Origin of the sequence: Shewanella sp. A32, assembly GCF_029167175.1 — a bacterium.
Classification (GTDB): domain Bacteria; phylum Pseudomonadota; class Gammaproteobacteria; order Enterobacterales; family Shewanellaceae; genus Shewanella; species Shewanella yunxiaonensis.
On record NZ_JARFTS010000004.1, the window covers coordinates 1 to 57671 of the forward strand.

55 protein-coding genes, 3 tRNA genes, 1 other RNA gene, 1 pseudogene and 1 riboswitch (1 of these 61 running past the window's edge) are annotated in these 57671 nt (G+C 46.9%); of the genes and pseudogenes, 38 read left to right on the plus strand and 22 right to left on the minus strand.

Going from position 1 to position 57671, the window contains the following annotated elements; all coding sequences use genetic code 11:
• Positions 1-130 precede the first annotated feature (130 nt).
• Together PY479_RS04380 and PY479_RS04385 are read right to left on the minus strand one after the other, a co-directional pair.
• Positions 131-394, minus strand: a complete 264-nt coding sequence (locus tag PY479_RS04380; protein WP_275483008.1) for a hypothetical protein — start codon at positions 392-394, stop codon at positions 131-133.
• 85 nt (positions 395-479) lie between these two features.
• Positions 480-1808: an MFS transporter gene (locus tag PY479_RS04385; RefSeq protein WP_275483009.1), complete on the minus strand. Its 1329-nt coding sequence runs from the start codon at positions 1806-1808 to the stop codon at positions 480-482.
• A gap of 264 nt (positions 1809-2072) precedes the next feature.
• Between PY479_RS04385 and PY479_RS04390 the strand changes: the two genes are divergently transcribed.
• From PY479_RS04390 to PY479_RS04465, 16 genes are all read left to right on the plus strand, one after another.
• Positions 2073-4133 carry a TonB-dependent receptor gene (locus PY479_RS04390; RefSeq protein WP_275483130.1) on the plus strand — a complete coding sequence of 687 codons (2061 nt, stop codon included), beginning with the start codon at positions 2073-2075 and terminating at the stop codon, positions 4131-4133.
• Positions 4134-4172: 39 nt separating this feature from the next.
• Positions 4173-5255, plus strand: coding sequence for an ATP-binding protein (locus PY479_RS04395; protein ID WP_275483011.1), 1083 nt, complete (start codon positions 4173-4175; stop codon positions 5253-5255).
• Positions 5230-5754 carry a response regulator gene (locus PY479_RS04400; RefSeq protein WP_212596137.1) on the plus strand — a complete coding sequence of 175 codons (525 nt, stop codon included), beginning with the start codon at positions 5230-5232 and terminating at the stop codon, positions 5752-5754. Before PY479_RS04395 ends, PY479_RS04400 begins: the two co-directional genes overlap by 26 nt.
• A gap of 267 nt (positions 5755-6021) precedes the next feature.
• Positions 6022-8097, plus strand: coding sequence for a TonB-dependent receptor (locus PY479_RS04405; RefSeq protein ID WP_275483012.1), 2076 nt, complete (start codon positions 6022-6024; stop codon positions 8095-8097).
• A gap of 288 nt (positions 8098-8385) precedes the next feature.
• Positions 8386-8497: riboswitch (TPP riboswitch) on the plus strand.
• 58 nt (positions 8498-8555) lie between these two features.
• Entirely contained in the window at positions 8556-10718 is a 2163-nt protein-coding gene (locus PY479_RS04410; protein WP_275483013.1) for a TonB-dependent receptor, read from the plus strand.
• A 47-nt stretch (positions 10719-10765) separates the two neighbouring features.
• Positions 10766-11026 carry a hypothetical protein gene (locus PY479_RS04415; protein ID WP_212596140.1) on the plus strand — a complete coding sequence of 87 codons (261 nt, stop codon included), beginning with the start codon at positions 10766-10768 and terminating at the stop codon, positions 11024-11026.
• A gap of 2 nt (positions 11027-11028) precedes the next feature.
• Positions 11029-11661, plus strand: a complete 633-nt coding sequence (gene pnuC, locus PY479_RS04420) for a nicotinamide riboside transporter PnuC (protein WP_212596141.1) — start codon at positions 11029-11031, stop codon at positions 11659-11661.
• On the plus strand, positions 11661-12680 hold the full coding sequence (locus PY479_RS04425) for a phosphotransferase (RefSeq protein WP_275483014.1): 1020 nt from the start codon (positions 11661-11663) through the stop codon (positions 12678-12680). Before pnuC ends, PY479_RS04425 begins: the two co-directional genes overlap by 1 nt.
• Positions 12681-12729: 49 nt before the next feature.
• On the plus strand, positions 12730-13575 hold the full coding sequence (locus tag PY479_RS04430; protein ID WP_275483015.1) for a DUF6279 family lipoprotein: 846 nt from the start codon (positions 12730-12732) through the stop codon (positions 13573-13575).
• 91 nt (positions 13576-13666) lie between these two features.
• Positions 13667-14218: an NAD(P)H nitroreductase gene (locus tag PY479_RS04435; protein ID WP_212596144.1), complete on the plus strand. Its 552-nt coding sequence runs from the start codon at positions 13667-13669 to the stop codon at positions 14216-14218.
• Between the two features lie 280 nt (positions 14219-14498).
• Positions 14499-15122 (plus strand): 2OG-Fe(II) oxygenase, encoded by a 624-nt coding sequence (locus PY479_RS04440; RefSeq protein WP_275483016.1) that lies wholly within the window; start codon positions 14499-14501, stop codon positions 15120-15122.
• Positions 15123-15264: 142 nt separating this feature from the next.
• Positions 15265-15858 carry a GNAT family protein gene (locus tag PY479_RS04445; RefSeq protein WP_228730442.1) on the plus strand — a complete coding sequence of 198 codons (594 nt, stop codon included), beginning with the start codon at positions 15265-15267 and terminating at the stop codon, positions 15856-15858.
• Positions 15859-15995: 137 nt separating this feature from the next.
• Complete coding sequence (locus tag PY479_RS04450; RefSeq protein ID WP_212596146.1) at positions 15996-16391, plus strand: hypothetical protein; 396 nt, start codon at positions 15996-15998, stop codon at positions 16389-16391.
• A 178-nt stretch (positions 16392-16569) separates the two neighbouring features.
• The gene (locus PY479_RS04455; RefSeq protein WP_275483017.1) at positions 16570-17604 is read left to right on the plus strand and encodes a DUF2157 domain-containing protein; all 1035 of its coding nucleotides are present in this window, start codon (positions 16570-16572) and stop codon (positions 17602-17604) included.
• Positions 17601-18662: a DUF4401 domain-containing protein gene (locus tag PY479_RS04460; protein ID WP_275483018.1), complete on the plus strand. Its 1062-nt coding sequence runs from the start codon at positions 17601-17603 to the stop codon at positions 18660-18662. Before PY479_RS04455 ends, PY479_RS04460 begins: the two co-directional genes overlap by 4 nt.
• The gene (locus PY479_RS04465; protein ID WP_275483019.1) at positions 18655-19182 is read left to right on the plus strand and encodes a GDYXXLXY domain-containing protein; all 528 of its coding nucleotides are present in this window, start codon (positions 18655-18657) and stop codon (positions 19180-19182) included. The genes PY479_RS04460 and PY479_RS04465 overlap by 8 nt, the downstream gene beginning before the upstream one ends.
• Before the next feature lie 23 nt (positions 19183-19205).
• On the opposite strand, the gene PY479_RS04470 is transcribed toward PY479_RS04465, so the two are convergent.
• The gene (locus tag PY479_RS04470) at positions 19206-20096 is read right to left on the minus strand and encodes a TIGR01777 family oxidoreductase (protein ID WP_275483020.1); all 891 of its coding nucleotides are present in this window, start codon (positions 20094-20096) and stop codon (positions 19206-19208) included.
• Positions 20097-20160: 64 nt separating this feature from the next.
• Entirely contained in the window at positions 20161-20529 is a 369-nt protein-coding gene (folX, locus tag PY479_RS04475) for a dihydroneopterin triphosphate 2'-epimerase (RefSeq protein ID WP_212596555.1), read from the minus strand.
• Between the two features lie 80 nt (positions 20530-20609).
• Between folX and PY479_RS04480 the strand changes: the two genes are divergently transcribed.
• Together PY479_RS04480 and PY479_RS04485 are read left to right on the plus strand one after the other, a co-directional pair.
• Positions 20610-21689, plus strand: a complete 1080-nt coding sequence (locus PY479_RS04480; protein WP_275483021.1) for an AI-2E family transporter — start codon at positions 20610-20612, stop codon at positions 21687-21689.
• Positions 21690-21706: 17 nt separating this feature from the next.
• The gene (locus PY479_RS04485; RefSeq protein WP_212596152.1) at positions 21707-22621 is read left to right on the plus strand and encodes a class I SAM-dependent methyltransferase; all 915 of its coding nucleotides are present in this window, start codon (positions 21707-21709) and stop codon (positions 22619-22621) included.
• Here PY479_RS04485 and PY479_RS04490 read toward each other — a convergent pair.
• Entirely contained in the window at positions 22618-22842 is a 225-nt protein-coding gene (locus PY479_RS04490) for a hypothetical protein (protein WP_212596153.1), read from the minus strand. The genes PY479_RS04485 and PY479_RS04490 overlap by 4 nt on opposite strands.
• Before the next feature lie 318 nt (positions 22843-23160).
• Here PY479_RS04490 and PY479_RS04495 point away from each other — a divergent pair, with 318 nt between their 5' ends.
• Together PY479_RS04495 and PY479_RS04500 are read left to right on the plus strand one after the other, a co-directional pair.
• A complete protein-coding gene (locus PY479_RS04495) occupies positions 23161-23301 on the plus strand; it encodes a hypothetical protein (protein WP_212596718.1) in 141 nt (46 codons plus the stop codon).
• A 159-nt stretch (positions 23302-23460) separates the two neighbouring features.
• Positions 23461-23906: pseudogene (locus PY479_RS04500) on the plus strand (transposase); the annotation flags it as partial.
• A 53-nt stretch (positions 23907-23959) separates the two neighbouring features.
• On the opposite strand, the gene PY479_RS04505 reads toward PY479_RS04500, so the two are convergent.
• Positions 23960-26812, minus strand: a complete 2853-nt coding sequence (locus tag PY479_RS04505) for a TonB-dependent receptor (protein WP_275483022.1) — start codon at positions 26810-26812, stop codon at positions 23960-23962.
• A gap of 933 nt (positions 26813-27745) precedes the next feature.
• Here PY479_RS04505 and miaE point away from each other — a divergent pair.
• Positions 27746-28672: a tRNA isopentenyl-2-thiomethyl-A-37 hydroxylase MiaE gene (gene miaE, locus PY479_RS04510; protein WP_275483023.1), complete on the plus strand. Its 927-nt coding sequence runs from the start codon at positions 27746-27748 to the stop codon at positions 28670-28672.
• An 8-nt stretch (positions 28673-28680) separates the two neighbouring features.
• Here the strand turns inward: miaE and PY479_RS04515 are convergent, their stop codons facing one another.
• Together PY479_RS04515 and PY479_RS04520 are read right to left on the minus strand one after the other, a co-directional pair.
• Positions 28681-29394 (minus strand): UDP-2,3-diacylglucosamine diphosphatase, encoded by a 714-nt coding sequence (locus PY479_RS04515; protein ID WP_275483024.1) that lies wholly within the window; start codon positions 29392-29394, stop codon positions 28681-28683.
• A 6-nt stretch (positions 29395-29400) separates the two neighbouring features.
• Positions 29401-29895: a peptidylprolyl isomerase gene (locus tag PY479_RS04520; protein ID WP_275483025.1), complete on the minus strand. Its 495-nt coding sequence runs from the start codon at positions 29893-29895 to the stop codon at positions 29401-29403.
• A 142-nt stretch (positions 29896-30037) separates the two neighbouring features.
• Here PY479_RS04520 and cysS point away from each other — a divergent pair, with 142 nt between their 5' ends.
• Positions 30038-31417 carry a cysteine--tRNA ligase gene (cysS, locus tag PY479_RS04525; protein WP_275483026.1) on the plus strand — a complete coding sequence of 460 codons (1380 nt, stop codon included), beginning with the start codon at positions 30038-30040 and terminating at the stop codon, positions 31415-31417.
• Between the two features lie 72 nt (positions 31418-31489).
• Here the strand turns inward: cysS and folD are convergent, their stop codons facing one another.
• On the minus strand, positions 31490-32344 hold the full coding sequence (gene folD, locus PY479_RS04530) for a bifunctional methylenetetrahydrofolate dehydrogenase/methenyltetrahydrofolate cyclohydrolase FolD (RefSeq protein WP_275483027.1): 855 nt from the start codon (positions 32342-32344) through the stop codon (positions 31490-31492).
• Positions 32345-32618: 274 nt separating this feature from the next.
• Here folD and PY479_RS04535 point away from each other — a divergent pair.
• The 9 genes from PY479_RS04535 (at position 32619) to PY479_RS04575 (ending at position 41630) form a co-directional block, all read left to right on the plus strand.
• Positions 32619-32695: transfer RNA gene (locus PY479_RS04535), tRNA-Pro, on the plus strand.
• Positions 32696-32760: 65 nt separating this feature from the next.
• Positions 32761-32837: transfer RNA gene (locus PY479_RS04540), tRNA-Arg, on the plus strand.
• A 9-nt stretch (positions 32838-32846) separates the two neighbouring features.
• Positions 32847-32922 (plus strand) — tRNA-His (locus PY479_RS04545).
• 246 nt (positions 32923-33168) lie between these two features.
• The gene (gene tig, locus PY479_RS04550; protein WP_275483028.1) at positions 33169-34473 is read left to right on the plus strand and encodes a trigger factor; all 1305 of its coding nucleotides are present in this window, start codon (positions 33169-33171) and stop codon (positions 34471-34473) included.
• 90 nt (positions 34474-34563) lie between these two features.
• Complete coding sequence (clpP, locus tag PY479_RS04555; protein ID WP_212593755.1) at positions 34564-35175, plus strand: ATP-dependent Clp endopeptidase proteolytic subunit ClpP; 612 nt, start codon at positions 34564-34566, stop codon at positions 35173-35175.
• 93 nt (positions 35176-35268) lie between these two features.
• Positions 35269-36549, plus strand: a complete 1281-nt coding sequence (gene clpX / locus PY479_RS04560; RefSeq protein ID WP_212593754.1) for an ATP-dependent protease ATP-binding subunit ClpX — start codon at positions 35269-35271, stop codon at positions 36547-36549.
• 130 nt (positions 36550-36679) lie between these two features.
• A complete protein-coding gene (lon, locus tag PY479_RS04565; protein WP_212593753.1) occupies positions 36680-39037 on the plus strand; it encodes an endopeptidase La in 2358 nt (785 codons plus the stop codon).
• 258 nt (positions 39038-39295) lie between these two features.
• Positions 39296-39568: a nucleoid-associated protein HU-beta gene (gene hupB / locus PY479_RS04570; RefSeq protein WP_275483029.1), complete on the plus strand. Its 273-nt coding sequence runs from the start codon at positions 39296-39298 to the stop codon at positions 39566-39568.
• Between the two features lie 208 nt (positions 39569-39776).
• Positions 39777-41630 (plus strand): SurA N-terminal domain-containing protein, encoded by a 1854-nt coding sequence (locus PY479_RS04575; protein ID WP_275483030.1) that lies wholly within the window; start codon positions 39777-39779, stop codon positions 41628-41630.
• A 56-nt stretch (positions 41631-41686) separates the two neighbouring features.
• On the opposite strand, the gene ung is transcribed toward PY479_RS04575, so the two are convergent.
• From ung to pspF, 9 genes are all read right to left on the minus strand, one after another.
• Positions 41687-42355, minus strand: coding sequence for a uracil-DNA glycosylase (gene ung, locus PY479_RS04580; RefSeq protein WP_275483031.1), 669 nt, complete (start codon positions 42353-42355; stop codon positions 41687-41689).
• Positions 42356-42391: 36 nt separating this feature from the next.
• Complete coding sequence (locus PY479_RS04585; protein WP_212593750.1) at positions 42392-42604, minus strand: molybdopterin-binding protein; 213 nt, start codon at positions 42602-42604, stop codon at positions 42392-42394.
• A gap of 95 nt (positions 42605-42699) precedes the next feature.
• The gene (fabV, locus tag PY479_RS04590; RefSeq protein WP_212593749.1) at positions 42700-43902 is read right to left on the minus strand and encodes an enoyl-ACP reductase FabV; all 1203 of its coding nucleotides are present in this window, start codon (positions 43900-43902) and stop codon (positions 42700-42702) included.
• 109 nt (positions 43903-44011) lie between these two features.
• Positions 44012-44797: an ATP-binding cassette domain-containing protein gene (locus tag PY479_RS04595; protein WP_212593748.1), complete on the minus strand. Its 786-nt coding sequence runs from the start codon at positions 44795-44797 to the stop codon at positions 44012-44014.
• Positions 44781-45788, minus strand: a complete 1008-nt coding sequence (locus PY479_RS04600) for an oligopeptide/dipeptide ABC transporter ATP-binding protein (RefSeq protein WP_212593747.1) — start codon at positions 45786-45788, stop codon at positions 44781-44783. Before PY479_RS04600 ends, PY479_RS04595 begins: the two co-directional genes overlap by 17 nt.
• Before the next feature lie 2 nt (positions 45789-45790).
• Positions 45791-46681, minus strand: a complete 891-nt coding sequence (locus PY479_RS04605; protein ID WP_212593746.1) for an ABC transporter permease subunit — start codon at positions 46679-46681, stop codon at positions 45791-45793.
• Complete coding sequence (locus PY479_RS04610) at positions 46668-47699, minus strand: ABC transporter permease (RefSeq protein ID WP_212593745.1); 1032 nt, start codon at positions 47697-47699, stop codon at positions 46668-46670. The genes PY479_RS04605 and PY479_RS04610 overlap by 14 nt, the downstream gene beginning before the upstream one ends.
• Positions 47699-49273, minus strand: coding sequence for an ABC transporter substrate-binding protein (locus PY479_RS04615; protein WP_228730482.1), 1575 nt, complete (start codon positions 49271-49273; stop codon positions 47699-47701). The genes PY479_RS04610 and PY479_RS04615 overlap by 1 nt, the downstream gene beginning before the upstream one ends.
• A 195-nt stretch (positions 49274-49468) precedes the next feature.
• A complete protein-coding gene (pspF, locus tag PY479_RS04620) occupies positions 49469-50554 on the minus strand; it encodes a phage shock protein operon transcriptional activator (RefSeq protein ID WP_212593743.1) in 1086 nt (361 codons plus the stop codon).
• Between the two features lie 178 nt (positions 50555-50732).
• On the opposite strand from pspF, the gene pspA reads away from it, so the two are divergent.
• From pspA to ffs, 7 genes are all read left to right on the plus strand, one after another.
• The gene (gene pspA, locus PY479_RS04625) at positions 50733-51419 is read left to right on the plus strand and encodes a phage shock protein PspA (RefSeq protein WP_275483032.1); all 687 of its coding nucleotides are present in this window, start codon (positions 50733-50735) and stop codon (positions 51417-51419) included.
• 21 nt (positions 51420-51440) lie between these two features.
• Positions 51441-51677 (plus strand): envelope stress response membrane protein PspB, encoded by a 237-nt coding sequence (gene pspB / locus PY479_RS04630; protein ID WP_212593741.1) that lies wholly within the window; start codon positions 51441-51443, stop codon positions 51675-51677.
• On the plus strand, positions 51667-52062 hold the full coding sequence (gene pspC / locus PY479_RS04635; protein WP_212593740.1) for an envelope stress response membrane protein PspC: 396 nt from the start codon (positions 51667-51669) through the stop codon (positions 52060-52062). Before pspB ends, pspC begins: the two co-directional genes overlap by 11 nt.
• A 47-nt stretch (positions 52063-52109) precedes the next feature.
• Positions 52110-53528: a YcjX family protein gene (locus PY479_RS04640; RefSeq protein ID WP_275483033.1), complete on the plus strand. Its 1419-nt coding sequence runs from the start codon at positions 52110-52112 to the stop codon at positions 53526-53528.
• Positions 53525-54634, plus strand: coding sequence for a TIGR01620 family protein (locus PY479_RS04645; protein WP_275483035.1), 1110 nt, complete (start codon positions 53525-53527; stop codon positions 54632-54634). The genes PY479_RS04640 and PY479_RS04645 overlap by 4 nt, the downstream gene beginning before the upstream one ends.
• A 110-nt stretch (positions 54635-54744) precedes the next feature.
• Positions 54745-55053 (plus strand): ComEA family DNA-binding protein, encoded by a 309-nt coding sequence (locus tag PY479_RS04650; RefSeq protein ID WP_275483036.1) that lies wholly within the window; start codon positions 54745-54747, stop codon positions 55051-55053.
• A 158-nt stretch (positions 55054-55211) separates the two neighbouring features.
• Positions 55212-55309: signal recognition particle sRNA small type (gene ffs, locus PY479_RS04655), an RNA gene on the plus strand.
• A gap of 110 nt (positions 55310-55419) precedes the next feature.
• Here ffs and PY479_RS04660 read toward each other — a convergent pair.
• The 4 genes in view from PY479_RS04660 to PY479_RS04675 are tightly spaced (at most 13 nt apart) and all read right to left on the minus strand, a layout consistent with a single transcriptional unit that may run on beyond the window.
• A complete protein-coding gene (locus PY479_RS04660; RefSeq protein ID WP_212593737.1) occupies positions 55420-55713 on the minus strand; it encodes a late competence development ComFB family protein in 294 nt (97 codons plus the stop codon).
• Between the two features lie 13 nt (positions 55714-55726).
• Complete coding sequence (locus PY479_RS04665; protein WP_275483037.1) at positions 55727-56635, minus strand: histone deacetylase; 909 nt, start codon at positions 56633-56635, stop codon at positions 55727-55729.
• A gap of 12 nt (positions 56636-56647) precedes the next feature.
• On the minus strand, positions 56648-57334 hold the full coding sequence (locus PY479_RS04670; RefSeq protein WP_275483038.1) for a DUF2057 domain-containing protein: 687 nt from the start codon (positions 57332-57334) through the stop codon (positions 56648-56650).
• 9 nt (positions 57335-57343) lie between these two features.
• Positions 57344-57671: the end of a primosomal replication protein gene (locus PY479_RS04675; RefSeq protein ID WP_275483039.1), read on the minus strand. Its footprint extends 335 nt past the window's final position; the window shows 328 of its 663 coding nt (coding positions 336-663); its start codon lies off the right edge, out of view; the stop codon is at positions 57344-57346.

A 57671-nucleotide genomic window follows, 5' to 3' on the forward strand; every position in this document is an offset into this window, starting at 1 on the left:
CGTGCGCTTACGGCTTGAGTTAGTTGATGTCGCCATAAAGAAGTCCTCTTTATGTCAACGTATTTCAGGACGGGACAAGACATAACTAAGCCAAAGGCGCCTTAAGGCGCCTTTTTCGTCACAGAGCCTATTAGGGCTGCTTTTTATTGCCATTGCTTTCATCAAGTTGCTGTTGAATTTGCGCCTGCTGTTGAGCAGCAGAATCTGTGACGAGTTTATTTACCTGAGATGCAAATGTGTTGAGATCTTTTGGCGAAGTTGGCACCAGGGGCACACCACTGTTGGTTGTGGTGACATCACTCGCGCTCGAAACTGGGTGATTGAGCCCCTCTAGCTGCTTATAAAGCATCAGACCAATAATCAGTAATGCCAATAACAGCGTGATAAATTTCAAGGCTACCTCCAGCGATTTTTTATCGAGTTCATCGTTTAAGCATACAGCAGCTTATTGTTTTCTCTCGTATCCCACATCATCGATGTTATGGTTCACTGACTTCTGGCAGCGTGCGCAGATAAAACACGGCTCCGAGTGCCGCTAATGCGAGTAGTAATACCACGGCCACGGCACCAAACCAGTCTCCGAGAAGCCCGACAAAGCCACCGCTTAACATCAGCACGCCGACAACAGTATTGGAAACGGCAACATAAGCTGCTCGAGTCTCCTGGTTTGCCATATCGACCAGATAAACTTTGCGTCCTAGGCGCACTCCGCCGTGCATGATATTCAGCACAAAAAACAATACGGCGATTCCGTATGGGTTGATAAGCCAAGCCCAATGCCAAGTGACGCCCACAAAGGTGATAATACCTAACAGCGCAGCGCCCGATGCGGCGATCATCATCACCCGTTTGCTGGAGTGGTCGCCCAGATATCCCCAAAATGGTGAGGCAAGACTCGTCCCAAGCCCATTAGCAATGATCAAAATGCCTAGCCCCGTCAGCTGCGTCCCCGCTACCGCCTGGGCGAGTAACACGTAGAACGGTGGTGCCAGCGCCACGGAAAGGAGCAATGTTCTGGCAATAACAAAGTGACGAAACGGTTTATCAGTCTTCAGCAGCTTTAATTGTTGTAATGCTGCGAAAATGGTACGGCCCTCTGACGCTGTGTTCCCGGCAGGTTCTTTAATTGCGGCAAATATAGTGATAGCCAGCAACCATAATATTCCCCCTGCCAACAATAGGCCGGCAAATAGGCCGACACTGGCGTCTTTAAGGTTTATGGTTCCCAGCCAAATGCCTACTGCTAACACGGCAACGCCTGAAATGCCGCTGCTCAGTCCCATTAGCCGTCCCCGCCGACTTTTGGCAATGGTCTTTCCCAGCACGTCTTTAGCGGAGACAGAACATAGTCCGCGTGCCAGACTGAAAACTAGCAGCATCAAAATGATCAATATACCTGCGGTGTGACCATGGTGACTGATGGCCACCCATGCCATACCAAATAGGCTCACTGCGCTAAGCAACGCCCCCACCAGCCACACATATTTGCGGTAAGCCAGGCGCCGCACTGCTGCGGCAACGGCTAATTGAGGAATTAACACGCCGGCTTCTCGCAGTGGCACTAATAAGCCAGTATAAAATGTTGGCACCCCAAGTAAGCCAAACAACCAGGGTAAAATTAAGCGTGCACTGCTGATCTCATCGGCAATTTTGCCCATGCAGTTAGCAGTGAGGTAACTGAAGAAATTATGCGGTTGATCTTTGGCAGCACGTTCATCAATGTCCTTGCTGACGCGCTCACCGTGTTCACCGGTAAGCAAATCATACAATTTATCCAGCAACGTACTGTCAGTCTGGTGATGGGACATAGGGTTATATCATCTCTTGGCAGGTTAGGTTCAATCCGCGTTAGCCTACCACTCCTTTGTGACGCAATAAATCGCGCCACAAATCACGCGCCAATTTATCTTTGGTCGGGGTGCGACAATATGCCGCGCCTTATGTGATCAAGCTCTCGTTATAATGCGCACAATTTTTACAGGTGACTGACGTTTAAGGTGATTATTGTGAGTGACTACACGAATTTTTATGTACAACATTCTGGTTGGAAAGCCAGCACAATGCTGATGGCCATGACTGCTGCTTTTAGTCTTTCGGCATGGGCGGACGAAGCCGACAGTATGGCGTCTGTTGAACGTTTCGAGGTGATAGGTCAGCAGCCAGCGCATCATGGCACATTAGGCGCGGTTGATTCGCTATTAAAACAACAAGGGGTAGATTTTTCTGAAGCCGGAGGTGTATCGGCGCTCCCCATACTCAATGGCATGATGGGGGATCGTGTTAAGGTGCTGATAGACGGTAACGATGTTACTGCATCCTGTGCTAATCAGATGAATCCACCACTGTCTTATATCTCAGCCAGTCAAGTAGCCGATGCGAATGTGGTTGCCGGTGTCTCACCTGTCAGTGCCGGAGGTGACAATATTGCCGGTGTGATTGAAATCAGTAGTCTCAATCCCAAGTTTTCAGAAAGTGACTCACTTCAATGGAATAGTGGCTATATATCAGCAGGTTACCACAGTATCAATGATGCTTTGTTGTTGGGTGTCGGTGCGGAGTTAGCCAGTCACAATTTCAGTCTGAATTATCAGGGGGCATATGAAGATGCTAATAGCTATAAGGATGGTAACGGCGATAAGGTCTTGGATACGTTGTACCGTTCGCAAAACCATGTGCTGACTGCTGCTTGGCTCGATGCCACACAGCAATTTTCCTTGAAACTAACGCATCAATATATCCCGTTTCAAGGGTTTGCCAATCAATACATGGATATGACGGATAACCGCAGTTATGGCGTGTTAGCTCGTTATTTAAAACAACTTAATCATGATGGCGAGTTTAGTGCGCAAACAAACTGGCACACTGTCACCCATAAGATGGGATTCTTCACCCCGGAGAAAACCGGGATGATGCCGATGAACACTGATGGTGATGATTATAGCTACCAGCTGCACTGGCGTTTACCCATGAGTAGTAGCAGCATGTTGCTGCTGGGGCAGGAAACGTACGATTACCACCTAGATGATGACTGGCCCGCAGTGACTGGCTCATCCATGATGGGGCCGAATGACTACGTCAATATCAATAATGGGCGGCGTTTACGAGCTGCGCTATATGGTGAATGGCAGCAACATCTAAATCCAAATTGGTGGTGGTCACTGGGCGGCCGCTACGAGTATGTCATGACCAATGCTGGTGAAGTGCAAGCCTATAATTCAATGTCGATGATGGGCATGACCAACGTTGACGCCACCGCCGCCTCAGCTTTTAACGACAACAACCATAAACGCAGTGATAACTTGTTGGATATCACGCTGATGACCCGCTATCAGCTCTCTGCAGCTCAACAACTGGAGTTTGGATTAGCACAGAAAAATCGGGCGCCTAATCTTTATGAGCGTTATAGCTGGGGCCAGGGCGTAATGGCATCCACGATGATCGGTTGGTTCGGTGATGGAAATGGCTATGTGGGTGATATCAATCTGAAGCCTGAAACGGCTAGAACGCTGAGTATTGCTTACAAAGCCAATACCGAGAGTTGGCAATTTTCCGCGACCAGTTGGTATACCAAGGTACAGGATTATATCGATGCTCAAGTTATTGGAACCTTTAATAAAAGCGGCCTGCCGGGTGGACAGCGTAACCTGCTGCAGTTTATCAATCTGGATGCCACACTTTACGGCGCACGCATTAATGCCGGTTACCGGCTGGCGGATAATCTGTCTGGATCATGGCAGTTAGATGCCAGTATCAGTGCCACGCATGGTGAACGAGATAACAGCAACGAACCGCTTTATCAGATTAAGCCATTGCAGACGGCACTGGCGTTGCAGCAACAATTGGGTAGCTGGCAAAACAGCGTCGTGTGGCAATGGGTGGCGGCAAAGGACAGCGTCGATCAGAGACGCCTGGAAAATGATACCGCTGCTTATTCGCTGATTAATCTTACTAGTCGCATTAAGTGGCAGCAGGTCACACTGAGTCTGGCTTTAAATAACCTGCTGGATCATTACTACGAATTGCCATTAGGTGGTGTCAGTATTGCAGATTACAAAGCTGACAGCAGTGTAGGCTTCAATCAAACGGTAGGTTCTGGGCGTTCGCTTGAATTTGGCGTCAGCTACTCGTTTTAAGGTATGCTGTGGTAACCACGTATAACGGAATAATACGTAATGATACTGTTGCTGGTGATGTTGTTGTGGCAACGCCCGTCACCGCGTTGGATGTTGCTGCTGTTGTTAACAGAAGTGCTGTTGGTTAATGGCATTATTGCGGCCAACGGTGCTGCCAGTAATCCATTTAATGCCGTGTTATTGTTGCCGGTGGTTTTGGCCTTTATGCTGCTGCCCTGGTTGTCAGCGGCAACGGTATTGGCGGTGAGTCTTGCCTCTCAAATCAGTCAGTTATGGCTATTGCCGCGGCATGGTGAACATGCCGGAGTCATGACAAGTCACTATTACGGTATGGTGATAGGTTTTGTGCTGACCGCCATACTCGTTGCCGCTGTCGTTTGGTACCTGCGTGAGCAGCTCGCGGTACGAGAACAAGCCATTCATCGACTGCGAGAGCGGCAATTGCGAAATGAACAGTTACTTGCCATTGGTACTGCAGCAGCCCAATTAACTCACGATGTAGCGACGCCGGTGCAGTCGATGCGGTTATTGATTGAGGAGTTACTGGAACAGCAAACGCCAGGCTCTGTTCTCACAGAACTGGATCAGCAGTTACACCGCATCGAATATCAATTACGCAATTGGCGTTCTATTGCTGATGAAGTGCGAGCAGCGCGATTGCGACCATACGCGTTAACACATCTGTGGCAGTCATTACAACATCTGCTGTTATTAGCCAGACCGGAAACACCAATAAACTGGTATTGGCAAGATATGGCGCCTTATGGGGAAATTCGGGCGGACGGCACGCTGCTCCCGGCGTTGACCAATATTATTATCAATGCCTGTGAAGCCGCACAGACACAATCGCATTGCCAAGTCGATGTTTACGCAGAAGCGACTGTGGATTATTGGACGTTGAAAATTGAAAATTCCGCGGTCGGCGTGTCACAAGCGTTGTTAACGCAGTTAGGTTTCCGCTTATTGCCCAGTGAAAAAGGGCATGGCGTGGGCGCGGTGCTGACGAATGCGACCATTGAAAAATTTCATGGAAAGGTCAATTGGTATCGCCGCGACGATAAGATAGTCACTTATGTTGAATTGCCGCTGGAGCCTCATGCAAAAAATCATAGTGATCGATGACGATCGTACGTATCTGCAAGTGCTGCAACGACGTCTGCAGCAGACTGGGAACTATGAGGTTGCTGTTTACGCCTCAGTGGCTACTGCACTGCAACAGCCCGCACAGCAGGTGAATGCGATTTTATTGGATATGATGCTAGAGCAAGAGTCCGGTTTAGACGGCATTCCGCTGTTGAAAGCACATTTCAATCCCACCCAGCTCATTATGCTTACCGGTTATGCCAGCATCGCTACTACCGTAGAAGCAATGCGGCGAGGTGCTACTGATTACTTGGCAAAGCCAGTGGGATTGCATGAAATCATCCAACGGTTATCGGGGTCTACAACCGGCCTCGTCACCGAATCGCCTAAACCCATGACGCCAGCTCAGGTGGAATGGGAACATATCCAGCGCACTTTGCTGGCGCATGATGGCAATGTTACTGCCACAGCTAAAGCTTTGGGATTGCATCGTCGGACGTTGCAGCGCAAATTGCAAAAGCATTCCCCTGGGAGATAAACCGGTTCTCGGATAGGGGGAATAAATCATCTCATTGCCACTAAACTCATCCGCAATAAAAATAAAATATTACTATTTTTAAAATAATCATATCGTAATTTTTAATACACTGATTAATAAAACTAAAATAAAAAACAGGCTATTTTTTGCATAAATAGTATTACAAAAAATATAAAAATCATACCAAGTATGACTTTGATCAATTTTAGTAATACTCGTCATCATTAAACTGCTTCCTACACGCTAACTGCTAAACAAAAATATTTTATGAAATTGTTGTCACCCATCGTTTGTGGACTACCACTGCTGTGTGGCGCTGTCACCGCTCATGCCGATGATGCCGGACAATCCCAAAGCGCCACAGCCAATCAACAACCTATTGAACGTGTTGCGGTATTTGGAAGGCAAGTTAATCTGCTCGGGCAGAGTAGTTCAGCCTCAGAGGGAATTGTCGGCGCTGGGGAGATTGAATCCCGGCCATTACTGCGCACAGGGGAAGTGTTGGAATTTGTACCGGGGATGCTGGTGACTCAGCACAGCGGTTCGGGAAAGGCCAACCAGTACTTTTTACGGGGATTCAACTTAGATCACGGCACCGATTTTGCGACAACGGTTGATGGTATGCCTATCAACATGCGCAGCCACGGTCATGGACAAGGGTATACCGATCTTAATTTCCTTATTCCGGAGCTAATCGGCCAGATCCACTATTACAAAGGGGCATATTATCCAGAAATTGGGGATTTCTCCGGCGCGGGTTCGGCAGACATTGCTTTAACAGATGATCTGCCTTATCGACAGGTACAGCTGACGTTGGGTCAATATGGATACCAGCGACTGCTAGCAACCGGACAACAGCAGTGGCAAGACAATAAGTTTATTTATGGCACTGAATTACAAGGATATAAAGGCCCTTGGATAGACGTTGAGGAAGATGTCCGTAAAGTGAACGCTGTTGGCCGTTATCTGACACACTTGGGTAATGGACAACTGGCGGTCACCGCGATGGCATATAGTAACGACTGGAACTCAGCCGATCAGATCCCTGAACGTGCGGTCACTGCTGGTATCATTGATGAGTACGGTTCATTAGACACTGATTTGGGCGGGGATTCGAGTCGTTATAGTTTGTCGTCACAATATGTCGATGCTAACTGGCGCGCCAGCGCTTATGTTATCCGCTCACGTTTGAACCTGTTTTCCAATTTCACTTATTTTCTCGATAATCCACAGGATGGTGATGAGTTTCAGCAAGTGGATAACCGGGAGATCTGGGGCGGTAAGTTGGCACGAGATTGGGCCGTTTCACCCCTTGGCATTAACACCAATGTGACGGCGGGAGCTGAAACCCGCTATGACCACATTGGCAAGGTCGCGTTGTATCACACACAGCAGCGTCAGCGTATCGGCACCGTGCGAGATGATGCGGTTAATGAATTTTCCACAGGGCTGTTTGCTAAACTGGAAGCCGATGTGAGTGACGCGTTGAAGCTAAGGCTCGGAGCTCGCTATGACTATTACAACGCCGATGTTGACAGCGATAATATGCTCAATAGTGGTAGCGCGAATGACGGGATCTGGAGTCTGAAAGGCGGGCTATCCTACCTGGTTAGCGATGATCTGGAATTGTATGCCAGTGCCGGGCAGGGCTTTCACTCTAACGATGCGCGAGGCGCCACTATCAAGGTGGATCCGGTTACCGGTGAGCCTCAGGACAAAGTGGATCTACTGGTTCGTTCCACTGGCGCTGAACTTGGTTTTCGTTATTTTGATCGAGAATACATCAATATTTCCGCAGCATTCTGGTATTTAGATTTGGATTCAGAACTGCTTTATGTTGGTGATGCCGGTACGACTGAACCCAGTAGAGCATCCAGACGCTACGGCACCGAGATTTCTGCATATTATTGGCTCAATGATGCACTCAGCGTAGATGCAGAAATTGCCGTTACCCGTGCCCGATTTACTGAAGATGTAACGCTGGAAGGTAAATATGTTGATGGTACTGTCCCTTGGGTAGCCAGTGCTGGCATAAACTATCAGCCTGCAGCAGCGGGCATACACACTGCTATACGATTACGATATCTCGGCAAAAGAGTACTAGACAGCTTTAAAGCACATCAAGCGGATGCAACAACCTTAGTCAACTTGTCTCTGGGGTATGGTTATCGTGATTGGGATTTCAAAGTGGAAGTACTCAATCTATTTAATAGCCATGAGCATGATATTGACTACTGGTATACCTCGCGTTTGTCCGGTGAGGATGACAGCGGTGTGGAAGATTTGCACTATCATCCGGTAGAACCACGGATGCTGCGTTGCAGTGTCAGTTACCGCTACTAATATATGTGATGTGTGTCCAAGCCTGCTGTGGTTAGCTGCCCGGCAGGCATGCTTATTTTTTAGCACACTTATACGTCCCCTTTGTGACTTAGAGATGTTTATCCTGATTGTTGGACATCTCCGATGAGTGTGATGAAGCCGAGCTGTTTGCATCGGTTGTCGCGTGCCAAATCTACCCAAGCCATAAGGCTCAATATTCGATAGATTACCATTGAATCATCGAACGAAAACGAGGGGGACAAATATCACAACAATGGCTCTTCTTTGTTAACAAATTTATGTATACTTGCTCGCGCCAAGGGGTGTTCGCCTGTTTTTTTAGGGAACTGAGATGTCTTACGACGAACCCTTAGAACCTGATCCGGCTAGTACCGGCGTAGGAATGGGCCACAATCTGTGTACTTATCACTTCGCTTATCCAAAGCCGGATCTCAAACATGCAAATATTTGAGGTCCAAATGTCTAAAATTTTTTACCCCTGTGTTATCGCTGCCGCGGTGCATTTAGCGTTAAGCCCAGCAGCCTTCGCCGCCGACAATACTAAAGATACGACTGACAAATCTTCCGATGAACAGCCAATAGAAGTGATGGTGGTGAGTGCAGATTTTCGCGGCACAACGGTAGACAACACGCCATCAAGTGTCACTGTTATCGATCAGCAGCGTATTGCAGATCAGGGGGCTGAACACTTCGAAGATATGATCAATAACGTCGCCAATTTCAACTGGTCAGGGGCAACTGCCAGACCTCGTTATTTTCAGATCCGTGGTGTGGGTGAGCAGGAAGATTACAAAGGTGCTCCCAATTCTTCCGTAGGTTTTATTGTCGATGATATTGACCTGTCAGGTTTGGGAATGGTGGCAAGTATGTACGACCTGCAGCAGTTTGAAGTGCTGCGTGGTCCGCAAGGCACCCGCTATGGTGCGAATGCACTGGCCGGATTGATTTACCTGAAGAGTAATGATCCAACGCAGGTCGCGGAACATGGGCTGGAGTTGTCACTGGGTGACGATAACTTGCGTACCCTTAGCGGTTACAGCTCTGGTCCCCTAACCGATTCCGGCAAGTTGCTCTATCGGGTGGCACTACAGCAACATAAACAAAATGGATACATGAATAACCTGTATCTGAACCGGGATGACACCAATCAACGTGATGAATTTACCGGCCATCTTAAACTGCGTTGGTATGCCACCGATAATCTACAAGCGGATCTCACCGTATTGCATGCCGATTATAAAGACGGTTATGACGCCTGGACGCTGGATAACAATGGTAAAAATACCCTTACAGATCAACCTGGTCTTGATAACCAGCGCACTACCGGCTCCAGTTTAAAACTCACCTACAGTGGTTTTGATCAGTTTGAACTGATCTCGCTGAGTAGCTGGGCTAAAACGCATTTTGATAACGGCTATGATGGTGATTGGGCAAACCCAGACTACTGGGCGGCATTGGATTGCGATGGTGAAGCCTGTGAGTATAACTATTGGTGGGATAAGAAAGGCAACCGCCGCACATTGACCCAGGAGTTCCGCATCACCTCTAATGATGCCGGTAAGATTTTCGGTGGCACCACCGACTGGCTCGCGGGAATTTATCTGATGGATTTGGCTGAAGATAACGACCTGTACTCTGAATATAACGGCTGGCCGGATGAAGTGCTGCAGTCTAAATACAGTGCCAATAACTATGCCGTATTTGGACAGCTAGATTCTGATCTGGGGGAAGGTTATCGCTTATCGGTGGGATTGCGACTCGAACAGCGTAGTAGCGATTACAGTGATAGCAACAATGATAACTTCAGCCCATCTGAAAACATGTGGGGTGGCCATGTTGCGCTCTCAAAACAGCTTACCCAAGGACAGGAGGCTTATTTACGGGTTGCCCGAGGCTACAAAGCCGGTGGCTTCAATATGACGTTACCCACATCTCTGTCTGATAAGAAGCAGTTTGATACTGAAATTCTTTACAACTACGAACTGGGCTTAAAATCACAGTGGTTTGATGGCGTAGCTGGCAGCCGCCTCGCACTGTTTTATATGGATCGTCAACATCAGCAGGTCTCGGCATCAATTCAGGATCCTGTCGATCCGCAGCGCTTTATTCTGTTCACCGATAACGCCGGTAGTTCAAGTAACTATGGTGCAGAACTGGAAGCTAACTGGTACGCCACCGACACATTGGAGTTATACAGCAGTGTCGGGTACCTGAAAACCAAGTACGGCACTTATATCTATGAGGATTCATACGGTAATCCGGTCGATTTAAGTGGTCGCGAGTTGGCGAATTCGCCTCGTTGGACTTACAGCCTAGGTGCCAGTTGGCACGCTGATAACGGTTGGTTTGCTAACGTTAATGCCAGCGGTAAGAGTAAGTTCTACTATTCTGACAGCAACGATTCGCAGTCCAAGCCTTACGCCATCGTCAACGCCAAAGTGGGTTATGATGCGGATAGCTGGGCGTTGTATTTCTGGGGCCGGAATCTGTTTGATAAGCAGTATGGGGTTCGTGGCTTTTATTTTGGCAATGAACCGGATCAAGATTGGGCAGATAAGCAGTATATCCGCTATGGCGACCCACGTCAGTTAGGTGTCACGTTCAAGCTGAAATTCATGTAATTGCACCGTCCCGGTGTTAGCGCCGGGACTTTCTCAAGGAGTAAGTTATGAAACTGACCGTTGATATCAGCATGTATCCGTTACATGACAATTACAAAGATCCCATTCGTTGGCTGATCAAACGACTGGACAGTTATCCCGGAGTAGAAAGGGTCACCAATTCGTTATCAACTCAGGTCAGTGGTGAGTTTGATGAGGTGATGCGGATGCTTTCTATTGAGATGAAAGCCGCCTATGAGCAGTTTGGTAAAGCCATATTTGTCTGCAAATTTCTTGAAGGTGAATTTGATCTGACGCGTAGGACCTGAAGATGACTGAGGTATGGCAGATAATCAATCAGGCGGTGGCTGAAGCAGAAGGTATGAATCTGTGGGAAGGGCTGGCGGTGTTGCTGGCATTGGCCTATCTGCTGTTGGCAATGAAAGCTAACGCCTGGTGTTGGGGCGCTGCACTGGCGAGTACGGCTATCTACACTGTACTGTTCTGGAAAGTGTCACTGCTGATGGAGTCGATTCTGAATGTGTATTACATGGTGATGGCGCTTTATGGCTACTGGATGTGGCGTCGCGGCGGTGATGAGCAGCAGGAGCTTGCCGTTTGCACCTGGTCGTGGCCACGACATCTGCTATTGATTGTCTGCACGGCATTATTATCACTCCCGGTGGGATGGTTTATGGCAAATCATACCCACGCCTCATTTCCTTACCTGGATTCTGCCACCACCTGTTTTGCGGTGATGGCCACATGGTTAGTTGCCCAAAAAGTGCTGGAAAACTGGCTTTATTGGGTGGTGATTGATTCCGTTTCCATCTACCTCTATGTCAGCAAAGGATTGATGCTGACCTCGTTGTTGTTTGTGCTGTACGTGGTACTGGCCGTGGCGGGCTATTTTATGTGGCGGGCGAATTGGCGTGAGCAGCGTCCATTGCTGGAAAATCATTGATGAAGTTGCACGAGATTAGCGGCAAACTCTTTGAGCCTATTTCTGCGGCATTGCGGACTTTGTCTTTACCTGAGCCGCAGCTCATCGAGTCGCAGCCGTTGGGTTTGAGTAATCGCAGTTTTCGGCTGGTATTTGAGCATAAATCGCTGTTACTCAGACTCAATTCACCCGTTACCGACCAGATCTGCGATCGAAACAACGAGATTGACTGTTGGCAATTAGCCGAATGTGCCGGGTTGGCACCCAAACTCTACTGGGTCGATCCTGAAAAACACTTTTACCTCAGTGATTGGTTATCAGAGTCAGCGACGGGGCTTGGTCGTGATTATGTGCCTTGGCGGCAACTTGCGGCACAGGTACCACATAAATTACCGGGGAGTGCACTTAATCTGGATCCCGATGTTCCTACCCCAGACCCAACTTCATTATATCCGGCCAAACAGCTGTTAAGGTTAATGCAGGGACTCCAACAGTTGCCAAAGCCAATGTTGGATATCAGTTTGAGGCAGCAATGGGAAATTTACTTAAGCCGCTTACAACAAATGGCCGCAACTGGCAATTATGCCGGGGCGGGGACCTGGGCTGCGCAACAGTGGCTGCAACGACTTCAGTGGCTGCAGCAGTTGTCACTGTCCCGTCGGTTTGACCTTCTGGATGCCTGCTTAGTCTCACATCAATTTTGTCATCGCGATCTTAGTGCTCATAACCTGTTATTGCATAATAACCAATTGTTTTGTATTGATTTTGAGTATTGTTGTAGCTCACATCCACTGTTTGAGCTTGCTGGTGTTATCGCTTGTCATCAGTTAGCTCCAGATGCGCGCCAGTGGTTAATGGGCGAATATCTTTCAGATCATCCTTGTTTGACCATCGGTAGTCAGCAGGCGCTACCGGCGGCAATGGATATCTTCTGGTTGTATTCCTGTGCCTGGGCATTACAAATGGCCGATGGTCAATGCCGCGATGGCCGTGAGTATTTCGGCTGGTTTGACAACTACCGACAACTTATAGGAGAGTGAACTCTATCCCGGCCAGCGGCGCCGACCGTTATCAAGGACATGCCGACGGATGAGACGACTATGGTTGTTACTGGGAACGGTGCTGACGTTAACCGCCTGTTCCACCAAAATGACATATCACTTCCTCGACTGGGCAATTGAGTGGCGGCTGGATGATTACGTCACGTTAAATGATGCCCAGGAGCGGCAGTTTGACAAAGCGCTGCAGTCCTTTCTGGTATGGCATCGCAAACAGGAGTTACCAAGATACAGTGCAGATCTGAAATCGCTACGCACGGCGCTGCAACAGGGAACGCTAACACCCGAATTTCTTTCGAATTTTACCGATCAGGCTCGCCAACATTGGTTGCGAATATTTTCCAAGACGTTCGACGATATTGTCCCGCTGGTGGCCTCGTTCGATGCGCAGCAAGTCGCGCAAATTAAGCAACAGCTCAGCAAAGACCAACAAAAGCTACACAAGCGCTATCAGCATAAAACACCAGAACAACTTATTGGCGATGCCGACGAACGGTTACAGGACACGCTAGAAGACTGGATTGGACGCTTGACCGTTCCACAACAGCAATTGGTACACAGTTACAATCAGCAACGATTACAAGTAATAAGGTTATGGCTGGATTACCGTGATGAGTGGTATGCACAGTTTGTTGACACGCTGGATAACCGCCATGACCAATCTCAGTTAAGGACACGTTTGAAATCTCTGCTGACAACTCCAGAACAGTTGCGTTCACCAGCGTTTCAGCAACAACTCAATGCCAACAGCAAACGTTTGGGACAGATGTTGGTACAAGTTGCCAAGGAGATGACTGCCAAGCAAAGACAACATATTCAGCGCAAGCTGGACGAGCTGATCAGTGATTTGGATGATCTTAGTGGCGTAACTGGATGAGTTGTTGGCAGTTGATTCGTTGAACCATTTTCATTAGCGGCGAATTTGTTATGCTAGGCTCACAGAGCGTTTTGTTTTAAAGGACTTAATTTTGGATGCTTTAACTCTTCTTTTGACACGTCAATCCTGTCCGCGGTTGATTGCGCCAGCGCCAAGTGAAGCGCAACTGAAAGTCATTTTGGATGCTGCCGCCCGAGTGCCGGATCATGGTGGTCTGACACCTTGGGAATTTATCATTGCGACCGGTGAGGGATTGAACCGTCTGGCCGACGTTTTTGTCGCCGCTGCGACTGAGGCGGGTGAAGACGATGACTTCATTGCCAAGGCGGGAAATATGCCCTTGCGGGCACCTATGGTTATTACTGTGGTAGCCAAAACCCGCAGTGATATCAAAAAGGTACCGGAGCTGGAACAGCAATTAGCGGCCGGATGTGCGGTGATGGCGATGCAGCAGGCCGCATTTGCTCAAGGGTTGGGTGGCATCTGGCGCACCGGCAATTTTGCGTTTGATGAAACCGTTAATACAGCATTGGGGTTAGAGGTCACAGATCAAATCGTCGGTTTCCTGTACCTGGGGACGCCAGCGATCGATATGCCTTTGAAACCACAAAAGGATGGCAGTGCCTTTGCCCGTTACCTGTAATAAATACTGAATTAAGTTTGATGCCGGCCAAGTGCCGGCATTTTGTTATTCGGCATTAGTTATTACTCAAATAAGTCCTGCATTAGGTGTCTTCTTCAATAACCCATTTCTATAGAGCTGATGGATATGTATGTTTATTATTCGGTTGGTTATTTCATTACACATCAAATAATTTGATGAGTAACTATTTGATTTAAAACTGTAAATTATTGCTAATTTGAAGTGTTCAGATTAGCTTCATGCTCCCTTTGGTGCGTACTTAATACGCTGGAGCATGACTATGACCGATATGAGCGGTGAGGCATTTTTTGACCTGGTAGCGGATGCCTTGCAAGATGCTGGTTATATCGTTTTACCTCAGATTGTTGCGCCAATGCTTATCGGTTTATTACGCCAAAGTCTTGCCGAACAACAAGGTCCGAATTTTCGTGATGCGGCGATTGGTCGCGGAGGACAACAACAACTTAATCAGACGGTTCGCAGCGATCGTATTCGTTGGTTAACGGCGGATAATCAGCCTGATCAGCAGTGGTTGAGTTTGATGGATCAATTGCGTATCGGGCTCAATCGCCGACTTTTCATGGGATTGTTTGATTATGAAAGTCATTATGCCTGGTATCGTCCGGGAGCATTTTACCGCAAACATGTTGATGCTTTACCCGGAAGCCGCAATCGTATTCTTACCACTGTATTGTTTCTTAACGAAAACTGGCAAAGTGATGAAGGGGGAGAACTGCAGCTTTTTGATGATCAGGATCAATTGTTACAGCAGATTACCCCAGAAGCTGGCACCTTAGTGATCTTCCTCAGTGAACGTTTTCCTCATGAAGTGCTCCCCACACGGCGTGGTCGCGGTAGCATCGCCGGCTGGTTTCGTGTCAGTAACAGCCATTACGGCTTTTGATGACCATAAGTCTCTGAATTTGTATTGCATTAGCTTGTCCATTCCTACGGAATTCGTGCTAGTCTGTTAATAAAAGGTCTGCGGCACTATTGTGAGTGTCGGCCTGACCACCAAGAAAGACTAGGCGAGAAGGAGAAGCATTGTGGGACAGGAAGGTTATTTATCCGGAGAGTATGTCATTCTTGAACCGCTGAGTATGGATCACCTGCCAGCACTGTCTTTGGCTGTGGCAGATGGTGAGCTGTGGAATCTATGGTATACCAGTGTTCCCCATCCTGATGAAATGAAAGCGTATATTCAGACGGCGCAGGAGTCTGAACAACGTGGCGAGGCCCTGGCTTTTGCCGTGCGGTGTCGAGAAACCGGTACTATTGTCGGATGTACCCGGTTGTGTAATTGGGATCAACCTAATCGTCATATTGAAATTGGTTACACCTGGTACAGCAAAAGTGTGCAGCGTACTGCTGTGAATACCGAGACGAAATTACTATTGTTGACCTATGCATTTGAAACGCTTGATGTTATCGCTGTTGAGTTCCGTACCCACTTCCATAATGAGGCGAGTCGCCAGGCCATTGCTCGTCTTGGGGCTAAACAGGATGGCATTTTGCGTAACCACCGCCTGCTTAAAGATGGCACTGTGCGTGATACCGTGGTGTACTCCATTATTGATAGCGAATGGCCAGAGATTAAACAGCATCTGAAAATTATGCTGGCACATCATAAACAGCCGTAATTCCGCGCTATAGCCGTTTACCTCAACGATTACCTGGATTCCCGGTTAAGGACCGGGAATTTTGTGATCGTAATCAACTTGAAATTCATTTTTGACTAAAGTAGTTTTTATTCATTCAACAAAAAAGGAAGATCAGGATGATAGTCAAACAACTCGTTTGGGCAGCGATGGCCATCGGCGTGAGTTCATCTGCTTTGGCCGGCGAAGCGGAACAGGCATTTACTTCAGAATTACATCAGTGTGCCGCGTATTATCAGTTGGGCTCACAGATGGTGGCTGCGATGAATGCACCACAGATGGCCGCGGTCGGTGAGCGGTTGAAGAACAATGCTAAAGAAGCAGAACAACTGGCAGCAAAATATGAGTCAGAAGATGCGGCGCAGCAAGCGATTACCAAGGCCACTGAAGAGATGATGCAGTCAACCGGTGGTAAGGGCATGGGCGCGCTGATGCAGCGTTATAAGGATAAGTGCCAAGACATCCTTAACGATCCACAAAAACGGTTAGATTACTGGGTGATGGCAAAAATGTGAAGGTAATGGCCCGCTTGATGCGGGCTTTGTTTTACTGAATTTCTGCCACGAGCCACTGAAATTCTCATTGCTGTGATCATGCCGCGCTAGTTATATTTTACCGCTTGATTTTGCTTAAAATTTGCTCACACTACTAATGGCAGAAACCGCAAAATGGTGATGGGCAATGGATTCGAGGATGAGGCACAAATCGCTGCTATATCATTGGTATGCGCAGCGAGCGATCACTGATGAAACAATGCCACAAGCGCTGGAGAGCGTGACCCATGCTTCATTTGCGCAGTGGCTGCGCTTCCTTAACCAATTGTTGCTTGGCAGTAGTGTGCTGTGTTTCGGTTCATCACTCATCTGCTTCATTGCTTATAACTGGCATTATTTGACGCGTCTCAGTAAGTTAGCCCTGCTTGAGGCCATCTGGCTGGTGCTAATGATTGTGCCACTGGCTTTGCTTAAATATGTCTCTCATCATCCTGCAGTTAAACATGCTGTCAGCTGGAGTAGTTTACTGACCGCCATAGCTACGGGCGGGGTGTTAGCCTACATCGGACAGGCGTATCAGCAAGGTGCCGATGACTGGCAACTCTTTGCAGCTTGGTCGGTATTGTCGTTACCTTGGATTTGGTTAGGTCGTAGTGACTGGCATATTGGACTATTGGCATTACTACTGAACCTTTCCCTATTTTTGTGGTTTCAAGTTAATGATTGGCCGCTATTTCAACAATGGTTCCCCGATGAAACCTTCAGCTGCCTATTATGGTGGCAGGTATTACTGAACCTCGTGTTGCATCTGACATTATTGTTTCTCAATCGGCGAAAGCCTGTTTGTTGGGCTGGGGCTAAGTTCTCCGAAGCATTGGCTGGCTTAGCAATGTGGGTCTTTATGTTGATTGTTATCGCTGATGCCATTTTTACGGGTAATTTTCTTCTAGAACAAGGGAATCGCCATTTTCTCTGGTCATGGTCACAGAGCTTTTGGTGGCTGATATCTGTGGTGTTATTGGTAACTTATTGGAATCGCAACTGTTTGTATGGGCTAGCTTTGCTGATGTTTGCTCAGATCGTGTATTCCCAAATGTGGCTGCTGCGTTGGCTCAATTCGTCGCAGTTAGAAACGTACGGCTATTTGTTGATGTCTGCATCTTCCGTGGGAATGTCTGTCGCGGTGAGCTTGTGGTTACTGAAGTTGCAGCGTCGTTTTGAGGAGCAGCCATGAGTGCTCAGATACTTTGGCAACAACTGGCAGCACAACGCTTAGTGCAAGGACTAATGCCTGATAACGCGCCAGTACCTTGGTATCTGGTGGTATTACAAGCATTAGCCGCATGGATTGCCGGTGGTTTTATGCTGGGCTTTTTGGGGAGTTTGGTACTATTTCTTCCACTCCCTGAAATTGATGGTTTCATCATTAGTGCGCTGATTTGCTTTGGAATGGCAGCATTTATTGTCTTCCAGCAAAAAAGTCACGCGAGTGGGCTGTTTGTTTCGCAATTGGGGTTTTGTTTTGCGACGGCCTCTTTAAGTGGACTTGCTATTGGTTTGTCTGAGCGCTTACACCTTAGCAGTGCTGATGTGTACCTGCTGTTATTGTTTCTCGGGCTGTTGCATTGGCTCACATTGCCTTTGTTTAGTATCCGTTTTTGTTCAGCATTGGTGATGTTGGCTGCCATGTCGCTGTGGCTACTGGAACAAGGATTAGGCGTCGCTATATCGCCGCTGTTGATGCTCAGCAGCTTCTGGCTATGGTTTCGCGAGCCTCATTTCGGACGCGGTAGAGATTTGTTGCGGCCATTGGCATTTGCCTGCGCGATGTTGCTTCCCTGGATACAGGAGCCTGTACTAAAAAGCGCCAGTAGTTTATTCCATCAACACCAGTGGTCACTTTTGAGTTTCTGGCCGGTGATGTTAGATCTATTGATCCTGGTGGCCTCGTTGTCTTTCTTCTGTCACTGGCGACCGGCAACGTATAAACAGCGGCTGATAACCCTGATCTTACTTATCCTGTTCGTCGGATGGCTGATTTGGATCCGCGGTTTAATCGCCGCATTTAGCATAATCGTGTTGGGATTCGCGACGGCTGAATGGCTGCTCATTGTCGTCGGTGTGGTTTCGATGTTGGGCTTTGGTAGTTGGTTTTACTATTCATTGGAATACACCCTGTTTACCAAATCCTGGTTGTTGCTTGGCTTAGGCTTAACCTTGTTGTTAACGCTTTGGTTTGTTAAGCATCAAACTCAGTCGTCGCATGATGCAGGGGAGGCGACACATGAATGAAGTCTATCGCCCAACTTATAAAGTGGCATTAATCGCGCTAGTGCTTGGCCTTTTGAGTCTATTGTTGGTCAATAGTGCGGTATGGCACAAAGAACAATTATGGCGTCATGGCGAACGACTAGTACTGGAACTTGCACCCGTGGACCCCAGGTCATTGATGCAAGGTGATTATATGGCGTTGGATTTTACTGTAGCTCGACAATTACGCCAGGCACTGCGGGAAAACGGTATCTGGCAAAGTAACTTGCAGGGATGGCTGTTGGTTACCTTACAATCACACGGCCCCGCGAGTTACCAAGGTTATCGGTTGACGAATATTGAGAGCAATATGACCGGGCAGCAGCGGCTCATCCCATTTAAAGTTCGTAAGGGAAGGGTGCGTATTGCCAGCAATGCCTGGTTTTTTGAGGAAGGGCAAGCAAAACATTTCAGCGCTGCTCGTTTCGGTGAGTTTCGTCTCTCGCCTGAGGGTGAACTGTTATTGATCGGGTTGTTGGACGCCAAACTGCAACCTTTGTAGGGTTTAAACCGCCACCCCCATTATCAAAACAGATCTGCCAGAGCCTGCTCCAGCGTTGGAAACTGAAAACGAAAACCTTCGTTCATCGCTTTACTCGGGATCACATACTGGCCTTCGATCAGTAGTTCAGCCATCTCACCAAACAGCAATTTCAACATAAATGCAGGGGCTGGCAGTATGGCCGGGCGTTGCAGGACTTTGCCCAGACTGCGAGCAAACTCCGCATTACTGACGGGATAGGGCGCGGTGGCATTGTATATTCCATGAGCCTGTTTATGGCTCAGTAAAAACAGGATCAATTCCACCAGATCAGACAGATGGATCCAACTCATCCCTTGGCGACCATTCGCAATGGGTCCACCTAACCCCAATCGGAATGCGGGTAACATTTTAGCCAGTGCGCCGCCGTTAGCCGCAAGCACGACCCCAGTGCGAATAATGCAGACCCGAGTATTACTGGATTGCGCGATCAACGCGCGGCGCTCCCATTCCGCACAAATGTAGTGGCTGAACTCTTCTACCGGTGTTGCGTCTTCATCCAGTAGTGTTTCATCCTGACCACCATAATAACCGATTGCGGAGCCGCTGATAAAACAACTGGGGGGCGTAGTAGAGGCTTTAATTAAACTAGCGAGTCTTGAGGTGATATCCCACCGACTGCGGCAAATCACCTGTTTTTGCATTTCGCTCCAGCGTTTACCTACGATGGGTTCCCCGGCCAAATTAATGACTGCATCAATACCATTAAGATCAGTGAGGCCGTCTAAAGAAGGAAGATATTCGTGGTGAATGCCCAGTTTTTGTCTGGCCACTAATGGATTGCGACTGACAATCACCAATTGATGTTCAGTTTCCAGGTTGGCGACCAATGCAGTACCAACCAGACCTGTAGCGCCAGTAATCAGTATCTTCATGCCTTATCTCCAGACCAATCCCTCTATGCTGATTATAGGATTGAGCAAAAAAACTGCTATAAAATCAATCCTGCCGCTGCCAACTCAATTGTAAAGAAACAGAATCGGCAAAGCGTAACGCATGAGGTTTATCGACTTCCACCGTGGCGTACTCCACCCATGGATGTTCACTGGCAATTTCTAGAATTTTGCCGGTGAGGTGCTCTAATAGCGAGAAGCGATTATCTTCCACCAGGGAAATGATGGCTTTAGTGATAGTTCGATAGTTGAGTGCATGTTCCATATCATCAGTTTTACGTGCTTTATCGGCAACATAATGGATGGTTACATTGATAATCACATCCTGACGGTTGTTGATCTCTTCATCCTTAATACCGATAAAAGTGCGCAATCTGAGATTTTTAATGCGTATAATAGCCAATTCCGGGTTCATCATGTGATTACTTATTGTTTGATTTGCAGTTTTATCTGGAAGATTAGCAACTTTATCTGATAACAAGAAGGAATTTAGCGATGCTGCAGCCTTACAATCCGTCCATGACGCTGCGTACCTTTGCTTTAATGGCCTGTTTAGTCGTGGTTCTGGCGGGGATAAAGGCCGCTGGAACTATTGTTGTCCCCTTTGTCTTGTCGGCATTTATTGCGGTAATTTGTACCCCGGCAATTGCTGCAATGACGCGCTATCGTGTGCCCCGCTGGTTAGCCGTGCTGGCGCTGATGGCACTGATTGTACTGGCAGGGTTATGGCTGGCATCGGTCGTGGGTGGCTCAATCAATGAATTTTCTAAGCATCTACCGATTTATCGCGCGCAACTGGTCGATCAGTTTTCTTGGATATTGGATAAATTGCGCGAATTTAATATCCAGATTTCCAAAGAGAAAGTCTTAGCCTATTTTGATCCGGGTATGGCGCTATCACTCACTACTAATACATTGTCCAGCGTTGGAAACGTCATGGCCAACCTGTTGTTGATTATTTTGACCATAGTTTTTATGTTGTTTGAAGCTGAGTCATTGCCGCGTAAATTGCATATGGCATTGGACGATCCGGATATGCGTTTGTCGCAGATTGACCGCTTTCTGCATTCGGTTAACCAGTATATGGTGATCAAAACCTTAGTCAGCTTGGCAACGGGCGCTATTGTCGGTATTGGTTTGTGGATGATGGGCGTGGATTACCCTTTGCTGTGGGCGGTCGTAGCTTTCCTGTTCAATTATATCCCTAACATCGGTTCCATTATTGCGGCGTTACCTCCAGTGCTATTGGCATTTGTCCAACTAGGGCCAACCGGAGCCGGAGGTGTGGTGCTGCTTTATCTGGGCGTAAACATGGTGATGGGCAATTTTGTGGAACCTCGGTTTATGGGGCGAGGACTGGGCCTGTCAACATTAGTGGTATTCCTGTCCTTGATATTCTGGGGCTGGTTGCTGGGTTCTGTTGGAATGTTGTTGTCAGTACCTCTTACCATGATTGTTAAAATTGCGCTGGAATCCGGCGATGGCAGCCGTAAATTAGCTGTTTTGTTAGCCGATGATGCCAGCGCATTTGCCGCTGATAATCAGCAACCGACTACCGAACCAGACAAAGAATAAAAGGATATCAGGTTAATATGCAGTTGTTATTGGATGCCATCAAAGCGTTGAATTTACCTGAGGATGCTACGCGTGTATTTCATGGCCGAGGCGGTTTATTTCCGGGCTGTGAGCACCTTAATTTGGACTGGTTTGCACCAGTATTATTATTGACTTCTTTTACGTCACTCACTGACGAAGAAATTACCGCACTGCAGCAGGCATTATGCCAACGTATGGCGGAATTAAAGCGTCCCTGTAATCTTGTTTACCAATATCGTGCCGGTTACCAAAGTGATACTCGTATACTCTGTGGTGAAGTGCCAGAACCCCATATTGTCACGGAAAATGGCTGTCGTTTTCAGGTGCACTTATTAAGGGGGCAAAATCATGGGTTGTTTTTGGACATGGTCAATGGTCGTGCGTGGGTAAAAGCTCATGCGGCACAGTGTAAGGTATTAAATCTTTTTGCGTATACCTGTGGTTTTTCGGTCGCGGCGCTGGCGGGTGGTGCAGATGAAGTGGTCAACATGGATATGAGCAAAGGTGCTTTAGCAATAGGCAAGCAGAATCATCTGCTGAATGGCTTTGCAGCAGGCGCGCGGTTTCTCGGTCATGACATTTTTAGTTCTTGGGGCAAGTTAAAAAAGCTTGGGCCCTTTGACATGTTGATTGCTGATCCGCCAAGTAACCAACGGGGCAGCTTTGTCGCTACCAAAGATTACTTGCGATTATTACGACACTTACCGGAACTTCTGACGCCTGGCGCACAGGTGTTGCTATGTCTCAATGCACCGGAACTGGACCGGGCTTTTTTGAAAGCACAGGTCTTAGCGGCGGTACCACAACTAACACTGTTGCATCAGTTGGATAATCCGCCGGTATTTGCTGATAAAGACCCTGAAAGAGCGCTGAAAGTATTTGTTTACCGCTATGATGGTGAACCGGTTTAATAACGCAGGTTATCGGGCACTATGCTTTGACTGTCACTTTCCAATAGTGATGCGATGCTGGCAGCATCGGCATGAGTCATGGCAGAGAATTGAAAAATAAGACGATCCTGTACATCTAATGGTAAATGGATACGCTCCATAAACATTCTCATGCCCAGAATATCGCCGTTCCCAAACAGCCCCGCTAAAGTACGAGCCTCCATATCTAAAAGATGATTCATAGCAAGATCTCCAGAGATAGAAATGCACCTTTATATAAGCAATAGCAGAATTACCATCGTAGATATGGAATAAATTGCTTTTAAAACGCAGGGCATCAGATCTTTCTATTCTTATAATGGGTGAAAATATTACGTAACTACTTTCATTAAATACAAAATAATCATTATAAAGACCGTTAACTATGTTTTTTTGTTAGTCAAAAATGAAACAAAACTGTAATTTTTGAGATGCCAACGTATAATGTTGTTGCCAGCGTGTAATGACATCGTGCCTGATGCATAGTTGCTACCATGGCTTGCGACAGCGGAGTGACTGCAATGATGGTTAACTCGCAAATTCCAGATAACATCGGAGATTTTATGGACGTACATGAATATCAGGATGCTTACTATCAAATCCAGGATGACGTGATTGAATCCTTGCCCGTGAAATCCGATGAAGAAGCATTGTTGGATTAGTGTAACGTTTGTGAATTGGCCCTTGAATAAACCCTCTAATCATGGAGGGTTTATTATCGATATTCCGCAAAAATTTTTCTGATAATCCGGTAATCATCCCGTAAATTAACCGGCGTCAAAAGTAGAATTTTCTCGTAACATAAACGTAGGAGATTCTGCATGAAAACCTCAAAGTTTAGCGATAGCCAATCCTGATGATCTTAAAACAAGCCGAAGCCGGTGCTCCTGTGCCAGCGCTTTGCCATGAGCATGGTATGAGTTCGGCTAGCTTCTACAAATGGCGCGCCAAATTTGGCGGCATGGATGCTTCCATGATGGCTCGGCTTAAAGAGCTAGAAACGGAAAATGCCCGGCTCAAAAAGATGTCCCCCAAGGGGATAATAATATGCTGAGGAACGGCTCAAAGCCGAAATTCTCAAAGAGGCGATCGAAAAAAGGCGGTGCAGCACCATTCCATTACCATCAAGTTCGCATGTCGTCTATTTGGGCTGAGTGAAACCTATTACCGCTATCAGGCAAAACTCAGTGATGACAATGCGCAAATCGCCGACTGGCTGCTTCGGTTAACTGTGGCTCATCGCAGCTGGGGTTTTGGAATTATATTCGGTAAAAAAAAACGGTGGCTAGATGCCACCGTCTCGTATGTTAAGGTTGTAGATTAGAGTTTGAAACTTATTGTAGTGTAGTAGTAACGTCCAACGTTATCGTACATCGCGGAGCCTGTCCCTGTTCCGATCGTGCCAAACGGCAGAGCTCTATCAAATAGGTTGTCGATACCTATTTTTAGTCCCAAGCCATTATCAAACTGGTAGCCTACAGACATATCGCTGATGAAATATGAACCAAAATCCATCAGGCTATTGGGGTTTGCGTTAAGCTCCAATTCCTGCTGAGTATATAGGTCAACACTATCGATGTAACGAGTACGCCATTTTGCCTGCCAGTTGTCCAATGTATATTTAAGATCAACATTTGCCTGCCATTCAGGTGTACCAGAAGTCCCTGCATAATCCTGATAACTGCTAGGATCGTCCTGGAAGTCATAACTGCGATTTCGAATCAGCTTAGTTGCAACCAGGCTGGAAGACAAAGTGCCTTTCCCCAGATCTATGTCATATCCTAGGTCAAAGTCCACTCCTGCGGCTTCCAGTTTTGCCAAGTTTAGAGAGTGACGCTGGATCAGTGTTATTTCATGAGTGTCTGGATCTCGTGTGATCAGAGCGCAATACTGGTTGTTAACACCATTTTCTGAGTCAAGGCATTTGTTAATAATGTCTTGAGCACTGATGCTGCTGATAGCGTCATCAATTTTAATGTTCCAGTAATCAACTGAGAATGATAAGCCAGATATTGCTGCAGGTTGGAACACCGCGCCCAGCGTATAACTGGTAGACTTCTCTGGATCCAAATCATGATTACCACTCTGCTCACCTTGGATAGACGCTGCGTCGTAATTGGAATTGAAGTCGCTGGGAATCCCGAGTGCAGAACAGTTTTTACGGCGTGTACTAGAGTCAGCTAGGTTATTTAGGTTGTCGAGTTTACAAGAATCATCGACGCTGAAATAGGTTTCGCTAGCCGCGCCATAAAGTTCGCTGATATTAGGAGCACGAATAGCTCTGGAGTAGGTGCCCCTCATGCGCAATTCGTCAGTGATTTCCCAGTTCAGACCAGTCTTCCAAGTAGTTGCAGAGCCGATTGAACTATAGTCGGCGTAGCGAGCAGCCAAATCTAAATCCAGTTGACGAATTAATGGCAAATCGGCCAGCAATGGAATAGAAAGTTCAGCATAAACTTCTTTCACGTTGAACGAACCATGATCTTCACCTAAAGAGTTAAAGAATGTTTCTTTTGGGTAATCAGGTTCGTGAATGGCACTTTTCTCCTCACGATATTCAACGCCAGTGGAAAAACCAACAAATCCAGCTGGTAGTTCATATAAGCCAGAGTTAGTGATGTTGCCACCAATAACCGTCTGCTTGATGACGGATGTTCCTGTTAGATTAACGTTGATGTAATCAATTGCTGCTTGGCTAGGCGCCCCATCACCGAAAATATTGATAGGAACGCAACCATCAGCCTGAGCGGCCGCACTGCGACAAACGATGTTACCGTTATTGTCTTTTACCGCATCCAGAGCGTTGACATAGTTGTCATATATTAGATTGTTTTCGTTCTCACGTTTCAGATCTGTCTGACCGTAAACAGCGTAAACATCATAATTCCATTCAGTGGCAATAGTACCTTCCATACCCAACACATAACGTTGCGTCTCACGTGTATCGTTTTCAACACGTAGACCTGTATCTGTCATGAAACGGTTGATTGTTAGCGATGTTTTTCCTGCATCCTGCATCATTTGACGCAGCTCAGGATCCATAAAAGCGTTATCTATTGATACGGTGTTGATCGGATTAAAGAAGAAGAAAGCAGGCTGGAAGTTATTCGTGGCATCACTACGCACATACTTAGCTTCAAAGTACACTGAATCGTTGTCTGTGATGTCATAGTTGCCTTTGAAATTAAAGTTATAGCGTTTGAATTCTGGCTGTAGCTCATTGAACTGATTCAGGTTAATGGAGTCACAATCAGTACAGTAGTAGTTGTAAACATTACTACCTAGATTTACATCGCTAATGCTGCCGTCTGAATTAAATTTTTTCCAGCCATTTAGGTAAAAGCGCCCATCATTGCCAATGGCATAGTAGCCGGAATTAGCAGTATAGATTTTGTCAGGATTGTTGGGATTGTTATCGTCAACCCGTCCAGGCGTTTTGTTGGCCATAGAGGCATAAGCAATACTGGTCTGATCACGGTCCATGGCCCACAGGTTATTCTGACCTGAATATTCAGCAGAGAACGCAACATTACCCCGGCCATTATCGATATCAGTACCATAGGAGAAAGATGCTCTCTTCTTGCTGAAACCGCTGTCATCAGCGGTACCTATAGAAGCATTGAAGTCCAGTCCGGTAATGTTCTTTTTCAGGATGAAGTTTACTACGCCAGTAACCGCATCTGCACCATAAATGGCTGATGCTCCACCGGTAATAATTTCAACCTTATCGACCCAAGCACTTGGGATAGTGTTAACGTCCACAGCTGCTGTGCCAGCTTCACTGGATACATGGCGTTTGCCATTTACCAGCACCAGTGTTCTGGACGTTCCCAGATTACGCAAGTCTAAAATGTTCAAACCTGCAGTACCAATAGAACTACCACCAGAGTTTGCTAAGGAATATGTACTTCCGAGGGCGGGTAGCTGATTCAGTGCCTCGCCTATGTTAGTCACACCAGTACCTAACAGCTCTTCGCCAGTGACTACCGTAACAGGCGTTGGTGCATACGCGCTTTCTCTGACAATGTGGGAACCGGTTACTTCAATATGTTCATACTTTTGTGAATCGGCATCTTTCTTATCGTTTTCGGCAGCCTGAGCTGATATAGATATTGTAGCGCTGCTAAACAGCGATATGGCAATCCATTCTGCCAATCTGGTTTTTGTCGGCATATATCTCCCTTCTTGCATTGTTATTTATTTGTTGAATTTATTAAGTTTACAGTTAGTTAAGTAACTGTACATTTATTTACATTCAGGGACGAATATATCATTAAGAGTTAAAATCGCAATGTAACTGTTACATTTGATTGTTGTATTTAAAATATGGCTTATGGCGTAATGTTGACAGGATATTAACTTTGAAGTAAGCAGTTATTTTTAGTGATTAGTTATGCATATGTTTAACATATTAAGTAAATATGTAGTGCGAAAAAGAATAAAAAATTAACATATTGTTAATTTTTTATTCTTTAATTGTTATATTTATTGCAATTTATAAAAAATTGAAAAAATATATTTCTATGAAGGGAGAAATTAATCTTACTTTAGTAACTGTGCATTATAGCGGAAAATATACCATAAAATTCAGTTATTAGTTAATTAATCAAATAATTACAGTATGTTATTCTTTGTGATTGTTCTCTTTTTAATACGACTGGCATTATTTTTAAATGAGTCATGAGAAATCAAAAAGTTATAATGATGAAAAATATTTGAGTTATTCAAATTGATTTTTTTATGTTCTGAGGACTTTAACTATTGATTATTGCCAAAGTGGTAATTAACTTCTTAACTGCAAGATGCAGAGTGTTGGAGGTGCATTACTACAAGTTAGGAAGTTATATTTTAGTAAAAAATTAAGATTAACAAAGCCAATGGGTGAATTGTGCATCTCTTTGCGGTATCTATGGGGATTTGCTTTGTAATATAAAAATAATTGAGGTTAACGCCACACTATCAATCTATTGGGAATATTATTGATTATTTTTTGGTCGAAATTCTAATAACATTATTAATATAGATTTGCTATCTCTATTAGTAAAGGTTGACGTACCTGTTTCTAAACGCGAGAATTTTTATAGACTAAATCTTGCAGATGCTTTTATGTATTCCCAATTGCTTGCACCTATTAAGGACTTCTTAGGCTGTGAAACGCCTGATGGCTGGATTACCGAGGCACGTAAACCAGAAAATCTGGCTGCGCTATTGATTGATCATTGTAATTGCGAATGGAAAGCGGCCGCGACCGCAGGTAAATTACTGCGAAAATACGCAGTGTCATCACAAGACGCTGTAGTGAATATGTTGAAACCTTACGAGTTCTTTCTGTTTCGCTTTGATAAGTGGTCAGTAGATGAATTCCAGCGCTGGTTTTTTCCTGCTGGAGCGGCAACAGCTAGCAATAGCGATGTGAAAGCCGCAAAACAGGCGCTTTATCTGTTGGACAAACATGTTGCTGACCTGCCTTCCGCGCGGTCAGTATTGCAATGGGCGGACAGCCAAAGCCATTTACTGGCTCAGGTAGTATCCGACACCGAGGAAACTGATGTCTGCTACAAACCATTGTTACCTCGGGCCGATTTTGCACAAAGTGATGATCTGATTGCCAAAATGGTGCGATTAATCAAAGAGGAGTTACATCATTTCGATCAAGTGCTGGAAATTATGCAGGCACGCAATATTCCCTACAGCAATGTTCCAGCAGGGCGCTATGCCAAAGGGTTGTTAACGCAGGTGACAACGCATGAGCCACAGACCTTGATTGATAAATTGATTGTGGGCGCCCTGATTGAAGCTCGCTCATGTGAGCGTTTTGCTAAACTCGCCCCATATCTGGACGAGGAACTCGGGCGTTTTTATGTCTCGTTGCTGCGTTCAGAAGCGCGCCATTATCAGGATTATCTGTCACTGGCTCGAGCCGTTGCTGGTGGTGATATCAGTGACAGAATAGGGCAATTAGTGGCGGCAGAAGCACATCTGATAATGACAAGCGATGCGGAGTTCCGTTTCCACAGTGGCATTCCTGCCTAGTTAGCCGATTAAGCGAACGGCAGCGTTTGCAGTTCGATGGTATCCTGACTGACTTTCAGAATACTGCCTTGCTGATACCAGTCGCCCACCACCGCTCGTTGCTGCCCATGACCAAGTTCATGGATCGCTGGTCGATGAGTATGTCCGTGGATCATCAATGAAGCACCGGATTGAGCCAATAGCTTGGACACTTCATCAGCGGTGACATCCATGATCTGCTCGGGTTTGATCTGATTTTGCTGCTGACTGTTGCGACGCAGTTTGGCGGCGATATTCACGCGCAGTTGTTGTGGCAGATGGCGATAACACCATTGCACGAATGGGCGATTACGAAAGCGGCGAAAGCGTTGATAATCATGATCCAGTGTACACAGGCTATCCCCATGCAGCACCACCGATTCCCGACCATATAACGATAGTACCTGAACTTCAGGTAGCAGCTTCATACCGGCTTGCCTGGCGTAATCTTGGCTTAACAAAAAATCGCGATTGCCATGGATGAAATAGATGGGTAGCTGAAGACTAACCGTTTTAAGATGTGTCGCGATGTCTATAGCAAAGGGTTCTGCCAGATCATCACCCACCCACACTTCAAACAGGTCACCTAAAATATAGAGCGCTTCAGTCCCCGCTAGCTGCGTATCAAGAAAGCGGATGAAAGCTTGTGTGATATCTGGGCGATCTGCACTCAGATGCAGATCGCCGATAAAAAGTGTATGCATCCGCACTTATTCGCTGATAGTCACTTTTTCAATGACAACGGCTTCCAATGGCACGTCCTGATGCATGCCACGATTACCGGTGCTGACGTCTTTGATTTTGTTGACGACATCCATGCCTTCAACCACTTCACCAAAAACGCAATAACCCCAACCTTGCATAGATTCACTTTTGAAATCCAGGAAAGTGTTGTCATTCACGTTGATGAAGAACTGTGCGGTTGCAGAATGAGGATCTGATGTACGTGCCATCGCGATGGTACCTGTCTTGTTAGACAATCCGTTGTTGGCTTCATTTTTGATCGGGGCATTTGTAGGTTTCTGTTTCATATCGACTGTGAAACCACCACCCTGGATCATAAAGCCATCAATCACGCGGTGAAAAATGGTGCCATCAAAAAAACCTTCGCTGGCATATTGCGCAAAGTTGGCCGCTGTCTGTGGGGCTTTCTCTTCGTTCAGGGCTAATTTGATATCGCCATGATTTGTGTGCAGTGTGATCATAATTTTACCTTTCGACAAATTTCGTGGGCGGATTCTAACTTATCCGGGAATGGCGTTAAAGGGCGGTATTCAACTGCCTGTGCCAATGCTAAACTCTTGGGCTAGTTTACCCTTTTCGTTATTTTTGTTTAAGAGAACGTCAATGTTGAAGATCTACAACAGTCTGAGTCGCCAGAAAGAGGAATTCAAACCCATTGTCCCCGGCAAGGTGGGCATGTATGTCTGTGGCGTGACCATTTACGACCTGTGCCATATTGGTCATGGTAGGACTTTTGTCTCTTTCGACATGATAGTGCGTTATCTGCGTTATGCAGGCTATGACGTTAATTTTTTGCGTAACATCACCGATGTGGATGACAAGATCATTAAGCGCGCTAATGAAAACGGCGAAAGCTGTGAGTCGCTCACTGAGCGGCTGATTGCGGATATGCACGCTGATTTTGATGCGCTGAACATGTTACGTCCAGATATGGAGCCGCGCGCTACGTTGCATATCGCTGACATTATCGACATGGTGCAACAGTTGATTGATCGCGGCCATGCCTATGTGGCAGCAGATGGGGATGTGCTATTCAGTGTGGAATCCTTCCCTGAGTATGGTCGTTTGTCTGGTCAGGACTTGGACCAGTTGCAGGCCGGGGCTCGTGTCGAAGTCGACGAAAACAAACGCAATCCGATGGATTTTGTGTTGTGGAAGATGTCCAAACCCGGTGAGCCAACTTGGGATTCACCTTGGGGCGCTGGCCGTCCTGGCTGGCATATCGAATGTTCAGCAATGAACAGCAAGCATTTGGGCGCTCATTTTGATATTCACGGCGGTGGCTCTGACTTGATGTTCCCCCATCATGAAAATGAAATTGCCCAGTCCTGCTGTGCCCATGACACTAAGTATGTCAATTACTGGATGCACACCGGTATGGTGATGGTGGACAAAGAGAAGATGTCCAAATCACTGGGCAACTTTTTTACCATTCGCGATGTGCTGGCGCACTATGATGCCGAAACTGTGCGCTATTTTTTGTTGTCCGGCCATTACCGCAGCCAGCTCAACTACTCTGAGGATAACCTCAAGCAGGCGCGTGCCTCGCTTGAGCGTCTGTACACCGCGTTAAAAGATGTAGACCTCAGCGTTGCACCAGCTGCGGCCACTGAGTACGTCGAACGTTTCAAAGCCGCAATGGACGATGATTTCAATACGCCAGAAGCATACTCGGTACTGTTTGATATGGTGCGTGAGATCAACCGCCTGAAAGCCACTGATCTGGCGGCCGCTGCTGCGTTGGCTGTGGCAATGAAGCAGCTTGCTGATGTATTGGGTATTCTCAGTTCGTCTCCAGAAGCTTTTCTGCAAGGGCAGGGGAGTGATGAAGAAGTCGCCGAAATTGAAGCGCTGATCACCGAGCGTAATCGTGCCCGTAAAGAGAAAGATTGGGCGGCCGCCGATAAAGCACGGGATCGTCTCAATGAGCTGGGGGTTATTCTCGAAGATGGTGCAAGTGGCACCACTTGGCGCAAGAAATAATTGCTTTCCTAAATAAATAATAAAGCCAGCAATTTGCTGGCTTTATGTTTACATCAATGCAGCGACAGTTGATCAGTCGTGATAGCGTTCTGCCGCATATAAGGTGTTTTCTAGCAGACTGGCAATGGTCATGGGCCCTACGCCCCCTGGAACTGGCGTGATAAATGAGGCATGCTCTGCTGCAACATCAAACTGCACATCACCCACCAGATGGCCATCTTCCAAACGGTTAATGCCGACATCAATCACAATGGCACCAGGCTTTATCCACTCACCAGGAATGAAACCGGGTTTACCAACAGCGACCACCAATAAATCCGCGCGGCTGACTTTATCCTGTAAATCGTGAGTAAAACGATGACAAGTGGTAGTGGTACAGCCAGCCAATAGCAGTTCAAGTGTCATGGGACGACCCACGATATTCGATGCTCCAACAACGACTGCATCCATCCCGTGCAGGTCCACACCGGTGGATTTAATCAAGGTCATGATGCCCATTGGTGTACAAGAACGTAATTGCGGAATTCGTTGCGCCAAGCGGCCAACGTTGTAGGGATGAAAACCATCCACGTCCTTATCCGGACGGATACGTTCAATGACTTTAGCGTCTTCAATCTGCACTGGAAGCGGCAACTGTACTAGAATGCCATCGATACTTTTGTCATTGTTTAGCGTGTCAATCAACTCCAGCAATTCTGCCTCGGAGGTTGACTCTGGCATATCATAGGAGCGAGACACATAGCCCACTTCTTCACAGGCTTTACGTTTACTCCCCACATATACCTGTGAAGCGGGATCTTCGCCGACCAACACAACGGCCAGTCCCGGAAGACGTTTACCTGCGGCACGGCGATCAGCGACTTTCTGCTTTAGTTCTTTTCTTATGGATTGGGCTATCGCTTTGCCATCAATTAATTGAGCGGTCATGGGTGTAGGGTATCCTTTATATATGGCGCGATGAGTAATTTGAGCGGCGATATTTTAGCAGCGGGGGAGGTTAGTGTCATGGTTAAACGCGACCGTGAACACAGAATTTCCATTGTGTCGCATTAAAAAACAGCAGCCAGTGTGGTAGACCAAAAAAATGATTGACGCTACCTGGGTGAATCGCTAAGATGCGCTCCGTTCTTGAGATACGCCGCCCAGTGGCGATTATCTTGGAAGTCGCTGACAAAAATATCGGCGATAACCTGACAGATTTCGGTGATTAGCGCAGTCCGGTAGCGCATCTGGTTTGGGACCAGAGGGTCAGAGGTTCGAATCCTCTATCACCGACCAAATTTTAGATAATGCAAACGCGTTGTCTGGCCTGGTTAGGATGCAGGCAATGGCCTGCAGACCCTGCGCCCGTAGCTCAGTTGGATAGAGCATCCGCCTTCTAAGCGGATGGTCGCAGGTTCGAATCCTGCCGGGCGTACCACTTTCAGTGGTGACTGTAGCTCAGTTGGTAGAGTCCCGGATTGTGATTCCGGTTGTCGTGGGTTCGAGCCCCATCAGTCACCCCATTATTTCATTAAAAAAAGCGACCTCAGGTCGCTTTTTTTATGTCTTTTCCGGACCATTGTGGCTCGACTCATTAGATAAGCGTCGATATAATGCTGCGTCTTGATAACTATGAACATTGTGCGACCGGAGCCGAAATTCAGTTCTGATGGGCATTCCAGTCAAATACAAAATCAAGAGCCGAATACCTGAATAGCTGAATGAGTTCGGCTATTAAAAGGACGTTAGACACATTTCGAGGTAAAACAATGCAAGTTTCTGTTGAAACAACCCAAGGCCTGGAGCGTCGCCTGACCATTTCTGTTCCTGCCGAGCAGATCGAGAAACTGGTTAAAGACAGTCTGCAACGTGAAGCCAAGCGCGCCCGTATCCCCGGTTTTCGCCCAGGTAAAGTCCCTGCAAGTGTGATTGAAAAACGTTATGGCAAAGCGATTCGCCAGGACATCACTGGTGAAGTGATGCAGCGTAACTTTGTTGAAGCTATTATTGCAGAGAAACTGAATCCTGCTGGCGCACCTACATTGGTACCTGGTGCTACTTCAGCGGAGAGTTTCGAATTTACTGCCACTTTTGAAGTGTATCCTGAAGTTCAACTGCAGGCGCTGGACGCTATTGAAGTTGAACAGCCGGTAGCAGAAGTGCTGGATGCTGATGTAGACAACATGATCGAAACTCTGCGTAAGCAGCATGCGACTTATGACGCCGTTGAACGTGCTGCTGAAGATGGTGACAAAGTTGTCATTAACTTTACTGGTAGCATCGACGGTGAAGAATTTGAGGGTGGCAAAGCAGAAGACTTTGAACTGCAGATCGGTAGTGGCCGTATGATCCCTGGTTTTGAAGAGGGCGTAACAGGTCATAAAGCCGGTGAAGAGTTTGATATCGATGTGACTTTCCCTGAAGAGTATCACGCTGAAAATCTTAAAGGAAAAGCCGCCAAATTCGCTATCGTTGTGAAATCTGTAAAAGGTGCACAGCTGCCAGAAGTGAACGATGAGTTTGCCAGCCTGTTCGGTATCAAGGACGGTGGTGTTGACGCACTGAAAGCTGAAATCCGTAAGAATATGGAACGTGAGCTGCTGCAGGCACTGAAGAGCAACGTTAAAGAACAAGTTCTGAACGGTTTGCTGGCTGGTCACGAAGTCGAGTTGCCAAAAGCCCTGGTTGACGGTGAAGTTGATGTACTGCGTCGTCAGGCGCTGCAGCGCTTTGGTGGTCAGAACGCTAAGATGCCAGAACTGCCAGCAGAGCTGTTTGCAGAACAGGCTGAGCGTCGCGTGAAGATTGGTTTGTTGCTGGGTGAAGTGATCAAAACTAACGAGCTGCAACCAGAAGATGAGCGTGTTCAGGCGCAGATCGCTTCTATGGCATCAGCATACGAAGATCCAAAAGAAGTGATCGAATACTACAACAGCAATAAAGAGCTGATGCAGAGTATGCGTAACCTGGCGCTGGAAGAACAAGCTGTTGAAGTTATTTTAAAATCTGCCAAAGTGACCGAAAAGACTGTCGCTTTTGAAGATTTTATGAACAAGGCTGCCGGTAGAGCCTAACCTACGCTTGACTTGTTAAGCCATTAGCCATTTATAATGGCCCGTATGAGGTCCCTCATGCGGGCCATTTTTTTACAGGGAATATCAGGAATGCAGACAGCACCGGAATCCATTATGAACGCGTTAATTCCTATGGTTGTGGAACAAACCTCCAAAGGTGAACGCTCTTATGACATTTACTCTCGTTTGTTGAAAGAGAGGGTGATTTTTCTGGTTGGTCAGGTTGAAGAACATATGGCTAATCTGATCGTCGCGCAGTTGCTGTTTCTGGAGTCTGAAAATCCGGACAAAGATATCTCTCTTTATATCAATTCTCCTGGCGGTTCAGTGACTGCTGGCATGGCAATTTATGACACCATGCAGTTCATTAAACCCGACGTCAGTACGGTTTGTATCGGTCAAGCGGCCAGTATGGGGGCATTTTTACTGGCAGGCGGGGCAAAAGATAAACGCCATTGTTTGCCTAATTCGCGGGTGATGATCCATCAACCGCTGGGTGGTTTCCAGGGGCAGGCATCCGATATTGCTATCCATGCGCAGGAAATTTTGGGTATCAAGAACAAACTGAACCAGATCCTGTCAGAGCACACTGGCCAACCATTAGAAGTGATTGAGCGTGACACTGACCGCGATAATTTTATGAGTGCGACTCAAGCGATGGAATATGGCTTGGTTGACTCCGTGATAAGTAAGCGAGACTGATAGCTTTAGGCTGAATTTTGCTGCACGCTGGGCTATGCTCAAAGAGTAGCTAAAAGCAGTGTGACAGGTGGACACTGCATATGAGGAAAAGTGATGGGTGACAATAAAGGCAACGGTGATAACGGTAAACTGCTGTACTGCTCTTTTTGCGGTAAGAGTCAGCATGAAGTACGTAAGCTTATTGCCGGTCCTTCCGTATATGTGTGTGATGAATGTGTTGAGTTATGCAACGACATCATCCGTGAAGAGATAAAGGATATCTCGCCGAAGAGAGATCATGACAAGTTACCGACGCCGCATGAGTTGCGGGCACACTTGGATGATTATGTTATTGGCCAGGAACAGGCTAAAAAGGTGCTCTCGGTAGCGGTATACAACCACTATAAGCGTCTAAAGCATTCAGTACCTAAAGATGGCGTCGAATTGGGTAAGAGTAATATTCTACTTATCGGGCCTACCGGTAGTGGTAAAACCTTACTGGCAGAAACGTTAGCCCGTTTCCTAGATGTGCCATTTACCATGGCTGACGCCACGACATTGACTGAAGCAGGCTATGTCGGTGAAGACGTTGAAAATATCATCCAGAAACTGCTGCAGAAGTGCGATTATGATGTGGAAAAGGCACAGCGCGGTATTGTTTATATTGATGAAATCGACAAGATTAGCCGCAAGTCTGATAACCCCTCTATTACCCGTGACGTGTCTGGTGAGGGCGTGCAGCAGGCGTTGCTGAAACTCATCGAGGGAACCGTCGCTGCGGTACCGCCACAAGGCGGACGCAAGCATCCTCAGCAGGAGTTTTTGCAGGTCGATACCTCGCGGATCCTGTTTATCTGTGGTGGTGCGTTTGCTGGGTTGGAAAAAGTGATTGAGCAGCGTTCTCATATCGGTAGTGGTATTGGTTTCGGCGCTCAGGTAAAAGGCCAGGCAGATAAGAAAAATATCAGTGATACCTTGTTAGATGTCGAGCCAGGAGACTTAGTTAAATACGGTCTTATTCCTGAGTTTATTGGCCGTTTGCCAGTTGTGGCTACTTTATCCGAGTTGGATGAGGCGGCACTGGTACAAATTCTGTCTGAACCGAAAAATGCTATCACCAAGCAGTTTTCAGCCTTGTTTGAGATGGAAAATGTGGAGCTAGAATTCCGTGAAGATGCACTGAAAGCCATCGCTCAGAAAGCGATGACCAGAAAAACCGGTGCCCGCGGCTTGCGCTCTATTGTTGAAGCAATACTGCTTAACACCATGTACGATCTGCCATCGCTGAAAAATGTGGTGAAAGTGGTAGTGGACGAATCTGTGGTCAAAGGCGAATCTGCGCCAATTTTGATTTATGAGAACAGTGAATCTCAAGCCGCCTCTGGTGAACACTAAATAAGCACGTGTTTATCTTCATAAAAATAAAGGAGTCCGAGTGACTCCTTTTTTTATATTTGCCATTGAAAGCAATAAAGCAGCCCCAATATACTCACAGTAATACATTTAACTGAAACGGAATCGAACTATGACCATAGAGCGTGAAGCGCGAATCGAATTACCCGTGCTGCCACTAAGAGATGTGGTGGTATATCCCCATATGGTAATTCCGTTATTCGTGGGACGAGAGAAGTCCATCCGTTGTCTGGAGTCGGCAATGGCACAGGATAAACAGATTATCCTGGTTGCCCAGCGTGACGCCGATCTCGATGAACCTACTGCTGACGATATTTTCGATGTGGGTACGGTTGCCTCCATTCTGCAGTTGCTCAAACTGCCAGATGGTACTGTCAAGGTATTGGTAGAAGGTGGTCGTCGCGCCAAGATTGAGCAGTATGTGCAAGAAGAAGAATTCTTTATTGCCACCGCGCATTATCTGGAGTCTCAGCCGCTAGAGGACCGTGAAGAAGAAGTCCTGGTGCGCAGTGCTATTGGTCAGTTTGAAGGCTATATCAAGCTGAATAAAAAGATCCCGCCAGAAGTTCTGACTTCGCTCAGTGGTATCGAAGAAGCCGACCGGCTGGCCGATACTATGGCAGCGCATATGCCTTTGAAATTACAGGATAAACAAGCTGTCCTGGAAATGGTAAATGTTGGCGAGCGGCTGGAATATCTGATGGCTACCATGGAGTCGGAAATCGACCTGCTTCAGGTGGAAAAGCGGATCCGTTCGCGTGTTAAAAAGCAGATGGAAAAAAGCCAGCGTGAGTACTATCTGAATGAGCAGATGAAAGCTATTCAGAAAGAACTCGGCGATCTGGACGAAGGTCATGACGAATTTGAGACCCTCAGTCGTAAGATTGAAGAAGCAGGCATGCCTGAAGAAGCCAAAGAGAAGGCTACTGCTGAATTGAATAAGCTGCGGATGATGTCGCCGATGTCAGCTGAAGCTACGGTAGTGCGCAGTTACGTGGACTGGATGACCTCGGTGCCCTGGAAACAGCGGTCCAAGATCAAACGTGACCTCTCCAAAGCCGAAGTGGTTTTGGATACCGACCATTATGGGTTGGAAAAGGTCAAAGAACGTATTCTAGAGTATCTGGCGGTACAGAGCCGTGTGAAACAGCTTAAAGGGCCTATCCTGTGTTTGGTTGGACCGCCAGGGGTAGGGAAGACTTCGCTGGGACAATCGATTGCCAAAGCAACGGGCCGTAAATATGTGCGCGTGGCATTAGGTGGGGTGCGGGACGAAGCAGAAATCCGTGGGCATCGTCGTACCTACATTGGTTCTATGCCAGGCAAAATCATTCAGAAGATGTCTAAAGTTGGTGTAAAGAACCCTCTGTTCCTGCTCGATGAAATCGACAAGATGAGTTCCGATATGCGCGGTGATCCGGCCTCAGCCTTGCTGGAAGTACTGGACCCAGAACAGAACTCCACTTTCAATGACCATTACCTGGAAGTGGATTATGACTTGTCCGATGTCATGTTCGTGGCAACGTCTAATTCTATGAATATTCCAGGGCCATTGCTTGACCGTATGGAAGTTATTCGTCTGTCTGGATACACTGAAGATGAGAAACTTAACATCGCCAAACAGCATCTGTTGCCGAAACAGATTGAACGTAATGGTCTGAAGCCGAATGAGATTAACGTTGACGACAGTGCCATTGTCGGCATTATCCGTTATTACACTCGTGAAGCGGGGGTGCGTGCGCTAGAACGTGAGCTTTCTAAGATCTGCCGTAAAGTCGTGAAACAGATTTTGCTCGACAAGAACATCCAACATGTGACTGTAGATCAGGATAACCTCAAGTCCTTCTTAGGGGTACAACGGTTCGATTACGGCAAGGCGGAATCTCATAATCAGGTGGGACAGGTCACGGGCTTGGCATGGACTGAAGTCGGCGGTGACTTGCTGACCATTGAAGCCACCTCAGTTCCAGGCAAAGGCAAACTGACCTATACCGGCTCGTTGGGTGATGTAATGCAAGAGTCCATTCAGGCGGCGTTAACGGTAGTCAGAGCACGTTCTGAGCAGTTAGGTATTAATCCGGATTTCTATGAAAAGCGCGATATTCACGTGCATGTGCCTGAAGGTGCGACACCTAAAGATGGTCCGTCAGCCGGTGCCGCGATGTGTACTGCCTTGGTATCCAGCCTGACAGGTAATCCTGTGCGTGCCGATGTCGCGATGACCGGTGAAATCACCTTACGTGGCGAAGTATTACCGATTGGTGGTCTTAAAGAAAAATTATTGGCTGCGCATCGTGGTGGTATCAAGTTAGTGTTGATCCCGAAAGAAAACGAACGCGATTTGGAAGAAATTCCGGCCAATGTAGTCGCTGATTTGGAAATCAAACCCGTGCGTTGGATTGATGAAGTATTGAAATTAGCACTTGAAAGACCCGTTGCAGGGTTTGAAGTTGTAAAAAATTTGGACTGACGCAAAAAATTGCCCAGCCATTTGAAAAAAAATGAAAAAAGGTGGTTAACAAAGCCTAGAGCTGTGGTAGCCTAGGTTCGTGGAGAGCCAGTTGCTCCAAGCCCTTGGAGTGACTGGCTTTGAGCTGTATCCGATTTCATAATTTTGGTTTTCCTACGGGGCTTGAACTTTCAAATCAAGCTTGTTATAAAAGCCTCCGCAGACCGCTCTAGAGAAGGACTTGGTTGCGGTGCATACAATTACATTCAAGGGGATGACATGAACAAATCTGAACTAATCGAGAAAATCGCTTCTGGTGCTGACATTTCCAAAGCCGCTGCAGGCCGCGCACTGGATTCTTTTATCGCTGCTGTGACCGATGGTCTGAAAGATGGCGACAAGATTTCTCTAGTTGGTTTCGGTACTTTTGAAGTACGTGAGCGTGCTGAGCGTACTGGTCGCAACCCACAGACTGGGGATGAGATCAAAATTGCAGCCGCTAAAATTCCTGCATTCAAAGCAGGTAAAGCACTGAAAGACGCAGTTAATTAATTTCCATAGCGGCCTTGTAAGGCTTCTGTAATAGCACTGCGGCATACGGTGCTTTTTACGGACTGAAAGGATGGCGATAATGTCGCGTCCGGAGTGTGGTGAAGGTGATACAGCGTCTTTTGAAACACTCCAATAATCATTACAGATAGGCGCATCCCTTCAGTGATGCGTCTTTTTTTTAGAATTTATCGCATAAGCGAGACCACTGATGTTAGATAAAATCCGCGACGGAGCACAAAGTGTCATTGCCAAAGTCATTTTGGTGTTGGTGATCCTGTCCTTTGCATTTGCCGGCGTCAGCAGCTACTTGGGGCGTACTTCACAATCAGCTGTGGCAACGGTAAACGGTGAAGATATTTCTCAAACCGAACTGGAACAGGCATTTCAGAATGAAAAAAACCGTCTGAAACAGCAGTTAGGTGATATGTTCGATACGTTGTCCGGCAATGATGCTTATCTGGCTAATGTTAAGCAGAATGTGTTGCAGCGTTTGATTGCGCAGCGTTTACTGGATCAAGCCGCCAAGAACTTGGGGCTTCGGGTTTCCGACGAACAGATTATTGCCTCAATTCGCAATGAACCGGCTTTCCAGGTAGATGGTCAATTTAACAATGATCGTTACTTAGCCTTGTTGCAGCAATTGGGCTTTAAACCTACCAGTTTCCGCGAAACCATGCGGGCGGATATGACCCGTAGTCAACTTATTAATGCGCTGATTGGTAGTGAATTCGTGTTGAAGGGTGAAGCCAGCGAGTTGGCAAAACTGCAGGCGCAAACCCGAGACATTCAGCTGCTGAAAGTCGATTCAGATCCTTTCCTGAGCCAAGTGAAAGTAACCGATGATGAACTGAAAAAGTTCTATGATGCCAATCCTGATCAGTTCCAGCGTCCAGAAATGGTGAGTCTGGAATATGTGGAGTTGAGTGCTAAATCCTTAGCTGACAAACAACAAGTCAGTGATGCCGACGCACAAGCTTACTACGACCAGCATAAAGACGAATATAAGACCGTTGAGAAACGTTTGGCGGCACATATTCTGATCACCGGTAACGACGCTGCTGCTAAGACCAAAGCTGAGGACATTCATAAGCAATTAGTGAATGGTGCCGATTTTGCTAAATTGGCCAAGCAGGATTCTCAGGATACCTTGAGCGCCGAAAAAGGTGGCGAATTAGGCTGGTTTGAAGCTGGGGTGATGGCTCCTGAATTTGATAAGACCCTGTTCTCGCTCAACAAGGGGGCATATTCAGATGTTGTTCATACTGCTTACGGTTACCACATCATCAAAGTGTTGGATATTCAGCCGAGCGCAGTGGCGAGTTTTGCTGAAGTAAAATCCAAAATTGTTGACAAGTTGAAGATGGATAAAGCTGTTAACGAGTTCTATGGCTTACAGCAAAAGTTGTCCGATACCAGTTATGAAGTCCCCGACACGCTGGCAGATGCGGCCAAAGTTATTGGTGCTACTGTACAATCAACTGAACTGTTTAGCCGTGAATCTGCGCCAGAACCATTTCAACAGCCTGCAATTCTCAAGGCCGCGTTCTCCAGTGACGTGCTTTCCGGAATGAACAGTAACATGCTGGAAGTCGGTGACAATGATGTGATGGTGGTGCGGCTTAAGAAGCATGAAGCAGCAGGTTTGATGGCTTATGAAGAAGTGAAAGCGGATATTGAAGGCCGTTTGAAACAACAGAAAGCTAATGATCTGGCTAAAGCAAAAGCTGAAGAGTTGGTCGCCAAACTGAAACAGGGTGATTCCAGTATTGCTCTTGAGGCTCATAGTGCAGTAACTCGCACTGCTCAGGGGATTGATCCAGCGATTGTCGCAAAAGCATTTGAGATGGCTAAAGCCAAAGATGGTTTGAGTATCGACAGTGTCGCTTTAGCGAAAGGTTATGCAGTAGTCGTGTTGGACAAGATCAACAATATTGAGACAGCGCCTGCGGATCAGCTCGCAGCGGTCAAACAGCGTTTGAACAGTCAATACAGCGAGGCAGATTACAGTGCTGTGATTGATATGTTGAAGGCTAAGGCTGAAATTACCTATCACACTAACTAAAATCGTGAAACCATAAAAAGCCGGCATTCGCCGGCTTTTTATGGTCAAAATAGTGCTTAAAGTTGCCAGCTGATGGGGACTTTTCCCTGAGACTGCAAATACTGGTTTGCCAGATTAAAATGGTTACAGCCGAAAAAGCCTCTGCTGGCAGATAAAGGCGATGGGTGTGCTGCTTTAAGAACCAAATGCTTACGAGGGTTAACGCGTTGTGCCTTGTCACCGGCATGGCGTCCCCATAACAAAAATGCGACACCGTGCTGGTAGCGGTCGACTGCTTCAACAATCCTATCGGTAAACTGTTCCCATCCCAAATGCGCATGTGAGTGTGCTTTTCCCTCTTCGACACTCAGCACCGTATTGAGCAGTAAAACGCCTTGTCGGGCCCACGGCGTAAGATCACCGCTCTGAGGATAACTGAAGCCAGGTACGGTGTGGCAAAGCTCCTGAAACATGTTTTGCAGCGAAGGTGGCGGTGTGATACCTGCTTTCACTGAAAAACACAGACCATGAGCTTGTCCAGGTCCATGGTAAGGATCTTGTCCCAGAATAACCACTTTGACATCCGCCAATGACGTGTAGCGTAATGCATTGAATGTATCTTCTTTGGGAGGATAAATGCGTTTGTGGTGAGCGCGTTCAGCATCAATAAATTTAAGCGTACTGACAAAGTAATCTTTCGTTTTTTCTGGGCCCAGAACGTCGGCCCAAGTCGGGGTTTGTGTCATCAGAAAATCTGGTGGCGCCACGCGCCACCGCCTTGTTTAATCGTCTACACCTACCATCACACTTGTCGCCTTAATCAGGGCATATGCACTACCGCCCACCTTTAAGCCCAGCCGCTCGGCAGATGCTTTGGTCACGACTGAAGTGATTTCAACGCCAGGTGCCAGTTCTATAACCACTTCGTTATTGACGGCACCCACTTCAATGGATTTAACGATACCACTTAAACAGTTACGTGCGCTAACTTTCATCTAGACTTCCTTTTAGTGACATACGAACTATTTCAGTATAGGAGAGAGAACTCAAATGAGAATAAAAAACGCCACCTGGCGGTGGCGTTAGTGACCTAGAGTTCGATGACATCAAATTCTACTAACGGATTGACATCCTGCTCGTAATCAATGCCATCAATACCAAAGCCGAACAATTTGATAAATTCAGCTTTATATTCCTGATAATCAGTGAGTTCGCTGATATTCTCGGTGGTGATTTTCGGCCATAAGTCGCGGCAGTGTTGCTGAATATCTTCCCGCAACTCCCAGTCATCAAGACGTAAACGGTTGTCGTCATCAGTAGCAGGCTTCTGACCATCGGTACGGTACAGACGTTCACTGAACAGGCGGTATATTTGTTCCATACAGCCTTCGTGCAGACCTTCTTCTCGCATTTTTTTGAATACCATTGCGATATACAATGGCATGACTGGAATTGCAGAACTCGCTTGTGTTACCACACTTTTCAGCACGGCGACATTGGCACTGCCATTTTTGGCGGCCAGTTCGCTGTTTAATGCGTGCGCGGCTCGGTCCAAATCCATTTTGGCTTTACCCAGCGCACCATGCCAGTAGATAGGCCAAGTGAGCTCGGTACCAATGTAGCTGTATGCAACGGTTTTGCAGCCATCAGCTAAAACACCGGCTTGTTCAAGAGCATGTAGCCACAGTTCCCAATCCTGACCGCCCATCACAGTTACAGTATCCTGGATTTCCTGCTCAGTGGCAGGCTCGACGGTTGCTTCGATAATGGTGTCTTTATTGGTATCGACAGCAGTAGAGGTATAGGGAGTGCCGATAGGTTTGAGTGAAGAACGTACCAAGTCACCGCTGTCAGGCAGCTTTCTTACCGGCGAGGCCAGAGAGTACACTACCAGGTCAATCTGACCCAGATCTTGTTTGATCAGCTCAATGACTTTTGCTTTAGCTTCATGGCTGAACGCATCGCCGTTGATACTTTTGGCGTAAAGTCCTTCAGCTTTGGCAAATTTGTCAAAGGCCGCAGAGTTGTACCAGCCCGCAGTGCCAGGTTTGCTTTCAGTGCCTGGCTTTTCGAAGAACACGCCAATAGTAGCCGCACCGGAACCAAATGCCGCAGCAATTCTGGATGAAAGGCCGTAGCCACTGGAAGCGCCTACTACCAGAACTCGTTTCGGGCCATTAGTGATCTGTCCCTTGGCTTTGGTGTAGTTAATCTGTTCCAGAACGTTGGCTTCACAGCCAAGTGGATGAGTGGTGGTACAAATGAAACCACGAATTTTGGGTTTAATAATCATCTTGTTAACTTCTTCCAGCAAAATTGACACTAGGATAAGTATTTCCGCTGCAATTGGTACTAATTTTTACCTAAATGACGCCCAGCGGACAGTGGTTGGAGCAGTTAAATCAGCCTCTACGACGGTTTAATTGTGCCTGCTCCTGCAATAATCGTTGGGTATATTCATGTTGCGGATTACTGAACACGTCTTCCGTCGCGCCAGATTCCACAATCATACCTTTATGTAACACGAGAACTTTATCGCTGATATGTCGCACCACGTTCAGATTGTGGCTAACGAAAATATAGGACAACCCCATTTCCCGCTGTAATTTTAACAGCAGGTTGAGAATTTGCGCACGTACTGACAGATCCAGGGCACTGAGCGCTTCATCAGCGATGATGATCTTAGGACTCAGCATTAACGCTCGCGCAACTGCAACGCGCTGTTTCTGCCCTTCAGAAATCATATTCGGATAAAACTCGCCATGTTCGGGTAAAAGGCCGACTTTACGCAGCGTCTCAACCACTAATTCGTGGCGTTCCTGTTTCGATAAATCCGTATTAAACCGCAGCGGCTCCGTCAGTAATTCATTAATGGTGAGTCTGGGGTTCATCGAGGTATTGGGATCCTGAAATATCATGCGGATTAGACGGCATCGTTGCTTGATATTCTTTTTATCCCATTCCTGTCCCTGATAGAAAATTTCACCGCCACTGCGGTATTCTGCCCCCACCAAAATTCGCGCAAGTGTACTCTTGCCTGAGCCAGCCTCGCCGACAATGGCCAGTGTTTCACCTTCTTCAAGTTCAAACGACACCGGCTTGAGAATTTCTGCATATTGTCGTTTAAACCCACGATAACCCAAAAAGTAGGTTTTGCTGAGGTCTTTGACTTTAAGCAAGGGGGTCATCTTCTATAGGCTCACTCTGGTATGGGAAATGGCAGGCAAAGTAGCGATCTTTGTAATGCGACAGCAGTGGCTGGGTAACACATTTGCGTCTTGCTTCCGGGCAACGAGGACCCAGACGACATCCGATAGGCAGATGCTGCAACGCCGGAACTGAGCCTGGCAGTGTTGGCATCATGATTTTATGGATTTTCGGATTCGTGTAATCCGGCATGTTATCCAGCAGTGCTTTGGTATAGGGATGATTGGGCTGTTCCAGCAAGTCTGCAGTTGGGCCAGATTCCATTACCTGACCGCAATATAACACTGTCATGCGATTACACCAGTTGGACAGGGTATCCAGTTCATGACTAATGAGCAGAATAGTAACATTCTGCAGCTGATTCAACTGAGTCAACAACCGATAAATTTGTGCCTGTGTACTTGGTTCCATGGAGGCCGTCGGTTCATCAGCTATCAACAACCGTGGTTGCTTGGCCAAAGCCATCGCGATCATCACTTTCTGGCATTCGCCTTCTGACAGCTCCCAGGAATAGCTGGATAACACCTTACGAGGATGTTTGATTCCCACCTTGTGGAGCCATTTCTGCGCTAAGTATTGTCGCTCCTTGGGCCGCTTCCAAAACAACAGGTTTTTGTTGAGCGGAATAGCTTCCAACAGTTGCTTACCAACACTGAATGCTGGGTCAAAACTGCCGGAGGGATCCTGAAAGATCATCGAAATATCTTCACCCATCAAGTTACGACGTTGCTGACGAGTCATATCCATCAGGTTTTGACCGTCCCACATCATACGATCTGCAGTAATCGTCCAGTTGGGCTCATTAAGGCCCAAAATGGCGCGGGCTAACATACTGCGACCAGAGCCCGATTCGCCGATGAGACCATGCACTTCACCAGCATTGATGGTCAAGCTGACTTTTTCTAGCGCCTTGACCGGACCGCTAGGCGTGTCGATCTGAATTGTGAGATTGCGGATATCGAGTAACGGCATAATCAGTTTCTCATCGGCGTCATTGCAGAGCGTAGGCCATCACCCACGAGATTGACAGACAACACGCTCAGCAAAATAGCAAATCCAGGAATTGTCACTGTCCAGGGCGCGGTCAGGAAGCTGTCCAATCCCTGCATCACCATCGCGCCCCATTCAGGTTGTGGTGCCTGAGCCCCGAGATTCAGAAATCCCAGTGCGGCGATATCCAGTATCGCCGCAGAAATCGCCAATGTGGTTTGAATAATGATGGTTTCCCACACATTGGGCATGATGACATACCAGAAAATTTGCAGTGAATTGGCACCATCCAGCCTTGCTGCCGTCACATATTCTTTTTGTAATTCTTCATGCACAGTCTGGTGGATCGCACGTACAAACTGTGGTGTCAGCGATATGCCAACTGCCCAGAACACATTTCCAAGCCCAGGGCCAGTAACCGCGACGACCAGAATCGCCATTAACAGGGACGGGATCGATAACAGTGCATCCAGTAAATGCCCGAGAATACTGGATTTTAGACCGCTCATCATCCCGGAAATAGAGCCGATGATGATGCCTGCCAACAACGCGGAACTGACAATGGCTAATGCCATGCCAAACGTCAGGCGTACGCCGTACAGCAAGCGGCTGAATATATCCCGACCTAGATCATCGGTTCCCAAGAAATGTTCGACAGTACCATTACTATTCCATGATGGCGGCAGCAACAAAGCATCGGGGTCCTGAAATTCAGCCGCAAAAGGTGCGAGGTAGTGGCCAAATAGCGCAAGCAATAATAATGCGCCCACTCCCCAAAGCCCGGTTATGGCTTGAGGCTTTGCAGCAAAGATACGCCAAACCTTTAACGCTGGAGAGGGGATGGCGTCATCTAAATAGGTTTTAGTTTGAGCCATAAAATTCCTTGCGACTTAACGGATTCGCTATGGTGTACAGTACCTCAATCAAAATGCTCAAAAACACAATGATCAAGGCCACGGCCATAATACCGCTCTGGATCACGGTATAATCACGTTGATATATGCCAGAGACCAGCCATGAGCCCACCCCCGGCCATGAAAAGATCACTTCAACAACTATCGCATAACTGGCAAAGGGGCCCAGCATCAGGCCAATGTGTTTCAACAGCGGGATTAAGGCATTCGGAAGCGCATGATGTAACACAATTTTTACCGATGATAGTCCACGGGCTTCTGCAGCACGAATATAGGTTTGATTCATCACATTGGTCATGGCGGCGCGGGTGATACGTACCACGACCGTGAAGGGGAGAACCGCCAGGGTCACTGCCGGTAAAATGATATGCAGTAATGCATCGCGAAAAGCCGCTATACGATATGGTGAATCTGATAACAGTGTGTCGAATAACATAAACCCGGTAACGGGGCGAATTTCGTACAACAAGTTAATTTGGCCTGAAATAGGCAGCCAACCTAACTTAACGCCAAACCAAAATGACAAGGTCAGCCCTAACCAGAACACCGGAATGGAATAACCGGTCAGTGTGCCGGCCATAATAAATTTCTTCAGAAATGGATGGTGGCTTAACGCGGCAATTACCCCGAGCGGCACCCCAAATACTAACGCAATAATGCCGGCGACCACGGCAAGTTCAAACGATGCGGGTAGCACTTCCAATAACTCTTCTGAAACGGGGCGTTTTGAGGTGGCCGACACGCCAAAATTCCCACTTAAGCGTTCTCCTGCATACGCGATAAATTGACGGACGCTGCCTTTATCAAGGTCGTAATCCCGCTTGATCTGCACCTCTTGCACATCTGTTGGATACTGAATGCCACTTAAGGCATAGCCAATATCGACCGGAAATAGATGCGTGGCATAAAACAATATGCCTATCAGCAATAAAGAGGTTGCAATAAACAGATTGAGGCGTCTTATCAGATAGTTGGCCATTACTGTTTCCCTCGCTCACTGACGTTATTGAAATTAATACCTCCGAAAGGCATGAGCATAATTGGTGGTGCATCATTTTCTTTCAATAACATTCGTTTGGCGTACGCAAGCGGCACTATCGGTACTTCAGCATCAATTAACTCTTCAGCTTGGCGATACAATTCAGTTCGCTCACCTTTGTCAGTGATAGTTTTGGCGCGTGAAATTAGCTGGTCATATTGGCTGTTACACCATTTGGAGCGATTACTTTTAGATTGTACCGAGCTGCAACTCAGCAGGGGAGTATAAAAGTTATCAGGATCGCTGTTATCCGCACTCCAGCCAATCAGTACCGAATCATAGTTACTGTTAGATAATCGACGGGTGAATACACTCCAGTCATAGCTAACAATATTAGCGCGCACACCAATCGCAGCAAGATCCGCCTGGATCAACTCCGCGGTTTTTTGTGAGTTGGGATTGTAAATGCGCGCCACCGGCATGGCCCAGATATCAATGCTGAGATTATGCACCCCAGCCTCTTTCAGTAATTGTCGCGCCTTTTGGGGATTGTAATGATACTCTGCTGAAGTGCCGGTATACGCCCATGATGAAGGTGGAAGGATGCCAGAGGCTTCAATTGCGGTATCTTGGTATACTGCACGTAATAAGTTTTGCTTATCAATGGCATAAGCGAGGGCTTGTCGTACTTTAATATTATCTAACGGTTTTTTGCGAGTGTTAAAAGCCCAGTAGGCTACGTTCATTCCTGGCTGGCTTTCAACGGTTAAATTATCGTGGGTGGCGACTGCGGGTAACTCCCCAGCCTTAGGTAACGCTGAAATATTACAATCCCCGATAATGAGTTTTGCCAGTCGGATGGTGCTCCTGGGCGTTATATCAAAAACCAGTTGGTCTGATGCTGGGATGGTTCCCCAATAACCTGGATTACGACGATAACGGATATAATCATTCTTCACGTAATCAACCAGCATAAAAGGACCGGTACCCACCGCCTTACTATCAATATCAGGCATCTTTCCTGATTTTTGCAGCTGATCAGCATATTCCTTTGACAGAATCACCGCAAAATCTGTCGCCATATTCGCCATAAAGGAGGCGTCGGGATAATTGAGTTCAAATCGTACTTTGTCATCACTCAATTTGACGATTCGCTTGATCAGTTTTTCGAAGCCAACACTTTCAAAAAATGGGTAGCCAGTTCGTGATATTGCATGGAATGGATTATTACTATCGATGATGCGTTCAAAAGAAAAAATTACATCATCGGCATCGAATTTTCGGGTCGGATGAAAATAAGGACGATCCTGGAAATTAACGCCGTGGCGCAGTTCAAAGTCGTACGTCAGGCCATCTTTACTGATGTTCCAGGCAGTGGCTAAGGCCGGAATAAACTCGCCAGTATAAGGATTATCATCAATTAAGCGGTCATAAATTTGATGAGAGGTCGCATCAATAGTGGTGCCTGAAGTTACGGTTTGCGGATTAAAAGATTCAGGGTTACCTTCGGAGCAATACACTAAGCCAGAGGGGACCGGCTGTGGGCCACAACCAAACAAGGTGAGTCCTAACATTGCGCACAGTAGCTGTCGTAGTGCTGCTTTATCGAGCATGAACATCCTCAGAGTTAGCTTCTTAACCAGTGAATCTCTGCAATCAGAGTTATTCGTCGGTCTGGTGTTGAGCATCAGCAGTTTCATTGCACGTTGTTAGTTATCTGGACCTAGACCGGCCATTCTAACAGTGTCAGGTTGTCTTGAGCAATTCTCTCAATTTTTGTCCAGCAAATTGTATTTTTTAAGAATACCGCGCAACTGGTGATAACTGAGTTGCAGCAGTTCAGCCGTTTTCTTCTGATTAAACTGACTGGCGACTAACGCTTTCTGAATTAACTCGACTTCAAAGGCTTCGCAGCTCTGTTTAAAGTCCACCGGAAATTCAAACTGATGGACTGCTAGCTCCGTAGGTATCTCAGCGCTTTGATGTTGCGGTGGCTCTGGCACTGTATGCACTGCAACATCTGATGGTGTGACGTTTTGTCTGGAGAGTGTTTTTATTCGCTGTTTAGGTCTGAATGGCGACTCAAAGGGATCTAACACAATTTCCCGAATCGGCTTATCTTCATTGCCGTGACGGTAAACACTACGCTCAATAGTATTTTTTAGTTCACGGATGTTGCCTGGCCAATCGTAATTCATCAAAGTGTGTATGGCACTATTGGTGAAGCCAGGAAACAGTTTCAGTTTTAACTGCTTGGCCATCCCCAACGCAAAATGTTCGGCTAGCGGTAATATATCGTCCTGACGGTAACGTAGCGGTGGCAGGGTGATCACATCAAACGCCAGTCTGTCCAAAAGATCGGCGCGAAATTCCCCCGCCTCCGCCAGAGAGGGCAAATCTTCATTGGCCGCGCAAATCAGCCGAACATCGGCAGTCAGTGTCTTACTGCCACCCACGCGTTCATATTCACCATATTCGATCACGCGTAATAGTTTTTCTTGGATTAAGCCGGAGGTGTTGGCAAGTTCATCGAGAAACAAGGTACCACTATCGGCTCGTTCAAAACGGCCTTCATGGCGAGCACGGGCACCGGTAAATGCGCCCGCTTCATGACCAAATAGTTCACTTTCAAGTAGATTTTCGCTAAGCGAAGAGCAGTTAAGTTTGATAAAGTTCTGATCCCAGCGTTGAGACAGATAATGCAAACGCTCGGCGACCAACTCTTTGCCGGTACCGCGTTCACCAATAATCAGCACGGGTTTAGATAACGGCGCCAGTTGCGACACATGTTCCAGCACTTCCAGAAAAGCGTTGGACTGGCCGATGAGATTATCTTGCTGATAGGATCTATTCACGATATTCGTTGGTCTTTAACACTAATAAGTGGTGAAATTCATGATATGTGGGTAGTAAAAATAAATAAAGAAAAACTTTATTTTCAGATAACATATTGAAATAAAACTATTTATAAAAATTGGCACGGTATCTGTATTAGAACGTCCGCAACCCACAATAATTTTTGAGGACAGGATTATGGGAATTTTTACGCGTTTCGCCGATATCATAAACTCCAATATCAGCGCACTGTTGGATAAGGCGGAAGATCCAGAAAAAATGGTACGCCTGATTATTCAGGAGATGGAAGACACGCTCGTGGAAGTACGTTCCACTTCAGCTAAAGTATTGGCTGAGAAAAAAGAGCTGTTACGTCGCATTGCTAAAATGCAAACACAGGTTAATGACTGGCAGGAAAAAGCTGAACTGGCATTAACCAAAGAGCGTGAAGATCTGGCTAAAGCTGCTCTGGTTGAAAAGCAGAAGGTTGTTACTGCTGTGCAGCATCTTGAAGCCGAGCGGGATGTCATTGAAGAGCATATTGCGCGCTTGAAAGAAGAAGTGTCGCAATTGCAGGAGAAACTGGCTGATGCTAAGGCTCGCCAGAAAACCATTATCATCCGCAAGCAGTCTGCCTCTTCTCGTCTTGAAGTTAAAAAGCAGCTGGATTCCAGCAAAATCGACAATGCTATGCTGAAATTTGAACAGTATGAGCGTCGCATTGAAGGCTTGGAAGCGGAAGTCGAAGCTTATGAGCTGGGCGGTAAGAAGAAAAACAGTTTGGATGAAGAGTTTGCTGCACTGAAAGCGGATGATGAAGTCAGCGAAGAGCTGGCAGCACTGAAAGCCAAAATTAAAGGCAAAGCTGCCAAGTCTGAAGAATAACGATTAAAGCTGAGGTGAATTATGGATATGGATCTGTTGATGGCACCACTGATTTTGTTCATGATCTTTGTGGCGCCCATCTGGTTGATTCTTCATTATCGCAGCAAGCGGCAGGTGGGTAAGGGACTGACTGATGAAGAATTTAAACAACTCAATGAGTTGATCGACAAGGCTGACAAGATGAGCCAACGTATTACCACGTTAGAGTCTATTTTGGATGCCGAGTCACCAGAATGGAGACAACGCCATGACAGATAAAAACAACGGCAAGAAGACGCTTTATCGCAACAAGCGTGATGGCAAGATTGCGGGAGTATGCGCAGGGATTGCAGATTACTTCAATCTTGAAACCTGGTTGGTCAGAGTGGCGGTGGTGTCTATCTTCTTGTTGGGTGGTTCAGCGGTCATGGTCGTTGCCTATGTTGCACTGTGGATGATCCTGGATGAGAAGCCGCAAGAATTTGAATCGGACTACCGCGAGCACGGTATCAAGAAGAAAGTCTGGCAAGCTGGCGAACCCGCAACTCAGGCACTTAGAGATCTGAATCAACGTTTTGCTGGGCTAGAAACCAAATTGCGAGATCTGGAAACTTACGTCACCTCAGAACAGTTTGAACTGAAACGTCAAATTAACAACCTGTAATCCTCGTAGAGGGCGGCCTGGCCGCCCTTTCTGTTTTTGGGAGCCTTATGAATCGCCACTGGCAGCAACTGAAAAATAAAGCATTAGAGCTGAGTTATCGCACTGCAAACCAGCATCTGCGACTGGCAGTCACAGGACTCGCCGGCGCAGGAAAAACGGCGTTTATTACGGCAATCATCAATAAGCTATTACTTGTGTCTCCCAATAACAGTAAACAACTGCCGCTTTTTTCCGTGTGTCGAGATCAGCGATTGCTGGCGACTAAACGCGTACTACAACCGGATTTACAATTAGCCAGTTTTGGCTATGAAACAGCGCTCAATCAATTACTGGCGGAAACACCGCAGTGGCCGCCGTCCACCACCAATATCAGCGAACTACGGTTAGCAATCAAGTTTCGGCCGGCGCAAGGACTGTTAGCTAAGTTTCTCAATGATACTAGTGCCACCCTGTTATTGGATATTGTCGATTATCCGGGTGAATGGTTATTGGATTTACCTATGTTGGGTCTGAGTTATCAGCAATGGTGTGATAGCGTGTGGGCCTCCATTGATAATTTCAGGTTATCTCCCTATTTCGAGGCTTTTGAGGCAAAGGTGAGTGCCTTATTGCCTGACGCTGAAGCCAGCGATGAACAGCTTGCAATGGTAGCGGCGAGTTACCAACAACTGTTGTTGGACATGGTGCAGCAGCAAGGATTTTATCTGGCACAACCGGGCAGATTGCTGTTACCCGGCGATTTGGCCGGCGCCCCTATCCTGAGCTTTTTCCCATTATTACCCCAACAACTCATGGCAGAAAAATGGGTATCTGGCTCAATTTATCGGGTACTAGAACACCGCTACCGCGAGTACGTTGCTAAAGTCGTCAAACCCTTTTATTACGACTATTTCGCTGGCTTTGACCGACAGTTGGTACTGGTGGATTGTTTTACAGCGCTTAATCGCGGTAAAGCACAATTTGAAGATATGACCCGGGCACTTAACGCCATTACCCAGAGTTTTCGGTTTGGCAACAGCAGTTTGTTACGACGTCTGTTTGCGCCCAAGATAGACAAACTGCTATTTGCCGCGAGTAAAGTGGATCAGATCACTCGTGATCAACAAGGTAATGTGTTAGCACTGTTAAATGCCATGCTGGCTCCAGGGCGAAACTTTGCCGACAGTGCTGGCTGTAGTGTTGAAACCATGGCGGTGAGTGCTATTCGCGCCACTCGTCCAGGAATGGTGAGTGATAACGAATATGGTGAGCAAGAGGTGGTTACCGGTACCCGACTCAGCGATCGCCAATATGTAACGCTCTATCCTGGTCAGGTCCCAAGGCATTTGCCGGATGAAACATTCTGGCAGCAACAAGGGTTTCACTTCTGTGATTTTGCGCCACCTAAAGTGGATAGTGCCGAGGACTTTGAACACGTGCGTCTCGATCATTTGCTTGAGTTTTTGTTAGGGGACAAACTGCAATGACGTCAAAACAGAAAATGCAGTCAAACGAAAACGCTGCACAGCCTTTAACACAGCAAACAACCGAGCAGGATAATCTTCGTCCATTTCGTGAGTATCAGCAGACTACCCAAGTGACGTTTGAACCTACTGCGACAGTTCTGCTACCGGTAAAGGATACCGCCGATGCGGATGAGATACTTGCGCATCATGCCAAAAAGCAGGCTTCTATTGGAACCTTGCTCAGACCCAAGAAATTATCACGGCTGGCAAAACTCGCGCTATCGGGACTGCTAGCAGCCGTCGTTGTGCAAACCGGATTGGGGCTAGCTGACGCCTGGACCCAAAGCCCTTGGCTATTTGGCTTCTACAGTACGGTTATCGGGGTGGTGTTGTTATGGACCGGTGGGATTACCCTGGCTGAATGGCGACAGCTGAAAAAATTGAAACAGATGGAGGATGACAGGGTTATCGGGGCACGTTTACTCGGCAGTATGCAGATGGGCGAGGCCCTGCCGTTTATTCGGGGAATTACCGCCTCAATGCCTTCTTCTGCAGTCGCAGAGATCCGCGCGTTGGAAGCGGCATTATCACCGGAACAGAATGATGCGGAACAGGTGCGTTTATTTGACACTATTGTGCTGCGCCAACGAGATCAAGCGGCGAAAAAAATTGTGCGTCATTTTGCTGCTGAGTCGGCGTTACTGCTGGCGATTAGCCCGTTTGCCGTGTTAGACATGGCCTTAGTGTTGTGGCGCAACCAGAAGATGATCAGTCAGATAGCCGAGAGTTATGGTATCAAACTGGGTTACTGGAGCCGTATCAGGCTCTTTCGCGGGATTGTGCTCAATATCCTTTATGCCGGTACAACGGAACTTGCGATGGATATCGGCAATCAATTGTTGTCTGTTGAATTGACTGGCAAGTTATCCGCCAGATTAGGGCAGGGGCTCGGCGCGGGGTTACTGACTGCCAGACTCGGATATCAGGCGATGGCACTATGTCGACCGCTAGCATTTGATGATAAACAACGACCGCGTTTGTCGGGTATTCATAAAGAATTACTGCAAGAGCTGCAACAACTTCGCCAAAAAGCCAAGCAGGCGACTGAAGATAACGAAGTATCCTAAGTAGTAAATTTAGATTTGGCTAATTTTTGAACGTTTACTACACTTCTCCATGGGCTAGGGATATATGGAATTCGGCCTGATTTTTACGGATATCTAAATGGAGAATCAATATGAAACGCTATCTGAAAACGGCGGCAATGGCGGTTGCCATGCTTGCACCAATGTATATTTTTACATCCTATGCAGAAACTGTTGCTCCGGAAGTTGTTAAGCAAGCAGAGCAGCTACAAAAAGTAAATGTTAATACTGCCAGTGCTGCTGAGTTGCAGCTCCTTAAGGGGATTGGTGAAGCAAAAGCCAAGGCAATCGTGGAATATCGGGAAACCAACGGCAAATTCGCGTCCTTAGAGGATTTGACCAAAGTAAAAGGGATTGGCCCGAAATTCATTGAAAAGAACGGCCACTTGTTGTCATTGTGATACGACCAGGCTTAGTAAAAATAAAAAAGTCCGTGATTGCGGACTTTTTGTTTATCTAATCGTCAGTTACTTCAGTTGCCGGTATTTATCCTTGATCCCTAGGGTTCCTTCGGAGATAATCCACGCCGTTGCAGTAACGCTGCAAATCAGTGGCGACCCCAGGGTCCCCCCGCAATGATAACTCGTGAACTCGGCCAGGCCCGGAAGGGAGCAACCGTAGCGAGCGATTCATGTGCCGGGGTGTTGGCTCTGGGGGAGCCTCCAATCTTTCTTATAATCAAAGAGCTACCTCAGAAAAACATCGAGTCGTACACTTGGTGGTACATTTCATGAGAAATTGTTCAGTTAAATCTAACTAAAAGCCGTCTAGCTCATCGATGATGATTCAGTTGTCTTGCCGTCTTTGGCTAATTTAGATTTCAAAAAGGCTCTGGATTTTTCCAGTGCTGAGTAGATTTCTCGGCGCATCTGTTCTTGTTCACCAATATCATCGTAAAAATAAGTATCTACCAGATGGTGGATATAGCGCACGGGCAATTGGTTTAACGTAATACACGCAAGATCCGCCAGATAGTTTTCAGGAAGCTCCTCTAGCAGCCCTTCATCAGACAGAATTTCCATCAGTAGTACTTCGTAGTAATTGCGGATATCCAGTTGCATTCACTGTTCTCCTTCAGTTTGCAAAGCATTCAGCGGCGGCAAGATATAACTGACTGTGTCTAGAGATTAATTGTAGAGTGTCGTGGCAATATCCGCCTCCACTGACGCACACAATTGGGATCTCCTTGGCAGCAGCAAGCCCTAATATCCATTTATCGCGCAGATAGATGTCTTGCGTTGTTAGGTTTAACAGACCCAATTCATCGTCTCGATGAACGTCGACACCAGCATCATAAAAAATAATCTGTGGCTGATGACGATGCAATATCCAAGGTATCGATTGCTGAAGTAACTCAAAATACTCTGAGCCATTACTGTCAGGTGGTAGTTCAAGGTCGTAGTGTGATTGTTGCTTACGTGCAGGAAAATTTTTTGTGCAGTGAATAGAGCAACTGATGATGTCATCCCGCCCAGCCGTCATATTGGCAGTTCCATCGCCTTGATGGACATCGCAATCAATGATCAGCGCGCGGTCGACTGTTCCTTGACTGATTACGCTAGCAGCGGCAAATACCAGATCATTAAAAATGCAATAGCCACTGCCAAAGTCGCGATAGGCATGATGATAACCGCCGCTAATTTGCATGGCTATTCGCTGTTCTAGTGCTTGCTGCGTAGCAAGTAGTGTCCCTCCCAACGAATGTAAAGTACGCCTTACCAAAGCTTCACTCCACGGGAATCCAATACGTCGCATTTTTTCTTTGGGAAGTGTGCCATTGATAAACTGCTGGATATACTCAGGATCATGAACCAGACATAGCTGAACCGGCGCAATAGCTGAGGGCGACATTATTTGAAAGTGATGGCAAATATCACTTTGTTGTAACCAGTGGAACAGCGCCTGATATTTGCCAATCGGAAAGCGGTGGTGGGGGGGTAACGCCAGCGTTGAGTAGCTGGCGTGATAGCTGACCGGGATCAAAATAGCAAATCATTACAATTGCTTGATAGCCCAGCTCATAAACTCTTTTCGGGTTGCCGCATCAGCATGCAACCACCAGTATTGCAGCATTTGGCCGGCATGTGCTGAGTCTGTCTGACTCGCTGGAGTCTGTGCCGCGGGTTCGGTTACTGGGGTTGTCATGGCCTCAACTTCTGTTGGTTGTTTGATAGGCGCAGTGGGTAACTCCTTTCCTGCGGTGACGGCTACAGAAGCAGAGTCAACATCAACACCAGTATCCGTGCCTAAAAGTTTACTCATAAAGGAATCTTCTTTCAGTTGGGTCTGTACGATACTGTAATCGACTGCGCCACCATCTTTACGTTTGATAATCACTTCAGGCGCCTTGGCATATTTTGGTGGTGCTACAATTTTGCTTTTCGGCAGCAGAATATATTGATGATCGCCGCTGGTATTCAGTGTCACGATGAAGGGTGATGACTTTACAAAATTAGGGCTTTCGCTAATCCCATCATCGTATACATCACTGTAGCGGATCGCGATTTTGTGTTCGCCGTCAGACAGGGTAAGGTCTGCTTTATGTGTAAAATGGTTAGTCTCGACTTCTTGTCCATCCAGAGCCAAATATTCAAAAGACATGGGAATATTGAGGTTGGCCGCCAATACGGAAGATGAGCTAAGAAGCGCAAACAGCGCTGAAGCGGTAACAGTTAATTTCATTGTTGCTCCTTAACGATGGTTATTTTGCTGCGGGCGTTCGAACGTTTGGATGCGATCTTCAATATAGCTGATGGCCTGGCGGCACTTGCCCAAACGGCGGTGCATCAAAAGCAGGTCATTCTGGACCGCAATTTTTGCAGTACTATGACAGGTGTCTAGCTGCGATTGCAATTGTTCAATTTTGAATAAAATTTTCTTCTCCCAATTCAGGTGCTTATTCAGTTCGTCGTACAACTTATGGCTGCTTGACATCACCTGACTGGCAATCCAGTTGAAGCCGCTCTGTTCGTGGTGCAAGGACTGCTTTTGCTGGAAATATCGTTGTTTACTCAGTTTT

Coding starts and splice junctions, on each gene's coding strand:
- PY479_RS04400 (WP_212596137.1), top strand. CDS start 5,230: ATGCAAAAAATCATAGTGATCGATGACGATCGTACGTATCTGCAAGTG.
- PY479_RS04505 (WP_275483022.1), bottom strand. CDS start 26,812: ATGCCGACAAAAACCAGATTGGCAGAATGGATTGCCATATCGCTGTTT.
- lon (WP_212593753.1), top strand. CDS start 36,680: ATGACCATAGAGCGTGAAGCGCGAATCGAATTACCCGTGCTGCCACTA.
- PY479_RS04640 (WP_275483033.1), top strand. CDS start 52,110: ATGAATCGCCACTGGCAGCAACTGAAAAATAAAGCATTAGAGCTGAGT.
- PY479_RS04515 (WP_275483024.1), bottom strand. CDS start 29,394: ATGCATACACTTTTTATCGGCGATCTGCATCTGAGTGCAGATCGCCCA.
- PY479_RS04480 (WP_275483021.1), top strand. CDS start 20,610: ATGCTGCAGCCTTACAATCCGTCCATGACGCTGCGTACCTTTGCTTTA.
- PY479_RS04485 (WP_212596152.1), top strand. CDS start 21,707: ATGCAGTTGTTATTGGATGCCATCAAAGCGTTGAATTTACCTGAGGAT.
- PY479_RS04460 (WP_275483018.1), top strand. CDS start 17,601: ATGAGTGCTCAGATACTTTGGCAACAACTGGCAGCACAACGCTTAGTG.
- PY479_RS04430 (WP_275483015.1), top strand. CDS start 12,730: ATGAGACGACTATGGTTGTTACTGGGAACGGTGCTGACGTTAACCGCC.
- pspA (WP_275483032.1), top strand. CDS start 50,733: ATGGGAATTTTTACGCGTTTCGCCGATATCATAAACTCCAATATCAGC.
- PY479_RS04610 (WP_212593745.1), bottom strand. CDS start 47,699: ATGGCCAACTATCTGATAAGACGCCTCAATCTGTTTATTGCAACCTCT.
- PY479_RS04390 (WP_275483130.1), top strand. CDS start 2,073: ATGACTGCTGCTTTTAGTCTTTCGGCATGGGCGGACGAAGCCGACAGT.
- PY479_RS04425 (WP_275483014.1), top strand. CDS start 11,661: ATGAAGTTGCACGAGATTAGCGGCAAACTCTTTGAGCCTATTTCTGCG.
- PY479_RS04440 (WP_275483016.1), top strand. CDS start 14,499: ATGACCGATATGAGCGGTGAGGCATTTTTTGACCTGGTAGCGGATGCC.
- PY479_RS04395 (WP_275483011.1), top strand. CDS start 4,173: ATGATACTGTTGCTGGTGATGTTGTTGTGGCAACGCCCGTCACCGCGT.
- PY479_RS04470 (WP_275483020.1), bottom strand. CDS start 20,096: ATGAAGATACTGATTACTGGCGCTACAGGTCTGGTTGGTACTGCATTG.
- fabV (WP_212593749.1), bottom strand. CDS start 43,902: ATGATTATTAAACCCAAAATTCGTGGTTTCATTTGTACCACCACTCAT.
- PY479_RS04615 (WP_228730482.1), bottom strand. CDS start 49,273: ATGTTAGGACTCACCTTGTTTGGTTGTGGCCCACAGCCGGTCCCCTCT.
- PY479_RS04645 (WP_275483035.1), top strand. CDS start 53,525: ATGACGTCAAAACAGAAAATGCAGTCAAACGAAAACGCTGCACAGCCT.
- PY479_RS04575 (WP_275483030.1), top strand. CDS start 39,777: ATGTTAGATAAAATCCGCGACGGAGCACAAAGTGTCATTGCCAAAGTC.
- PY479_RS04455 (WP_275483017.1), top strand. CDS start 16,570: ATGAGGCACAAATCGCTGCTATATCATTGGTATGCGCAGCGAGCGATC.
- PY479_RS04520 (WP_275483025.1), bottom strand. CDS start 29,895: ATGATCACACTGCACACAAATCATGGCGATATCAAATTAGCCCTGAAC.
- folD (WP_275483027.1), bottom strand. CDS start 32,344: ATGACCGCTCAATTAATTGATGGCAAAGCGATAGCCCAATCCATAAGA.
- PY479_RS04605 (WP_212593746.1), bottom strand. CDS start 46,681: ATGGCTCAAACTAAAACCTATTTAGATGACGCCATCCCCTCTCCAGCG.
- cysS (WP_275483026.1), top strand. CDS start 30,038: ATGTTGAAGATCTACAACAGTCTGAGTCGCCAGAAAGAGGAATTCAAA.
- PY479_RS04410 (WP_275483013.1), top strand. CDS start 8,556: ATGTCTAAAATTTTTTACCCCTGTGTTATCGCTGCCGCGGTGCATTTA.
- PY479_RS04670 (WP_275483038.1), bottom strand. CDS start 57,334: ATGAAATTAACTGTTACCGCTTCAGCGCTGTTTGCGCTTCTTAGCTCA.
- PY479_RS04600 (WP_212593747.1), bottom strand. CDS start 45,788: ATGCCGTTACTCGATATCCGCAATCTCACAATTCAGATCGACACGCCT.
- folX (WP_212596555.1), bottom strand. CDS start 20,529: ATGAACCCGGAATTGGCTATTATACGCATTAAAAATCTCAGATTGCGC.
- pspC (WP_212593740.1), top strand. CDS start 51,667: ATGACAGATAAAAACAACGGCAAGAAGACGCTTTATCGCAACAAGCGT.
- pspB (WP_212593741.1), top strand. CDS start 51,441: ATGGATATGGATCTGTTGATGGCACCACTGATTTTGTTCATGATCTTT.
- PY479_RS04490 (WP_212596153.1), bottom strand. CDS start 22,842: ATGAATCATCTTTTAGATATGGAGGCTCGTACTTTAGCGGGGCTGTTT.
- PY479_RS04660 (WP_212593737.1), bottom strand. CDS start 55,713: ATGCAACTGGATATCCGCAATTACTACGAAGTACTACTGATGGAAATT.
- PY479_RS04405 (WP_275483012.1), top strand. CDS start 6,022: ATGAAATTGTTGTCACCCATCGTTTGTGGACTACCACTGCTGTGTGGC.
- ung (WP_275483031.1), bottom strand. CDS start 42,355: ATGACACAAACCCCGACTTGGGCCGACGTTCTGGGCCCAGAAAAAACG.
- miaE (WP_275483023.1), top strand. CDS start 27,746: ATGTATTCCCAATTGCTTGCACCTATTAAGGACTTCTTAGGCTGTGAA.
- PY479_RS04650 (WP_275483036.1), top strand. CDS start 54,745: ATGAAACGCTATCTGAAAACGGCGGCAATGGCGGTTGCCATGCTTGCA.
- PY479_RS04450 (WP_212596146.1), top strand. CDS start 15,996: ATGATAGTCAAACAACTCGTTTGGGCAGCGATGGCCATCGGCGTGAGT.
- tig (WP_275483028.1), top strand. CDS start 33,169: ATGCAAGTTTCTGTTGAAACAACCCAAGGCCTGGAGCGTCGCCTGACC.
- clpP (WP_212593755.1), top strand. CDS start 34,564: ATGCAGACAGCACCGGAATCCATTATGAACGCGTTAATTCCTATGGTT.
- hupB (WP_275483029.1), top strand. CDS start 39,296: ATGAACAAATCTGAACTAATCGAGAAAATCGCTTCTGGTGCTGACATT.
- pnuC (WP_212596141.1), top strand. CDS start 11,029: ATGACTGAGGTATGGCAGATAATCAATCAGGCGGTGGCTGAAGCAGAA.
- PY479_RS04585 (WP_212593750.1), bottom strand. CDS start 42,604: ATGAAAGTTAGCGCACGTAACTGTTTAAGTGGTATCGTTAAATCCATT.
- PY479_RS04415 (WP_212596140.1), top strand. CDS start 10,766: ATGAAACTGACCGTTGATATCAGCATGTATCCGTTACATGACAATTAC.
- PY479_RS04465 (WP_275483019.1), top strand. CDS start 18,655: ATGAATGAAGTCTATCGCCCAACTTATAAAGTGGCATTAATCGCGCTA.
- PY479_RS04385 (WP_275483009.1), bottom strand. CDS start 1,808: ATGTCCCATCACCAGACTGACAGTACGTTGCTGGATAAATTGTATGAT.
- clpX (WP_212593754.1), top strand. CDS start 35,269: ATGGGTGACAATAAAGGCAACGGTGATAACGGTAAACTGCTGTACTGC.
- PY479_RS04495 (WP_212596718.1), top strand. CDS start 23,161: ATGATGGTTAACTCGCAAATTCCAGATAACATCGGAGATTTTATGGAC.
- PY479_RS04595 (WP_212593748.1), bottom strand. CDS start 44,797: ATGACCCCCTTGCTTAAAGTCAAAGACCTCAGCAAAACCTACTTTTTG.